Genomic DNA, 48,438 nt, shown 5'->3' with positions numbered 1-48,438 from the left:
TCGACCGCTTGGTGGGCTACGGAGGTCCGCCCTCCGAAGATGATCAGCCCGACGAACAGCACGAACGCGGGCAGACCGATCGTGGCCTCGATCGAGGCCGACCCACGTTGGTCGTGAATGGTCATGGGCTGGTGAGTCTCTCAACGGGCGCGCTGGCGCTCTGGAGGATCACCGGTGTCCAGCCCGGGATGACGCTCAGACTGTGTCCTTCGACGACCACGGTTGCGGTGGTCGCGGTCCGGATCGCCGAGGTCCTGGCACCGGGCAGGACGTCGTCGCCACCTGCGTCGGTGATGAACGCGGTGGCTGCTCTGATGCCGTCGGACTCCTGGCCGTTCTCACCTCCAGCGGCGCGGGCGCCCTCTTGCGCTGCCGCGATGGCCACGGTTCTGGCGTGGTAGAACAGGGCGGCCTGCATGCCCAGGAACATCACCGCGAACAGGGTGGGCAGCAGGATGACGAGCTCGATCGAGACCGAGCCACGTTCACCCCGGGGCGAGGCGCGGCGGCTACTTGATGTTGCCGGCTTGGCTTGTGACATATGCCTTCACCGCCGCGACCACGATCCCGACGATGGCAATGACCGCCACCGCCCACAGGACGTGCTCCGTCGTGACTGAGCCGCGTTCGTCGCGTCGCAGCCGTCGAACGTCCAGCCGCAGGCTGAGCGCGAGGAGGAATGTGAGGAGTTGATTCATCAGGTTCCTTTCGTGGGTCCCTTCCATGGGGGTCGTTGAGGGTCAGGTGTTGCTGAACATCCGCAGCAGGGATGGGGCGACGAGCAGAGCCATGAAGATGACACCGAGCAGGGAGCCGGGGATGCTCATGCGTTCGCCGATGGCATTGGCTTCAGCGAGCTCGTCGTTGAGCATTGCGGTGCGCATGGCTGATGAGCGGGCACGAAGACTGGCGTAGACGCTGACGCCCTCCTCGCCGGAGAGACGCATGATGTCCGCGAAGTCGTCGAGTTCTGGCAGCCCGAGTTCCTCCGACAGGGTGTGGAGCGCGTCCCACGGGGCCTGGCCGGACCAGCGGGAGCGGGCCAGCTCCTCGCTGAGGCGGGTGAAGACCCAGGATTCGCCGACGTCGGCGGCGGCTTCCATCGCCTGGCGTACGCCGGAGCCGTTGTTGCGCTCCAACGCGACGAGGTCGATGTAGGCGCCGAGAGCTCGGGTGAACTCGAGGCGCGCCTTCCGTGCGTCGTCGACAACGTTGTAGTTGGGCAGGAAGAACATCACGACCGCCAGTCCCAATGACGCGACGGCGGGAACAGCGGACGGGAACCCTAGTCCGATGAGGTCGAAGAAGAACGCGAGCAAGGGCGGGATGAACAGGCCGAGGAAGGCGAAGACGATCTTGTCGCCATAGAACCGGGCCAGGGGGATGCGCAGCAGGGCCAGTTCGCGGGTCGGGGTGCGCACCCATACCGATGGTGGGAGCGCCTTGATCGCCCACACACCGATGCGCTCCTTGCCGTGCGACGAGGACGCCAAGCCCGCCATGTTTGCCCGGCCTCTGGAGGGGGTCAGCCGTCCGAGTGCTTCGGCCAGGTCGGGCTCGGCCGGCATCATGCGTACGACGAGGAGCACCAGGCCGAGCCCGACCAGTGCTCCACCGGCCAGCGCGAGCTGCAGCCCGGTCGTCACGCGGCACCCCTGGTGCTGAGGATTCTTGGGAGGTTGCGCCCCACTGCCATCTGTCGCATCCAGATCAGCGTTGCGACGTACGCCGAGAGCAGAACGATCAGGATGGCCTGTCCGAGGGGAGTGCGGTACGGCTCGACGTAGCTTCCGGAGATCGCGAGCACGACGAGCACGCCGACGCTGATCAGCGTGACCCAACGCGCGGTCGCTCGCGGTTTGGCCCGGTCAGCCTCGACCTGACGACGAGAACGAACATCGGCCGCAACGGCTTCCGCGAGACCCTCCAGCACACTGGCGAGTCCGGCGCCTCGCCGGCGGGCACCGAGGATGAGGTTGGCGGCCACGAGGTCGCCGGTGGCGTCGTCGAGTTCGTCGGCGAAGGCACGCAGGGCGTCCTCAGTGACCCACCGGGAACGCAACCGCGCCACCAGCCGGGTCACCTCCGGAGCGATCGGAGCCGGCGTCGATCTCAGCGTTGCGACCAGGGCCTGCTCCAACCCGACTCCCACAGTGAGGACGCCGGCCAACGAGCGAGTCCATTCCTCCATCGCCTCGAGCCGCTCGATCCGCACGGCTGCGGAAGACGATGACAGCAGCGTGGGCAACCCGACACAGGCCGTGGGTACAACCACCAGAGCCAATACCCAGCCGGTGACCAGCCAGGCAACGACTCCAGCACCGAGGCCGGCCACGACAAGGATGCGTGTGCGTCGCGACAGACGCAGAACCCGCCTCGCCCGAGGGCGAGCTGGCAGTGTCTGGGTCGGATGCAGTCCTACCACCAGGCAAATGCATCCGGCGACCAGGAGGGCGCCGCCGAGAGCGGGGATCAGCACGATCACGACCGCACCTCCAGCTGGTCGAGGTAGCCGGCCAGGTCGAAGCCGTCTGCGGCGAGACCGCGGTACTCGTCGGGAAGGACAGCGGGAGAGGCGTTCCCCTCGACGTCCGGTGCGAACACGTGGGTAGTCGCGTATCCGGTCTCTCGCTCACCCGGCGCGATGGCGATGATCTCGGCGACCTGCCGATGACGCCGCGAGCACCCGTCGACCGTGGTGGTGCGCATGTCCAGGTGCACGATCAGATCGATCGTCGAGGCCAGCTTGCTCGTCGCCAAGGCGTGGGTGACGTGCGGTCCGGCCTCCATCGCGCAGGTCACGAGTTTGCGGATGGCCGCGACAGCATCAGAGGCGTGGGTGGTCGAGATGGAGCCGGTCCCCGACTCCATCGCCTTGATCATCGCCCAGATCTCCTTGCCCCTGACCTCGCCCACGATCTGGCGCGACAGATTGAAGCGGAAGGAGTCCACCAAGGCCTCATCGAGGGTGAACTCGCCAGCCTGGCGTCCATCGGCGCCGCGTTCACCGGATCCCGGGCGGGCCTCCCACGCATGGACGACCCGGTGCCGGTCACGCAACTCGTGCAGATGCAGCTCGTACTCGGTCTCGAAAGTCCCGATCGCCTCAAGGGGGTCGATCTCGGAGCAGAGGGCGCGAACCAGGGTGGTCTTGCCGGCTCCCTGGCTTCCGGACACGACGATGCTCTTGCGGGCGTGCACGGCAGCACTCAGAAAAGAGGCGGCCACAGGCGTGAGCATGCGCCGATCCACGAGCTCGTCGAGGGTGATCTCCATCAGCCGGTGACGTCGAATCACGACGGACGGGCGAGGGGTGACCCAGGCGGCTGCCGCCAGGCGTGAGCCGCCGTCGAGACGCAGGTGGAGGCGTGGTTGGGCTTCGGAGAATCCGCGGGCGTTAACTTCACTGCGAGAAGCGAGGAAGACTAGGAAGTCGATCAGCTCCTCGTCGGAGTCCGCGACCGCCGGCGCCTCAACCAGGGAACCGTCGATGAGCTCGAGGAGCACATTGTCGTGACCGGTGATGATGATGTTCTCGACCCGGTCGTCATCCACCAGCGGCTGCAACCGCCCGAGCCGGAACAGCGAGTCGAACACCGCCCGCGCGAGAGCATCCTGCTCGGTCACGGGCCACGGCGCGCTGCCGGTGTTGGCCCTGTCCGCAAGTGTCGACTCGATCAGGTCCAGCACGATCGCCCGACCGAGCTCCTCCTGCGCGGCACGGTCGAGTCGGCGGTCAGCGGCCACTGCGTGGCTCAGTTGCTCGGACGCCTGGGCGCGAATGGCCGCGACCAGTGACCAGTCCACCTCAGCCGTCGACGAGGCGCCGTCTGAGCCAGCGCCGTTGAGAGAGGACAGGATGCGGCCACGCTGGGGAACTGCGTGGTGCCCGTTGTGCTGGGGGAGTGGTTGGCTGAACAAGGGGAGGTGGGCAAGCTCGTCGACCCGTTCGCTGGACATCACCGCGCCCCTTCTAACAGGTCCGTGCGACGCCTGGCGATAGTCGAGTGGATCGCTGCGATCGCGGCGTGAAGGCTGCGTGCCAACGGCCCGGTCTCGAAGCGACGCGGAGGCGCCGCCCCGCGATGGAAGACGGCTGCCGCCTCCGCGTCCTCGGCGATGGTTGCGATCACGGGAAGGTCGAGGACGCTCGCGACCTCGCGTTGGCTGTACGGCGTGCCTTCGTCGACCAGGAGCACGCCTGACTGGTGCCAGTCGAACGCTCCACTCTGAAGCGAGTCTGCCCACGAGCGGGCGGCCGCGAGAGCAGGAAGGGTCGCCCGGGTGACCAGCAAAGTCAGGTCCGCGCCGGCGAGCAGGGGCTCGGCTGACCCGGTGAGACCGAGTCGCCCGGCGTCGACGATGACGTCTTGGCCGGTGGCCTCGAGCTCCGCCAGTGTCTCGGACAGCGGTTGCCACAGATCTCGCAAAGCGGCCGCCTGGGTGTGCGAGCGGGTTCCGGCAACAAATGAGACCTGTGATCCCTCGATCGGTTGGGCGACATCTGCCAGCGCATCCGGGATGCTGCCTGTGGCGAGGGCCAGTTCGATCAGCCCAGCGTCGTACTCGCGGGTGCCACGAAAGTAGCCTGCTAGCAGCCCGGAGCCGCCCGTCGGATCTGCTTCGATGAGCAGGACCGGTCGCGGCCACAGGAGTGCGAGCCCGAGTGCCGTTGTTGTCACTCCGGGGGATCCGGAAGCAGAAGCGAGCGCGATGACGGCCATAAGGTCAGCGCTCCCGCGAGTCCAGGACGATGGCAACGTTACCCGTGGCAACGCGCCCAGCCAGACCGGCGGCATCAACGTGAGGGACCAGCAGGTCGACGACGAGTTGGCCGGACTCGTCAACGACGTGGACGCCGACAACCTCCGCTTCGCTGAACGCGGGTGCCCCCGCTGCCGGCTTCTCGCCCTGTGCCGGGGTCACGATGACGCGCACGTGGTCTCCGCTCTGCAGTGCGACTCCCGGGGCCTGTGCCGGAGTCAGGGCCACTCCGACGATGGAGCTTCCTTCAGTGGGGATCACCGCCGCCGAGATCGAGTCCGGCGTGACCAAACCACCGCTGGCGATGTCGAGTGCGGCACGCTGACCGACGACCGTGGCAAAGTCCGACGCCGGCATCGGATTCAGTGCCGGGTCGGCGGTGAGCCGGACCCGCACCAGATCGCTTGCCTCGATTACGGCGCCTCGCTCGATGTTGTGCCGGGCCGCGAGAACTTCCTCAGTGTTGGTCGTCGCCGTCCAGGCCCATCCTGCGAGCAGGGCTCCGAGGCAGATCGCCACAATCGCGGCGGCAACCAGGGCCGGCCGACGCCTCAGCTTCGGAGGAGGCACAAGGGCAGTTGCGGCGGACGTCGACTCGTGGTCGAGGGTGCTGCCCGCTCGTGTGGCCGTACTACTCATCCTGGTTGCCTTTCATGTCGCTACCCCGCTATTGCACGAGTACCTGCGCTTCTCCGACGGCCACCTGGACGGAGCGTTGTAGCCCGTTGAGTCGGATGGTCCCGGTCTGTCCGGCGCCTATCCAGGTGATGACCCAGTCCGATGCCGCCGTCACCGTGTACTTCCCGCCCGACTCCGTTGAGCTCGACTTCAGATAGGTGTGCCCACAGTCCGGAGAGGCCTGCCGTCCGTAACTCGGTTCGTACGGCGTCCCGGCGCTCCTGCAGGTGACCTGGGAGCCGTCGCCCATGTCCCAGGTGATGTCCTCGACCCGCGCGGTGGCTGTCACGGTGATCCCGCCAGCAGAGGCGGACTCGGTGATCGGCCCGTAGCTATGGCTGTCCGGATTCTTGACCCATAGCCAGACCGGCATGCCGACGATCCCGACGTCGTCGGCCCCGGGCTCCGGTGTGATCCCAATGTCAATCGCCCGCAAGTTCATCTGACTGATCGCCATCTGCGCGACCTCGCGAGGTGTCGGCCCAGTGTCAGCGCCCGGGGGAGGATCCTGAGACCAGATCCGGATGTCGATGTCAGTCTGCGGCTGAAAGCAGACGTACACCGCGCCGTCACCTGGCTCATGCCCCTGCCAACTCGGATCACCGGCAGGCGGCTGAGGGTCGGCCGCGGAGATGTAGCAGTTGTAGTTGTTCGACCAATAGCCGTACTCCGAGGTGCACGGGACCGGCCCAGCCGGAGGTCTGCTCAGTCCCTGCTTTCCTGGATCCCAGTAACAGGCCTTCCCAGACCCGGTGTCTTCCGGTCCGTCGTCACCGGGATCGCCGGGGTTGCCGGGAACCTCGACCCAGATGAAACACTCTCCGGTCAGTGGATCCGTCACCTGGCAAACCGTGTCGGCGTGCGACGTTCCTGTGGCGACGAACAGCAGACCCGCCGATACGAGACTAAGGAGAAAGCCGTAGGTCAGGAGGCGGCGCATGGCGTCCGCTCAATGTTCTGGCTTGACGCGACGCGCCAGGCGCCGGACGGATCGGTGTCCCACTCGTAGTTCGCGACCGAGTACCGAATCCAACCCGTCTCAGCTCGGTCCGCATTCACGACCGACTTGCCGCTCTTGTCGAGAAGGTCAGCGTCGCTTACGTCGTAGCAGACATCGACCTGGACGGTCGGCACATCCCCGCCCTGGGGATCCGCGTTGTCGAGGCTGACGGTCTGAACCATCAACTCAGCGATCTGGGTGTCTCCAGTCTGATGCAACCCCTGCTGGCGCTCGCGCTTAAGCAACTTCTGTAGCGCGGACAGTTCGCTGCTCGTCGCTACCACCTTCAAATTGTTCAATGGAATCTTGGGGCTCTGCCGCAACTGATCACGCACGGCGTAGTACGACCGCACAAGATCGGAGGCCGCCTGCGATGCGATCTCCGAGTCGGACGGCGGCGCCGTGGTTGTGGTCGAGGTCGTGGGCGAAGTCGATGTCGACGCGGCCGACGGTGTGGGAGACGGCTCACCACCGTCAGAGTTGGTGCACGCAGTCACGCCGGCCAGCAGCAGTGCTGCGGTCGCCACCGCTCGTACTCTTCGAGAAATCGTCATTGCCCGAGCACCTACCTTCCTTCGCGAGCCGATCTCGTGAAGGACGTAGACGATGACTGCTGGCTGACCAGCTGGCCCCCGTCCCGTCCTTTATTCCACTTCAAGCGCTGTGAACGCAACGACTAACTTCGTTCACTTCTGCATTCGGAAGGTGCGCTGAGGTCTCCCCCTGTGGATAGACCGCCCCGATCGAGGCCTATGGACCCCAGAGGCTTGTTGGCCTGACACGTCTTGCAGTGCGAGGGGGGTTCGGTGAGAACCGCGCACCTCGTCGTCGTGAAGGGGTGATCCGGTGACAGTTGCGATGCGGGTGATGTCCGCTGGCAAGGGCTATCAGTATCTCTTGCGCAGCGTCGCTGCCGGGGACGGGAATCGGTCGTTGTCGACGCCGCTGACGCGTTACTACGCCGAGGCAGGCACACCGCCGGGCCGCTGGATGGGCACCGGCGTCCTGGCCTTCGGCAACGGTCAGATCACCCCAGGGGCCGAAGTCACTGAGTCGCAACTCGCACTGCTCTTGGGCATGGGCCGGGACCCGATCACCGGTGACAATCTCGGCAAGGCCTATGCGCAGTACAAGTCGGTTCAGGATCGCATTGGCGAACGGGTCGCGGAGCTCGAGCCGACCCTGAGCGCCGAAGAACGTGAAGCCCAAGTCACGAAGATCGAGGCTGAGGAATCCGAATCGGGCGGCCGTACGGCGGTCGCCGGCTACGACTTCACCTTCAGCGTGCCGAAGTCGGTTTCGGTGTTGTGGGGCGTTGCGGACGCGGGCACGCAGGCAATGATCGTGGAGGCGCACCATGCGGCCGTCGAGCACGTTGTCGACTTCATAGAGCGAGAGGTCGCGGCCACCCGTCGCGGCACCGCCACTGGCGATGGCGCGGTTGCCCAGGTCGACGTCTTGGGGATCGCGGCAACCGCTTATGACCACTGGGACTCTCGGGCCGGTGACCCGCAGCTGCACACCCACGTAGTGATCTCCAACAAGGTCAAGACCCTCGGTGACGGCAAGTGGCGGGCCCTTGACGGGCGCCCGATGCATGCCGCGGTGGTCGCCCTCTCCGAGCACTACAACGCCGTACTCGCAGATCGGCTTACCGGCACCTTCGGGCTCGGCTGGGAGCGACGGCTGCGAGCTGAGGACCGCAACCCCCTATGGGAGATCACGGGCGTCAGCGACGACCTGATCGCTGAGTTCTCCAGCCGCACCCGTGCCATCGAAATCGAGAAAGAGCGCCTGATCACGGAGTACGTCGACCGGTATGGCCGCAGGCCGTCGCGGGCGACCGTCATCCGTCTACGCTCTCAGGCCACGCTGGCTACGCGGCCGGAGAAGCAGGTCAGGTCCCTGGCCGACCTGACCGCCGACTGGCGTCAGCGCGCCGGGAGATTGCTCGGCGCCGACCCCACCGAATGGGCAGGCGGCCTCACGACGGGAACTGTGCCGTCTGTGCTCCAGGCGGGCCATATCCCGATTGATCTGATGGCCGAGGTCGGCGCAGTCGTCGTCGCGCGGGTCAGCGAGAAGCGATCGACCTGGCGCCACTGGAACCTCTGGGCCGAAGCCGTGCGACAGACGATGGGCTGGCGTTTCGCCACCGTTGAGGACCGCGAGGCCGTGACCGCGATCATCGTCGAAGCCGCCGAGCGGGAATCGCTCACCCTGACGCCACCTGAGTTGGCCACCTGCCCAATGACCTTCCGTCGCTCAGATGGCACCAGTTGCTTCCGACCGAAGCACTCGACTGTCTATTCGTCAGCCGACATCCTTGCCGCCGAGGACCGGCTTCTCGCTCGTGCCGAGGATCGCGACGCATCGACCGTCGAGCTCGCAGCGGTCGAGCACGGCGCCACCCGTCAGGCCGAGCGCCAGGCCCTGAGTCGGGAGCAGGTGACTGCCCTCGAAAGCATCGTCGGCTCGGGTCGCCAGATCGACCTCCTGGTAGGTCCGGCTGGGGCTGGCAAGACCACGGCGATGCGAGCACTGCTCTGCGCCTGGACGGGGGAGTACGGGAAGGGGAGCGTCGTTGGACTCGCACCATCGGCGGCAGCCGCCCAAGTACTCGGTGGCGATCTCGGCGTCGCGTGTGACAACACGGCCAAGTGGTTGCACGAGCACGACCGAGGAAATGTCGCGTTCCGACGCAATCAACTCGTGATCATCGACGAGGCGACCCTGGCGGGTACACGGACCCTCGACCGCCTGACCGGGCTCGCTGCGGAAGCCAGCGCGAAGGTGTTGTTGGTCGGTGACTGGGCACAACTCCAGTCGGTGGATGCGGGTGGGGCCTTCGCGATGCTCGCCGAGGCCCGTGACGACGTTCCCGAACTCGCCGAGATCCATCGTTTCACCCACCAGTGGGAGAAGGCCGCCTCGCTCGACCTGCGCCACGGACGGGTCGAGGCCATTGGCACCTACGCACGACACCACCGGCTACGCGACGGCAACACCGAGGAGATGATCGACGCCGCGTACGCCGCCTGGCGCGCCGACACCCGGGCCGGACTCAAGAGTGTCCTCGTGGCCGAAGCGGCCCAGGCGGTGCACGACCTCAACGCCCGTGCCCGAGCCGAACGCCTCCTCGATGGCAACACCGATCCCGGCCGTGAGGCCCATCTCGCTGATAGCACCAGTGCATCGGTCGGCGACCTGGTCATCACCCGCCGAAACGATCGTCGCCTGCGCTCGGTCCGCGGTGGATGGGTTCGCAACGGAGACCGGTGGATCGTCATCGACGTCCGCACTGATGGCTCGATCGCTGTCCGACGGCAGAGTCACCGCTGGGCCGCGGCCGTCGTGCTCCCACCCGAGTACGTCGCCAAGAACGTCGACCTCGGCTACGCGGTCACCGCTCACAGGGCCCAAGGCCTCACCGTCGACACCGCCCACGTCGTCGTCTCGGGGTCCACGACGAGAGAGAACCTCTACGTCTCCATGACCCGCGGCCGAGACTCCAACATCGCCTACGTCGCCCTGGACAAGCCCGACGACAGTCACGCCGCACCAAACCCAGAGGACACGACCGCAAGCACCGTCTTGTACGGAGTGCTTCAGCACTCCGGCGCCGAACTCTCCGCTCACCAGATCATTGAGGCCGAGCAGGAACGCTGGTCCTCCATCGCGCAACTTGCCGCCGAGTACGAGACCATCGCAGGCAAGGCCCAACACGACCGCTGGGCCACACTCATCAGGGGCTCCGGCCTGACCCCCGATCAGGCCGAATCGGTGATCGAGTCCGACTCGTTCGGTCCGCTGACGGCGGAACTGCGCCGCGCCGAGGCGTACCACCACCAGGTTGAGGCGGTACTTCCGAAGTTGGTCGCGAGCCGACCGCTCGACGATGCCCAGGACATCGGCGCGGTGCTCCGCAGCCGCCTCCGGCACGCAACCACACAGCCGAGACGCGGAAGGAACCGGCCTGAACCGAGGCTCATAGCCGGACTCATCCCTATCGCCAGTGGCGCCATGGGTGACGAACTACGCACCGCGCTGACCGAGCGCCACCAACTCATCGAAGCCCGAGCAACGGCACTAGCTGCGGAAGCCATCCGCAAGGCCGAGCCATGGATCCGATCCCTCGGCGAGCTGCCCACGGACCCGAACGTTCGGGATCGCTGGACGGGAACCCTCCGAGCTGTCGCCGCCTACCGAGACAGATACGGAATCGATGCCCAGACCCCGCTCGGACCGGTCCCTGCAACTGACACCCAGCGACATGAAGCCGCCCTCGCCAAGCTCGCGATCCGCCGAGCTGAGGCAATGTCTCGCCAAGCGTCAGAAGGCGATGCCCGCTGCCCAGCGGCGAACATCGAAGGCGCTGCGATTCGCTAGCGATCTGCCACAGACCCAGTTCTGTCCGGGTCTTCCACAGGATCTCCACGATTTGCGCGGCCAAGTGCTACCAGCGGTTACGGATGGGGCACAGGCAGCCCACCCGCCGCTGCCGACCGAAGGGATTTCTCATGCTGTTCACGCTTTCGGTTCGCCTCGCCGCCACGATCCACAACCTTCTGCGCGCAGCGCCAACCAATAGATTGATTTCGGTGCTCCGAACCCCGCGGGGCCTGAACTGGGCACTGCCCACCTCCCTCGCGCTCGTCCCCATCTATGTGTTCCTTGCCAGCATGGCGACCACCCTCCTCGAGAGCGGTGGGCCCGGCTGGGTCAACCTGGTTGTGCTGACCTGTATCTGGAATGCCATCAAGTTCGCTGGACTGGCTCTGCTCAGTCCGTGCCTGCTCGTGCGTCGTCGGGCATTTCACGACCAGATGGACCTGATGTCGAGCGAGATTTTCCCGAGCTCCTGAGCGGTCGATGAGAAAACCCAACTGCGGCCTTCCGCCCAGAATGAGCGTGTCCCCCCACCTCCACCAAAGATCGCTGTCTGCTGATGCATTCGACACGCCCGCTTGGACGCCACCCCTTGGGTGTAGCAACGCCGCCGCCACGTCGTTACCGAACCGGTCCTTCCGACCCGGAACATCTTCGTGGGCAGCTAGCAGGCGCGAACGCGTATATCGGTTCATGAAGAGAGGCAGGACGTTTGGTCGCTCCGGCACGCCCTGCTCGTCAGCACACACTGACGAGCCGTTGGGCGACATCAGATCTACGTGTAAAGCGCAATTCGCTATGGCGCAGAGGCCGCAAGTCTTTGCCTCTGCAGTCAACCGTACTAAATGCCCCACCCATTGCTCGCCGCGATCTCCGACACCGGCGCCTGGCCCGCGAGACGAGTACCGATCCTTTCGGCCGCTAGGCGTGTCAGATCGGCCGGCCACTCGTCCGGCCTTCTAAGGATCTCCTCTGCTTCTCCCATCAGAAGCTTTGCAACATTCCTTGTTGAAAGGGTTCCGTCCGGCACGCTGCCCCGGGAGTCTCGAAAAAGTTCAACCGGAAGGACATCCCGTGTTGATGCCAGAAACTCTAAGAGCGCTTGTCGGATTGCCCCATCGTAAGGCCAAAAGGCGACCAAGTTTGAGGTCATATGCGCGCCGACGTGATCCCGGGTCCTTGTGTTCCCAGCAATCCATAGCAACACTGCCAACCGCGAGGGTGACGAACCAGCGTTCACGGTGATTGTCACGTTCAGGTCGCGCGCCAAAGGTGACTCCCGACTTACCCTGCGGATGACATTTGCGATTGTTGCAAATTGACCATCTGATAGCACGGCAAGGCTTCGTTCGAGACTACGTTGATTCCACCTAAGGACGCTGTTGGTCGCAAAGCTGAATGCAGAGCAGACATAGGTCATCGCACTCAACGAATCGTCGTTCGCTATGTGTTCGGCCTCCAGCACCCACCATTGGAGCTCTCCGCCGTAGGCACGCGCCTCGGCGAACCATCGACTCAGCTCTGTCGTGCTGCTACCTCGACGGATGCGACCATTCTGTGAGACCGGCCGCTCACGGACAATCGCTACGGACAGAATCTGGCTCCGCAACGGCCAACAATCCTCACCCCACACCGCGGCATACTCCGGCAAGTCGAGGTGGGAGTCGTTAGTCGTCCTGCTGTCGAGTGTTAAGGCGTAGTCGCAAAGCTGTCGGCGCACCTTGAGCAAACGCGTTTCTTGGTGGGCCTCATAGGTCGAGTGAATCGCGCAGCTGGCGTCAGACGACGCGCGCGGTTGGCGAAGCCCCAGGGCATCCCTACTTGCGAGGCTCAACAGGTTGTGACTATCGGCTACTGCCCCTGACACGAACGCATCGACCTCGCCCGTCATAACTTCATGTAGGACTCGAGCCTCAAGGTCGCGGCGATGACACCGCAGGTTGATGGTCTCCACCAGCATCGCTGCCAATCGCCCGTCATCCAGATCTACGAGCCTGTTTTCCAAATCCGGCGCCTCCAGCAACGAGGGAGCGTCGTCCAGTGCGATGGCACCCCTCGCCCACAACGAGAAGTCTGTGACGTCGCGCCTCGCTCGCCAAACCTCGGTCAGACCGGGCGCGCCCATCCCGTTCAATATCGCCGCGATGCATACCAATTCGGCTACGTTATCCGCCGCGCTCGCTCTCGCCCGGAGGTTGGTCGCAGCCAACTTCGCAGCCCTCGGGTCACCAAACCGTAGACCGTCTCTTGCAGAAGTAAGAAGCCCGTCACTTACGAAGTACACGCCCTGACCACGCAGAATCAGGTCGACTACGTCACCGACTGCAATCTCGATCTGGCCGGAGAAAACCAAGTCGTCGAGGAGCAGCTTCGCGATGTCACGTGGCAGCGGGTGGTAACCAAACTTTTGATCCTCCAGGATCTGGCGCAAAGCGTACGGTATGCCCGGCACCTCCCCCGACACAAGATTGCCGGCCAAGAAGCGAAGAACGTTTTGCCAATAAGGTCGGGTTGCCAATGCGCCAATACAGGCACCTCTCGTGTTGTTAGGAGTGTTGGATGGCGCCTGATCATAGATGTGCTGCGCCGCGAAGAATTCGCGCAGGGGTTGTACTTCGAAAGCGAACTCGTCCGAGTCCATTTCGCGCTGCACCAGACATAGCACGCGGTCCGTAACCGACGCGAACAGTTCCTCAACGAAAGCCGAATCAAGTCCTCGCGGCAGAAGGTACTCCGAAAGCACCTGCTTGAGGTCCCTCAACTTGACGGCACCCGTTGACTCTCCCCGCTCGACCGCTGTGTGAATTCGCCATGCCAAGAGTTTGTGAAAGGCGACTAATGTCTCGCGGTTCTCCGATACGATCGCGAACTTCGCTTCGCGATCGAAAAAAATGTCGATGTATCTCTCGTACAAGGCGGTGCGCTTCTGCGGCAGGACCGTGCGTCGTTGCATTAGATGCAAGAGGATCGCCAGTTGCATGGGGTTTCCAGCTAACTCCGCAACGTGGGGGACAGTGATACTCTTCGTGAATGTCTCGCGTAGTTCGCGCACCTCTCGAGCGTCGAGTCTGGTCTGGCTCGTCCAGCGCTCGAGGTACTTCATCCGCAGCGGCGGCGTGAGTTGCTGCAGAAGTAGCGTCTGAAATTCGGAATCTCTCCAGAGCGGCCGTCCCACCAAGCCTGGCCGTGATGCGACTATGATTTGAACGTCGACTCCAGCAGCCATAAATCTTGCAGCCGCTTCACGGATCTCGTCTGAAACGATCTCACGCATTCGTGCGTTGGCTACCTCGTCAAGGCTGTCCAGCGCCAGCATAAGGGGCGTTCTGGCTAGGAAGTGCGCGAGGTCTTCGACGGTGAAATCGGTTTGTGACTGCTCAGCGATGATCTCGCATAGGTAGAATTCAAGAGTGCCTCGACGTCGCTGCCTTCCTTTGGCTCCGTCTTGTCCATGAGTTTGCTTGTTGGAGCGCCGCCATTCTGCGAATTCCGGCAAGTCGATCTTGATTGGAGTCCGCTTGATGACGGTGACGTGTATTAAGTCTGCAGTGGAGGCCAGGTACTCAGGCTTCTGCAGGAGTCGCGCCCGATAGAACTGTGTGACATATTGCAGAAGGGTCGTCTTGCCTTGGCCGGGTCCCCCGACGACGACTGCGTTGCCAGTCCACTTCGGATGAAGCAGCAATTGCGCAGCCCCGACCGAGCGTGGTCGGCCTCCTGGCGCCCGCGGCTTGGGAGGGCTCAGCTCGGCAACCAGGAGATGTGCTGCCGAACGCTCGGATGCCTTGACCGGAACGTCAATGAACATGCTGTCTACGGTGACCCCGCTCAGATCAACCTGACGGAAACGAATTTCGTTGTCGCGCGCGAACTGAACCGCGACGAGATCTCGAACGGCCCGGTCGAATCGCTGAGCCTTTTGTGACTGGTTTCGTGACTTTCGAGCGGCTCCTTGGCCGCAGAACTGTGCCGCCCAAGCGGCACCGAAGCCAGCCTCAACCACAAGCGGCATTGAGCGGAGCTTTAGGGAGAGAGTTTCCTGACCCCAGACTGAGAAATCGAAGCGGCCGCGGTACTTCTGCCGCAGGCGGACGATTGCATCGACCTTCCTAGCATCGCTGTCAATTGGAGCCGATGTGACCAAGACGAAGGCATCCGCCGCGGGCAGTTCAGACGTGCTTGGCGACTCCAGTTGAGTCGCGTACAACTGGACCGCTTCTTCGATCTGAGGGACCGAAAGGTTGCGGTATCGTTTTGCCTGGTAGGCGATTGACTGACCCTGCGTCGTCTCCTCGTAGATGTCGAGACCGCCTTGCGCCTGTCCCGACCGGCCGTAGAGATGTAGCACAGGACTACGGGACTGGCTCAGCAGGAGAGCTACGACCCACTCGAACTCGCTAGGGCTCAAGGCGTCGAACGGCAGTCGCCTGGGCGACCTAGTTGGCGGGGGTGCAAGGTCTGCGGCCTCTACACGCAAGTCATCGAGGTTCAACTCAACGCTTCGCTCCAAGGTCCGCCCCTCCGCATTGGCTGGACTGAGTCTATGCACTTTTGGGATGACGCATTCCATCCTTGTCGACACTTTCCTCAGCCACTCACGTCAATGCCTGCGGCGGGGACCTACACTCGCTGGTGCATGAAGAGCACCTCGAGACACTCTTGAGCATGCGACGGGCGTCCCTGTGTCCGTGGTGAATCACTTCAGCGGGCCAGCATTCTGTGACGCGGTCGATCAGCAACGCCGCGCGGTAGTCCCACCCGCCTGCGCCGCCTCACTTCGCCTCTAGCTGGACGCGGATGCTGAGCGGCCGCTTTGACGGCGCCTCTTTGTGGCACCTTCGCCGTGCATCGATACGTACGCAGGCAATGCCCACGCCGATGAAGTACGGGTCCGCTGACCCTCATCCGACGATGCCGCGCTGCGCGCGCGGCGCAGGCCGGCGTCCTTCTGAGTGGGATGAGCGCCAAAGACGATGGGATCGCCGGGGGTGCGTCCGCGTCGCCGTCGACAATCTGTCAAGCGTGCCAGGCGGGCGTGCCTGGCTGCGATTAGGCTGGGGTAAGTGGCTGAGGTGGTGTATCCCTTCCGGCGTGGAAGCGGCGGTGTCTCGATGCGCGGATGGCTAGTGCGACGGGGCGTGCCCACACCCAGGACACATGGCACGCATAAGCCGGTCGCACGACGAGTCGCGAGACCACGCGTCGGACCATTTTGGATGCCCGACCGCTAACATCCCGGTAGCGCTTCGCTCTTGACGGGGGGTCAGAATGGTCACGGCACTACACATCGAGACAGTCATCCTGCACGGCATCAACAAGACAATTCGCGGAGAGGCAACGGAGCCAGATCTCAGCGACGGGGCTTCGGATCTTTCGGACCGGATCAGGGGATTCCTTCAGGAGCAGGTCCGAACCGCCCTCAAGCACGGCCGTCAGATCGTCGAAGAGACGGGGCTGTCCGGCACCGGAGATCTAGTGCGCGGTTTCTGGACATCGAAGCACGACTTGCTGACGTGCTCACGAGAGCTGGCCCGAACGCTGCAGCACAGTCAACCGGCGCAAAGCCCAGAGGGACTGCTCATGGTGGCCGACGCCCGCGCGGATGGGCAACGAGTCTTCGTGCTCGCCAAACTCGAGCACGAGCGCGGCGCACAAGCCACGCGCGAACGGGACGCGCAAGGAAACATGATTTACACCATGCAGTTCTTGGATGACCTGTTCTTCACTACAGGCTCCCGAGTCTTCAAGATCGGATACTTTCCAATAACCGCGGACCCCGAAGCAGCGTTGCAGGGGCTGGTCGTCGATCGCCAAGCGCAGGCACATCATGTTGCACGCTATTTCCGCGAGTCCTATTTAGGATGCGTATGGCGAGAGCGGCCCGAGTTAGTGACCGAGCGGTTCTACGACACTGTCCAGTCCTGGATTGACACCGTTGGAGATCCAGAGAAGCGCGCCCGTTACCAGGTCGGGCTCATATCCGAACTCCAGAGTCAAACGACGGGTCTTTCAGTTTCGGGATTCGCGACCAAGCACCTCGACGCGGGTGACCGAGATGACTTCGTTGCCACGGCCCGACAGGTACTGCCCGCAAGCGAACTCCCCAAGTCGCTCGAGTTCGTCAAGGCCAAGTTGAACAACGTCCGCATCGATACCGCCACCGGCACCATTGTCATTGCACCGCCCGAACGTATGAAGGACGGAACAGTGAGGATCGAAGACGACCAGCTTGGCGTTAGCACGATCACGATTCACGACACAATCGAGAAGACTTCAGGCACCGGCCAGTTCAAGCAGTCGTGATCGGATGAGCCCAGCTGGCGACCCGATTGAGAAGGCGCTCCGACGCTTCTCCGACGCACGACCGCGGTTCGAGCGTGCTGCCGAAGCCGTGATCGAAGAGCTTCGTGACATCCTCGGGGCGGGCGGAATTGCGCCACGGCTGACCCATCGCGTGAAAGATCTGAGCAGCTACCGCACCAAGGCGATCCAGAAGGGTTATAGCGACCCCTGGGGGGAGGTCACAGACAAGGTCGGAGTCCGGGCACTGGTCGAGCGTGCCAGCGACGTCGACCGAATTCACCAACTCATCGAAGGCTCGGGTCGCCTCGACATTGCGACCGTCACCGACAAGCGACTCGAGCTCGGGACTGAGACACTCGGCTACTCGGGACTACACCTGGATCTGTGGGCGCCACCCGAAGAGGGTGACCAGGAGCCAATCCCGTGCGAGCTGCAACTCCGCACGGTCGCTCAGGATGCGTGGTCGGTGGTATCGCATAGGTTGATGTACAAGACCAAGGCTCAATTATCCAGGGAAGACGAGCGGGCAATCATGAGGCTCGCCGCACTGGTCGAGCTGTTCGACGAGGAGGTGGATCGAGTGATGGACAAGCAGGCCGCCCTTGCTCCCGCCGTTCACGCCGGTCAGCCTGGGGTCTTGGAGTCGGTCGTTGGTCAGTACGCTCGATTCGAAAGGAATCAGGGCGACCTCGATCTCACTAGAACCAGCCTGGAGGCGGTTCTCGCTGCGATAGATCCGGCCGAGCGAGACGCCTACCCCGAGACTCTGGCGGCCTACGTCGACCACAATCGCGACGTCCTCGCGCAGCTCTACGCCGAGTACGGACCGGAGAGTCAGATGGCGTTCGTCACTGACTATGTGCTCTGGTCGCAACCAGAGAGCGTTGCACTCCTAGAGAGCCTCGACAGTCGACCTAACAGCCTGGTGTCGGCCTGGCGCGATGCCGGGCTCCCCGACGCTTGGCTACGACCAATTGCTGCACACACGGGCGCCGAGGTGGAGATATAACCCGACCGGCTCGCAACGCGCACTGGGCGCGCAGAGTCGTCGCGAGCTGAGCGCATCGAATTGTCGAGGGTGGCATCCAAGTGCGGGGTCGGCCAGACTGCGCCGCATGAGCGACTGGGTTGGGGTGGTGATCGGCGGGCTGGCACTCGGGCTGTCCGGATACACGTGGATAGTCCAGCACCGGCGGCAAGTCCTTGCCGACCGGGCCGCTGACGTGACTGTGGCCTTCCACTGGCTCCGGGTGCGAGCACATGTCACGATCCCTGGACGTGGCGAGTTCCAAGCGGGCTACCACCTGGTCCTCACAAACCGAGGGCCGGCAGCGGCACGCAACGTGGACGTGCGGCTGAGCGACTCTGATGGCCATCCACTGACGTTGCTCGACCTGGTCCCGGGCGAGTTGCCGCTTGCCGTTCTAGACGCCGATGGCAGGTACCCGATTCCTTGGATCTACGAGCCATTCTCACGCCACGCGCGGCGCTTCGAGGCGATCGTCAGTTGGACCGACGACGCCGGGCCACATCAGCGGCGAGTGCCGCTTCGACGCGGCCAGCTTCCTGATTGAGCTTCCAACCTTTATCGAACCAGTGGGGCGGGGCAGGCTCCAAGGGATTCGCGACCCTCATTGCTAGGCGCGTCTCTCCGCCGCCAGTCGACCAGGCCGCTCACTTGGAGTGACGGCCAGAGCCGAGTTGGATGGGCAGATGGACTGGAGCGATTGGGACCAGAAGTCGCTGGAGGACAAAGGCTTTGTCGGGTGGATCCGATGGGCCGACTGGCCACCACCCAAAACAGAACTTCCTGCATCGGCCGGGGGCGTGTATGTCCTATTTCGACGGTCGCAGTCGGAACCGAGCTTCTTGGATCGCTCGACTGGAGCGACGCACAAGAAGCGCGACCCGAGCTTGGGCGGTGATGCCCTCACGGCCAACTGGGTGCCCGCGGCCAATGTCGTCTACATCGGCAAGGCAGATCACCACCGACTGCTTGACCGGCTCAACGAGTACCAGGCCATGGGCGCCAGGCCAACCGGTAGCCACTGGGGAGGCCGACTCATCTGGCAGTTGAGTGACTCGAGCGAACTGCTCGTTGCCTATCTCGTGCTGCCACCCACCGACATTCCGCGCAACGTCGAGAAGAAGATGATCGAGGGTTTCCGTCGACGCTACGGAAAGCCGCCCTTTGCGAACGATCCGCACCTCCTTGGACGCTAGGGGCGACCGGCAACGGACCCCTTGGACGGGACACGAAGTGTCCCATTCCACCGCGAAACGGATACGGCTTTCGAGAGACTGTTCACGGTGAACTGCTGATCATGCGTCGGCTCGCGTCGGGGCATTGATTCACGGCATCGGATGATGCGGCGCCGTCTCCTGGTCAGAGGTCGAGCGTCTCCGATTGAGGTGGGGCGGCGGCTGAGTTGGTCCATTGGTGGACGAGTCGCCCGATGCGGGTCAGGTCTCCGCTGGGGAGTTCGTCGGCGACGACGAGGTCGAGGCGCTTCTCAGACCAGGCGGCGACTCCGAGGCCACGGTGATTGCCGGCCGGGTGTTGGCGGGATGTGGTGTCCCATGACCTCGACCAGTGCGAATGGGTGATCTGAAGTGTGCCGTCCACTGGTGCGATCGCGTAGAGGTCGACGTCGACTGGTCGGCGACTTGTCGGTGACGGAGACTGGAGGAAGTGGGGGATCGAAGCGGTGATGGCTGGAGCCGGACGGTCGCCAGCTGCTGGGGACGCGGTGTGGGCGAGGTTCCATCGGGTCCAGGTGCCGAGCCAGACGTCGTAGTCACAGACCTGTGGGTAGCCCTGGACGGAGAGCCCCGCGATCACCAGTCGCCCCGGCGCCGGGGCTGTCGCACTGAGGCCTGAGGAGAGCTTCCGGGAGCCGACGAACGGGTCCAGTGATTCCCATCGTCCCCAACCGGTCGCGGAGTCTCGCCACAGGTGCATCAGTTCGCCGGCGGGGCCCTTGGCGAACACATCGAGTCTTCCCGGGGCCCAGGAGGCCACCGCAGGTGAGCAACCTGGATCGAGCGCCCCGCCGAGGTTTGCCCACATGCCCCAACCGGTGGCGACGTCGTGTGCGAGCGTGTGCAGGGTGCCGTCGTCGCCGATGATGAAGGCATCGATCCTTCCCGGCTCCCAGGAGCAGGCGGCTACCCCGGAGCGTCGACCGACCGTGGGTGTGGCACCGTCGATTGATTCCCACACACTCCCCAGCGGCATGTCTGACGCGTGCCAGGTGTGCAGCATCCCGGTCGAGGTTGAGCAGAAGAGGTCCAGCCGGTCGGGGCCCCAGGTCGACACACCTGGGGTCGGCCCTACCTGTCGTCCGCCCGGCTCGTAGGGCTCCAATTCGGAATCGGCGTACGCCGACGGGCTGAAGGAAGGCACCGAGAAGTCGGGCTGGACTCCGACGAAAGTGGTGGATGCCGGGCTCGACGCGAGCACACCCATTCCGAACCGGGCGAAGGCGGACCAGGCCTCGTGCATCCGCAGTTGCGCATCGCCACTCGTCCACCCCGATGCGGTAGCCATGTCGTCGAGGGCGCTGAGCACGGCATCGCGCGCCTGCAGGAAGGTCGGGTTCGAGGGAGTGAGTTTGAGAGCATCGAGCACCAGCTGTGCGGTGATCTCGGTCCCCAGTCTCCGGTCCACCTCCATCAGCGCCGCACACCAGATCTCGCCGTAGTCATGCTCCTCGGCTGAGGGTTTGGACGGGGCGAGATCTGAGTAGAAGCTCGGGTAGTTCTGGTCATACGGATTGCTTCGCATTCCTGCGGAGCTGTTCACGACCCAGGACCCAACCACATTGAGACCGGTGACGACGCACGCGAAATAGTCCGCCCATCCTTCATTCATCCCCGCGGACTGGGCGGCGTCCAAGGCAGTGGTGCTGGTTTTGCCGCCAACCAGGCGATTCACCACCCCGTGGGTGTATTCGTGGATCACGACCGACTCGTCCAGTGCGGTGTGCCTTCCCGTCGGCACATACAGGCCCATCCGCAGTGTGGGGGACGCTCCATCCACCGATGGGCCCATACTCGCTGTTCCCTTGACCTTCCCTGGATAGACCAGTGCGTTGACTCTGTCCTGGTCCTCGGCGCCGTTCTCGTCGTAGTCGTCCAGCTGAAAGTTGCCGTCCCCTTCCTTGAAACCCAGCAGCCAGAACAGGTCGTGGGCATAGCTGCAGAAGTACTGGGCTGCCACTCGCCGGATGTCCTCGTCACTCGTGGGGCGGAACTGGATGACCCCGTCGACCACGGAGCCGACGGCCTCACCGCCGGTGTCGAGCGTCACCGAGACGCAGTTTCCTTGCGTGGAGTCCTTGGTGATCCAGTCATCCCTGGGAAACCCATCGATGCCGCCGGAGGGCGTCTTGACGGGGTAGCGACTCAAGGGTTCGGGCATTGCCCGCAGTAGCGCCGCGGTGTCGGGGTTCGGCGCGGACACCATGGCGTTGGCCACTACCTCACACACACGCGACCGGCTGTACAGGACCTCTCCGGCGACGCTGTCCACGACCAGACGGAAACTGCCCTGGGCGTCGGGAAGATCGAGACTCACCTGCCAGCCGAGCACCAACATTGCGCCGAGATCGAACCAGGCCAGGGACACCAAGGCCGTCGTAGACCAAGGCGAAAGGCCGACCCACGTCGTCCGCTGAGCATCGTCTCCGGCCGAAGAGATCGTGATCCCGACCGATCCCGGGTCGATGTCGACACCCTTGCGAGGCTGCCCAAACGAATCCAGGCCGTCATCAGCGACGTGGTCAGGCTCCGCGAGGTGCTTGAGCGCCACAAGGACCGCATCGACGGGATCGATCCCCGGACTCGCCGGCCCCTGGTCAGACCACCCCACCACAGTTCCAGTGACCTCGACCGGGAGACCGGCGCAGGAGAAGCGCACAGTGAGTCCAGCTTGGAACACCGGAATGTCCGCGAACGTCTGCTCGAAATGAACGGCCACCGCACCAGAGCTGGTGGGCGAAACTGTCGACTCGACTCGCCAGCGCGACGCGTGGGCCGCGCCGGGGTCCTCATCACCCGTCACAGAACTGATAACCGACTGGGCCACAGCCGACAGCCCTGCCACGTCGTCGTTGGCCACCGGGTCATGCCCGGTCAGGTTCCCGCGCAGTTGGAAGATTCGCCGAGACATCGCCCCGTCGTCATCGAGCCGGGTGATCTCCCTGACATCCACTTCGCGACTCATCACGGATCCTATGTTGGAGGCCGAGAACACCACGAGGTGTGGCCCCTCCGGACGCTAGAGCGACCTACGAGACCTGTCAAAGGAATTGTCGATGAAGACCGGGTCGCCCGAGATGAGGTTGCGACATTCCGCGAACAGGACGCGCGTTCAACCTGGATGATCGGGTCTCCGGGAACGCAGTTCGAGCGCCGACTGAAGCCGGTAGGTCAATAGCTTGGCCTGGAGCAGGCCCGCTCCTGGAACTTGACCGAGAATCGCCGTTCGTGTCGGGACTTGAGGTCGAGGGGCACGCCGTCCGTGGGAGGCCTAGGCTCCCGGCATGGGAATCGTGCACCACACAGCCACACTGTCGCCCACCAAGCAGGAGCTCGTCGAGGCATGGCTACCAAGCCGGTCGTGGGCCGCAGGGCAGAAGATCGCCGGCAAGGTCGCGGAGTATCGCTTTGACGACCCCGATGGCGAGGTGGGCGTCGAGACCATCCTCTGGCGCACCGACGACGACATCGTCCTCCAGACGCCGCTGACCTACCGGGCTGCTCCTCTCGGCGGTGCGGAGGCTCACCTGATTGGCACCACGGAGCACTCAGTGCTCGGCGAGCGATGGGTGTACGACGGGTGTGGTGACCCGGTGTGGGCCGCCACGCTGGTCGACACGATCGAGACAGCCGGCCGACAGGCCCAGATGTTTATTGAGAAGGATGGCCGGCGAGTCGATGTGCCTCCCCGGATGCAGGTCCGCGGCAGTGGCAGCGACGGCTCCGCCCCTCGGGTCAGCAGTATCGACGGGGTGACCGACGAGGACGCCGTCACGGTCGTGACCGCCGATCAGGTCGAGATTGCCGTCGCTCGCGTCGTCGGTGCGCAGCTCGGCAACGGCCCGCACCTCACCGCGAGCGTCGCCGACAGCAACGAGACCACGGTGCTGGCCGTCCTGCGCCGTCCCTGACGATCCCCTCCAACGACCCATCCGATGACTTGCTGACAGTCGCGACCTTGTTCTGAGGCGCGCCCGCCACGAGGGCAATCCAGGGCAGGCTGACCCCATGGAACATCGCTACACGCTGACCGTGACCTGGACCGGGAACACCGGGGATGGCACCTCCACATACCGCGGATACAAACGCACTCACACGGTGGAGGCCGAAGGACCGCCCGAGCTACTCGGCTCGGCGGACCGTACGTTCCATGGCGACCGCGAGCGATGGAACCCCGAGCAGCTCCTTCTCGCCTCACTGGCCCAGTGCCACATGTTGTCCTATCTCCACGTGTGCGTTGAGGCGGGCGTCGTCGTGACCCATTACCTCGACCGCCCGACCGGTTCGATGACAACCGGGGCCGACGGGAGCGGACGGTTCACGGAGGTGGTGCTACATCCAGAGATCCTCGTCACCAACGACAGCATGATCGAGGCCGCACGGGACGCGCACCGCCGTGCCAATGAGTTGTGCTTCATCGCCAACAGCGTCAACTTTCGCGTGCGCCACGAGCCAGCCATCCGCGTCTCCGCCTGAACCTCGCATTCCGGGGCGATGCGGTGTTGGACGGCCTCTGGATCCGCCTTGTGTGATCAACAAGGGCGCGTCATATCCGCGTGCTGGTTTATTGCTGCTCTCCCGTCTCCAGCGAGCGCGAAGCTGCATCGGCTGCCCACACCCGCGAGTCCGCCGCCAACGCGCCGCGGGCGCGGCGCAATCGCTCGCGCGGCTCTCCGACTTTGTCGAGATTCAAGGGCGGCCGGAGCCGCAGGAGGACCGCCGTCTCGACCTCATCAAGAGGGACATTTTCGGGCTTGACCCACGCCGCCAACGCCAAACGTTCCTCCATCCATCGGCTCAGGCGCTCGTCACCGGCTGCGTCGAGCGAGAAATTCGCACTTCCATCCGGCTTCGCCAAATTCCGCGGCACGGCCACGAGATCGAGCTGAGCAGCCAACAGCGCGGCGAGGCTGCGGCGTACGGTCGACGATCCAGTCTTGCCGGTCGCGAAGTGTGTGCCGACATCACGACCGTTCAGGCTCTTCTCGGCCTTGCCGACGTACAGTGGCTGACCGTCGAAGGTGGGAGAGAGATCGAGGTCTGTCCACGCCTGTTCGTCACCATAGAAGGCGTAGAGGCCGGATGCTTTCGGGACCCGATGGGTCGCCTCAGAGCGGATGTATCGCACTCCCGCGAGGTTGATGAGCGCCTGAGAGGCAGCAGACTCCGGGTTCATGAGCACATCCTTGCTCGTTCATCGGCCAACGCGTAAAGCGGGCCGGGACGTGTGTCTTAACGCCGCCTGCCGGCGCGGGCTAGTAGTTCAGGGGGTATCTGATCCGACGTGTCCCATGCGTGCGGGTCCCTAGAGGGTTGGCCGGAGGTTGGTCGACCCAGGGACTCCAGAGGCTACTTCCTGACAGGTCGGTCAGGATTGAATGCCACGAGATGCTCCTGGAGCGCGGCATGCCGGAATTGGTACAGCGGGCCGACCTGCCGCAGCACTTGCCGATGGTTTGCGTCCCCTAGGAAGCTCGGGTTCGCGCGAACGGTGTCGGCGTTCGCGCCGGCCGCAGGACCGCGAGCGCAGGTGATCGACTAAGACTGCGCCACGCGGATGCACCCCGCGGAGCGTGAGCCCGTGCGCCTAGAGATCCCAGCCGTCGATGATGCGATCGAGCAGCTTGCGCGACTGCTCGGCCTCCTCGCAATGCCTCGTCGCCTCCTCGTGGAGGCGCGTGAGAATCTTCTGGAGCTTGGTCAGCGTGTTGTCGTCGACCTGCTGCATCTCGACTTCCGCCCGAGTGCTGCCCGTGAAGACACGCCAGTTCCTCATCCGGTTGTCGACTTCGCGCAGTTCGTAGACGCCGAAAGGTCGGTCGAGGTCGAGGCTGAGCACGATCATGTCTCCCTGGTGCCAGTCGAAGGGGAGGTTGGGTTGCACGCTGACGATGCGCGCCGGGTCTTCGGGGTGAGCGGCATCATCGTGGTCCGGAAGCACGACAGTCATGGGGTTATCTCCTAGGTTCCATGGCGCCGGAGGAGTCCAGCGAGGTCGACGGGTGAGTCTTCCCGGGATAGCACCTTGCCCTACGTCGCCGACAACGCGGTGCGAGGCACGGCTTCAGGGCGAGCAGATCGTCGAGCGCGGTAGTCAGGGCGTTGTATTCGGCCAAGTGGGCCGCGTCGAACGGGAGGCCGGTGGGGTCGGCGAGGCGTCCCGCCGAGGTCAAGAGAGCGGTGTGCAGGCGGTCGGCGAGCTGTCGCGGTCAGCGGCGCCGTGCGGTACCGGGCGGACTCCTTGCGCCGATCAGTCGCTTAGCGTGAGGCAGTCATTCCGCGTGAGCCCGCGGCGGAGTCCCGCGACGGTGGCCTCGTAGCGCTAGGGTCCGGCCATGAGCAATCAAGTTGGCAGATTGCACGTCTTGATTGGATTGCCGGGCTCAGGGAAGTCCACCTTTCTTCGAGAGCGCTTTCAGGTTTCGCACCCGGAAGTAGCTATCTTTGATGACTACCAAGCCCATGCGATCGCCGATCAGTCCGATCCGCAATGGAGTCGAAACCGCCCCTCAGCTATCGAAACGCTCCGGGGCGGCACGCCCGTTCTGGTCAGCGACATCTCCTACTGCAGGGCATCTGCTATCGATCGCTTGGTCAGTCTCATGCGCCAAGATGTGCCCGGAGTAGAGATTGACCTCATCTACTTCGCCAACGATCCAGAGGCCGCAGCGCACAACGTGCGCCTTCGAGGCCGAGATCAATGCGAACGCGAGATTCAGCTCATTCGCGAGTTTTCCGCGGACTACCGACCGCCAGCAAGCGCCATGCCCGGGTCTGCCCAGAGTTTGGAGCACCGCTGAGTCCGAGATCTAATGAAGAGTTCGTTGCGTCACTTCTAGCCGCGTTCGTCCTCACGCCCAGCGCGTTCCGTGAGGGCATGAAGATCTGGGTCGACTACGAGACCGCCCAGAGCATGCACAGGATGCAGCCGATCATCGAGGATCTGATGACGCCGCCGGACCCGACGAACAACTGATGAGCTTCCGGCGCAAGCAGAGAAAGAGGACCACCGCCAACGTGACTGAGCCAGAGGTCCAGGTCGAGGAGTTGCGGCTCGCACGGGTCTTCTTCGTCCTGCCAGAGCCCATCTCTTTGCCGGACGGCTACCAGGTCGTCATGACCACCGGCGATGGCTCGCAGCCAAGGGAGGACGACCCGGAGGTCAGCCTGATCTTCCACCAGGTGACCACGCCCCACGGGCGTAGCACCGCCGCGTTGGAGGCACTCATGAAGACCACGGGCCAAGCGCCGGGCCTCCCACCCCAGGCTGAGGAGCCGGCGTCGGTGGAACCGGACATCGAGTGGACGGTCGTGGAGGCGCTGACCATCTGGGACTCGCCCGATCCCATCTCGGAAGCCGATCTCGATCAACCCTCGCACTGGACGCCGCGCTCCGACGTGTTCACCCGGTGCCTGTACGCGGCGCGCCAGGTTGTGAGGGCCGATCGGCAGGCGACCGAGACTCCCTGCGGCCTGCCGACGTACGCACGGACCGTCTCCCAAGTCCTCGTCTACACCACCGACGGCGTGCGGGAAATGGGCGTCGTCGACGGCCAGCCCGTCTTCCTTATCCGCCCGACCCAGGATGTCTGGGACGGTCCCAGCCTCATGCTTCTCGACCACGCGAACTTCCCTGACCCGTTCCGCAGCCGGGACTTCGACGAGAACATCGAGACGCGCTTCTGGCACTGGTTCTCCGAGGAGAACCGAGGCAACCCCTTGAATCTCTGGCGGGAACGTTGGATCGAGGCTCGGCGGGCCCATGAAGTCCTCGGCGAGGAAGCGCATGCGCTGATCCTGGCGAACACCTCATGCGAGGTGATGCTCGATGCGATCCTGGCGTTGCTGTTGTGGGAAGAAGGCGTCGCCGTCGAGGACGCGGTTCCCCTCTTCGAAGAGGGGAAGGTCCTCCGTCGGCTCAAGCAGGAACTCCAACCGCGCCTCAAGGGACAGTGGTCCACCGAGACCGGTGCAGTCGGCGAGTGGTTCCGATCCGCCTATCGGCTACGTCACCGCGTCGTCCACGGCGGCTACTCACCCACCCCCGCCGAGGCGGCGAGAGCGCTCGAAGCAGGCCTCGGCCTCCAGCACTTCGTCATGGATCGCATTGCGGAGCGACGCACGACCTACTTTCGGGCCGCGTTGATGACGGTTGCCGAAGAAGGCCTTACCCGTCGCGATCTCTGGTCGGGCCAGATCAAGCGGTTCGCCGAAGAGGTCGCGCCCACCGAACCGAACTGGCGGGACTCCTTCACCGCCTGGTACCGCGAACTGGTCGGGAGGCTCGCACCGTGACGACGTTGCAGACACAGGCATGTTCCGAACCGGGGTGCTTGAACCCCGCCGCTTATCGGACCCGCACGAAACCGACCTGGTGCGACGGTCACATCACCTCAATCCTTCATCGCGGTGGACTAGTGCCGCTGGAGCCGTTCACCAAGCCGACGGCGTATCGGCTGACCCGCTGTACCTCTTGCGGGTGCGAGGCGCATTACCGGTTCGAGTACGTCCTAGACCGGAACAAGATCGGCGAGGCGACATGTCGCGCCTGCCACTGGCGCTCGTGGGCGGCCGAGGCGCGCGGGCTGCAGGGGGGCCACGCGAAGAGTGAACCCGTTTCTGAGGACACGGCCAAGGACCACGCTGCAAAGAACGGCTACGAGTACCTGGGGTCGCTGACGCGGCCCTCGCTTCCGGACGACCCGCATCGGGTCCGGTGCCTGCGGTGCGGCCGAATCAGTGCGAAGCGGCTCGGGGACATCGGTTGGGGTTGCTCCTGTCTGACTAATCCCCGGCGGGAGCGCCAGACGCGCAAGCCCGCGGGTTCGAAGAAGAAGGACCTGCTGAAGGATTCAGGGCTGGCCGTGCTGGGCTGGTGGGATCATGACAGGAACGACTCCGCGACTTGGAACACGGTCACCGCCAAGGCTCGACGCGAGGCGCACTGGCGGTGCCCCGACTGCGGACGTGAGTTCACCGAGAAGGTTTGTGACATGACGGCTTATCCGTCTTGCCCGGACTGCGCGGTGAAGCGCCGAGCCGAGTGGGAGGTCGAGTACGCCCGGCTCAAGCAGACGCCGGTGGCCGCGATCCCCGACCTGCTTGCCGCTTGGGCGGACGAGGCGGATCCCGCGATGGTCATGGTGGCGGGCGACTTGCGTGTTCGCCGCTTCCGCTGTCCCGCTGGCCACCACCCGAGGCTCTCGCCCCATTCCTTCATGCGGGCGGGTTGTCCGTCGTGCCGGGGCAACGCCACGAGGACGCAGCGGCTGGAAGCCGTGGCCGTCGACCCGGAGACACACACGATGAACCGCGAGATCGCCTCGCAGTTCCATCCGACGCTGAACGGCAAGATCCGACTTGAGACCATCTCGCCTGATTCGAGGCGGATCCTGTCGTGGACCGACGCCGAGTGCGGACACACCTGGCAGGCATCCCCGCGGGAACGGGAGAAGGGGCAGCGCCCCCGGTGTCCAGAGTGCCGTTCGATCCTCGACTCCCTGGCCTACCACTTCCCGGAGCTCGCGGCCGAGTGGTCTGACGCCAACCCGCTGACGGCCTGGCAGGTCCGGCCGTCCGGGCAGACGACCTTCGTGCCTGAGTGGATCTGCGCCAACAACCCGGCCCATGCGTGGCAGGCGCCGTTGACGTCGCGCACAGCTGGGGCGGGATGCCCAGAGTGCCGGGAGACGGGAAAGTCGAAGGTGGAACTCGACCACCATGCCGCGGCGGAGACCATCTTCGGGTCCGCGGCTTCTGGGCGGCCGGTGGTGAGCGAGGCGTTCAAGCGGCGGGCACGGTGGCTCGTCGACGTCGTCGTCGATCTACCGGACGGGCGGAAGGTCGCCATTGAGTACGACGGCGCGTACTGGCACGCGGACAAGGCCGAGATCGACACCGCCAAGTCGGTCGACCTGCTCGCGGCCGGTTACCTCGTCGCCAGGCTCCGCGAGCACCCGTTACCCCCGCTTGGCGTGACGGACCCCGGGTATGTCGAGTTCGTCGTGCACGCGACCGCGCCCGACGCACATGGCGTGATCGCCAAGGTGAAGGATTGGGTCGATGCCTGACAATGCCGAGAGCCGCGAGATGTTCGCCGAGATGGTCGCGCGGTTCCGCGAGGCACCCATGCCGAGTCCCCTCCCGAACTCGGGCTCGTCACGGGCCTTCCTGGCTGCGCAAGAGGCCGTCGCCGTGATGTACGGCTGGACGAACCGGGTCATGCGCTCCGGACAGGCTGTCCTGCGCATGGACGCCGACGGGTTCGCCGCGGAGGCTTCACCCCTCCTGCGTTCGATGTTCGAGCACGTCATGGCTCTCCACTGGATCAAGGAGCAGCCCAGCGACGCGTTCCAGTCGACGTGGAGGGCGTGGCAGAAGGAAGTCTCGAAGTTCCAAGAGGCCGAGGCGGCCGGCTGGGAACTCACCGACGAGGTCGTGGCGCTCATCGACGACTTGCTTACCATCGAGACCGACGAGTCTTCCAGGCGCGTGGACAACCTGCTGAACACCCGCCACCGCGCCGAGAAGTACGGGCTTGGCATCCTCTATAGGTCCTGGCTGATCGAGACCTGGACATCGCACGCCACCTTTGCATCGGCGAAGGCGTACTACGAGGTCAAGGATGAGGGGCCGTTCACCTTATTCGAGTCCAGCCCGCTTCTGCCACCTGACCTGCCGATCCTGTGCGCTGCCGCGGGCCGCGCCGCTCTTGAGGCCTACAACGAGCTGCTACCAGACGGTTTCCTGACCGACGACCTGGAGAGCTGGAAGTCCCGGCTCGGGCCCACTTTCTGACTGGGTGTGTCCCGATTCGCCGGCCGAGGCTGCGAGTCGTGTGCCGGATCTAGCCGCGATGAGAGCGGCTTCCAATCAGCGTCATAGCCGCGATTGGGACACCGCATATTTTGACGCCGAGTAAGTGGCTCTCGTCTCAGGCGAGGCCCGTGTCGAGCCTCACGTCGGCTTTAAACACGACGTCGACCAGAAATCTAGGCATCGGTGGCCGCTGGGTGTCTGCCGCGAGGCGGCCCAACAGGAGGCGCTCCAGTCGGCTCGAGCGCTGACGGCGTCGGTAGGTGAGCTTCATTTCGATCCTCACGTCCCAAGAGCAGGGCGAGTGGGGTCTTGCGCGAACCTGGCTCGCTGCCACGCGAGACCCGAATCGCGATCAGTGTCGCGCTGAGGATCGGGGACCTTTGCGGACTCCCACTCGCGCGGATGCATTCCGCCTTGGACGGCTGCGGCGACGAGATCAGCGAGTGGGCAGGGCCTGTCGGGGGGCACTTGGTCGAGGGCACACCAAGCCATGGCGCCATTCCCGTTCAGCCAGCTCGCGAAGCCCAGCAGCGAGGCTGGTGCGGCTCGCACGTCGTCCGGCGCCCTTTTGGTCAGGTCGCTCCATAGCGCGACGTGCGACGTTGCGGTCTCGCGTGTCATGTCATTCCACAGCGTGTCACGGATAGGAATGGAGTTGATTGCCACGACGAGCCGGGCCGCGTCAGCGTCGCTGAGTCGGACGCCGTCAGCGTGAAACTGCTGGAGTCGGCCAAAGGCCCACGGCCTTTCGAAGCGCGCGGTGTTCCGGACGGCTTCTGCCCGAGCCGCGGAAAGAAGAGCTGCAATGGGCTCGCGGTCACCGACCAGAGAAGACGCGAGCGAGTCACGGCTGGTGGCTGGCTGAGACCGCCCGGCCAGCACCGTGGTTGCGGCGAGACGTTCGCGGGCGAGCCCGGTCTGAGGGCCAGACTCGCCAGTAGCGAGATCAGCCCAGTCGACGTTGTCAGCCCACAGCCTGATGGGGGTGGTGATGCCGATGGCCGCGAGCCGGCCGGCGAAGTCTTGACTGATTGAGTCTGCGTGCTGGCGGTTGGTGGTCAGGCAAACGATCGCCACCTTGGCGCCAGGCTGGGCATGGCGACTGAAGGCGCTGCCGACGGAACTCCAGACCAGGTCGCTATCGCTGGTGGAGGTAGGTAGGTCAACTCGGGCAATGGGGAGCTCTGATCTCAGGGGCACGAGCACGATCGACTCCTCGGGCTTGAAGCCGAGCAGATGAGGGATGGCTGCAACGAGCTCGTCGGGGGAGCGGACCGAGAGTGTCATGACATCCAGGTGCGCGGAAGCAGCCGCCGCCACCGTGCACCCGAAAGCCCTGGCAGTCAGCCCAATGCCAGGCGTGGTGTCGCGGCCTGCCAAAGAACGATGAGGCAGGATGCAGTCCATGTCGACCACGATCCATGAATTGCTGGATGAGCTTCGGGCGAAGGCACTGGATGAGCGGGACAAGGGGGACAGGTTCGAGCGCTTGGTGCAGGCGTTCCTCACCAGTGATCCCGAGTGGGCGACTCGGTTCTCGCAGGTGTGGTTGTGGAGCGAATGGCCAGAGCGGGGCGGGCGTCCGGACACGGGGATCGACCTGGTTGCCCGCAACCGTAATGACGACGCGTTCACGGCGATCCAGTGCAAGTTCTACGACTCCACGCACACAGTGTCCAAGGGCGATATCGATTCGTTCGTGGCTGCCTCGGCGAAGCCCGAGTTCACCCAGCGCTATGTGTTCGACACCGCGCGGACCTGGTCGGCAAATGCTTTCGACACGATTGTTGGGCAGTCGGTGCCGGTGCAGCGCATCGATATCGGTTTCCTGGACTCGGCCCATGTGGACTGGGCGGAGTATTCGTGGAGCACCCCTGAGGTCCTCGTGGCCACCGGCCCGAAGACGTTGCGCCCACACCAGCAACGTGCCTTGCACGACGTCCGGGACGGCCTGGCGACCAGTGATCGCGGCAAGTTGATCATGGCCTGTGGCACCGGGAAGACGTTCACGAGCCTGAAGATCGCCGAGGACCTCGTCGGTGCTGGTGGCAGCGTGTTGTTCCTGGTGCCGTCGATCCAGTTGATGTCGCAGAGCCTGCGCGAATGGATGGCAGAGAGCACAATCGAGGTCCGACCCTTCGCGGTCTGCTCCGATGTCCGGGTCGGTCGCAAGGCCACTGATGAGGCTGACCTGTCCACGGTCGACCTGACCGAGCCCGCGACCACTGATGCCACCAAGCTGGTGGAGCGGATGTCGCGGGGCAAGCGGGCCCGGGACCGGATGACGGTGGTGTTCTCGACGTACCAGTCCATCGACGTGATCGCCCAGGCTCAGGCCCAAGGTCTGGGGGCGTTCGACCTGATCATTTGCGACGAGGCCCACCGCACCACCGGGGTGACGTTGGCGGACGCGGATGAGTCGCACTTCGTGAAGGTCCACGACAACGATTACCTGCGCGCGACGAAGCGGCTGTACATGACCGCGACCCCGCGGCTGTTCGGTGAAGACGTACGACGCAAAGCGGCCGAGGCCGAGGCCGTACTGGCTTCGATGGACAACGAATCGGTCTACGGGCCCGAGTTGCACCGGCTGGGCTTCGGCGACGCCGTCGAGGCAGACCTCTTGACCGACTACAAGGTGCTGGTCCTCGCGGTCGACGAGGCGTACGTGGCAGCCAACTTCCAGTCCGAGATGGCCCGACACGGCGAGATCGCGTTGGGCGATGCGGCCAAGCTGATCGGCTGCTGGAACGGGTTGTCGAAGAACTACGGCAGCACCCATGAGGCCAGCCCGACGGGCACTGAGAATGGCATGCGGCGGGCGGTGGCCTTCGCCAAGGACATCCGGGCATCCAAGCAAGCCGCTGCGTCGTTCCCAGCACTGGTTGATCGTGCGATCGATGGCGACCCGGACCGGGTCGGTGGCCAGGTCCGGGTCGAGGCCGCCCATGTCGATGGCACGATGGGCGTTCAGGAACGCAATCGGCATCTGGCCTGGCTGCAGGCCGATGCCGACCCAAGTGTGTGCCGGGTGCTCACGAACGCTCGCTGTCTATCCGAAGGCGTCGACGTCCCCGCGTTGGACGCGGTGATGTTCCTGACTCCCCGGGGCTCGCAGGTCGACGTGGTGCAGTCGGTGGGCCGAGTGATGCGCAAGGCCCCAGGAAAGGAACTGGGCTACATCATCCTGCCAGTCGTCGTACCGTCCGGCGTTGCTGCCGAGGACGCACTGCGCGACAACGACCGCTACAAAGTGGTCTGGCAGGTGCTCCAGGCGCTGCGCTCCCACGACGACCGGTTCCACGCGATGATCAACCAGATCGAGCTGAACAAGAACAAGACAGACCGACTCATCATCGACGTCGTCCCGCCACGACCCGAAGACACCGACGACGCCAACACACGAGGAGCTGACAAGAAGCCGCAGGACACCCAGCTTGCCTTGTCGTTCGATATCGACGCCTACCGCGACGCCATGTTCGCCCGGATCGTGGCGAAGGTGGGAGAGCGGAAATACTGGGAAACCTGGGCCCGCGACGTCGCCGACATCGCCCACGCCCACATCACCCGAATCAAAGGCCTACTGGCGGCCACCGATTCGCCGCCGGCCCGGGAGTTCGAGGCATTCCTGGACGGTCTGCGCGGCAACCTGAACGAGTCCATCACCGCCGAAGAAGCCATCGAGATGCTCGCCCAGCACCTCATCACTCGTCCGATCTTCGAGGCCCTGTTCGCCGGCTACGACTTCGCCGCCCACAACCCCGTGGCCCAGACCATGGAGCTGATGCTCGCCTCCTTGGACGAGCACAACCTGGAATCCGAGAACGACAAACTCGAACGGTTCTACGCCTCGGTGAGGCGCCGGGTTGAAGGCGTGCAGGACGCCGAAGGAAAGCAGCGGGTCATCGTCGAGTTGTACGACAAGTTCTTCGCCACCGCCTTCAAGAAGACCGTCGACCGGCTCGGCATCGTCTACACCCCCATCGAGATCGTCGACTTCATCCTCAACTCCGCCGACCAAGTCCTCCGAGAAGAGTTCGACCAAGGCCTCACCGATGAAGACGTGCACATCCTCGACGGCTTCACCGGCACCGGAACCTTCATCGTCCGACTGCTGCAATCGGGGCTCATCAGCCCGCACGACCTGGCCCGCAAATACGCCACCGAACTGCACGCCAACGAGATGCTGCTGCTGGCCTACTACATCGCCGCAGTCAACATCGAAACCACGTACGCCGCCGCCATGGGCGGCGACGGCTACACCCCGTTCCCCGGGCTGGTGCTGACCGACACCTTCCAGTCCTACGAGGACGGCGACCGCGACGACCTCGACATCTTCCCCGAGAACAACGACCGGATCGTCAAACAACGGGCTCTGCCGATCACCGTGATCGTCGGCAACCCGCCCTACTCGGTCGGCCAGGACTCCGCCAACGACGACAACGCCAACACCGCCTACCCCACCATCGACAGCAAGATCAGGGATACGTACGCCGCCAAGTCGACCGCGACGCTCAAGAACTCGCTCTACGACTCCTACATCCGCGCCATCAAATGGGCCTCGCTACGGCTTGACGACCGCGGCGTGATCGCATTCGTCACCAACGGCGGCTTCCTCGACGCCAACACCGCCGACGGACTCCGCAGGTCCTTGGCCGAAGAGTTCTCCACCATCCACATCTTCAACCTGCGAGGCAACCAGCGCACCGCCGGAGAGCAGAGCCGTCGTGAAGGTGGCAAGGTATTCGATGCTGGCTCCCGCGCCACGGTCGCGATCACCGTCCTAGTGAAGAAGCCGGACGTCACTGGGCTGGCCACCATCCACTACACCGACATCGGCGACTACCTCACACGCGACGAAAAGTTGGCCAAGGTCGCCGAGGCCGGGGGAGTAGCGGGACTTGAACCCGTTGTCGTCTCACCGAACGTTCACGGTGACTGGCTCAACCAACGCCGCGACGACTTTGAGCGGTTCCTTCGGCTCGAGGGAAGCACGGACGAAGTATGTGTCTTTGGAGCTGGCGGACCGGGGATCAAGACCAATCGGGACGCATGGGCCTACAACTTCAGTCAGTCGCGACTTGTTGACAATATGAAAAGGGCGCTGACTGCCTACGCAGCGGCGCTCGGCGGGCACCGAACAAGCGATAGCACCGTCATCAAGTGGTCCTCTGCGCTTGAGTCCCGGTTGCTGAGACGTGAAGTGCTGGATGCATCGCAACTCCGCGCGCGGCCCGCCATGTATAGGCCATTTCAGAAGCTGAACTTCTGCGGTGACCAAAGATGGATCGATCGGCCAGGCGCTGTCGGTCGGCTATTTCCGGTCCCGGGTGTCAATCCAGGTTTTTTGTCCCGCTGCCGGGTTCGATGGCGCCGCCGTTTCTGGCCCTCGCAACAAACAGTGCAACTGACGCCGGAGTGGCGGGAATTGCTGCGGTACGAGTACTCACCCGATGGCAATACCTCAGAGTGGATGACGGCGGGCTCGACTTTGCAGAGAACGACGACGTAAGCGTGGTGGACGACTTCCGGCGGGTTGACAACATCACCGATGCCGCACTGCGGCGGTTTGTGTCTGCGTACGGCGAAACTTTCATGAAGGACGACGTCTTCTTCTACGTGTACGGTGTGCTGCACTCTCCGGACTATCGGGAGAGGTATGCCGCGGACCTGCGGAAGATGCTGCCGCGAATCCCGCTCGTCGGTGATCCCGCCGATGCTCACGCGTTCGTTGCCGCCGGACGGGCCCTGTCCGAGTTGCACCTCGGCTACGAATCCGTGGAGCTCCACCCGTTGGGGGGGCTCGACGTAACTGGCCCTGAGGGTGAAGCTGCCTACGACTTCTTTCGGGTCGAAAAGCTGCGCTTCGGCAAGCCCACGGGCGAGCAGAAGGCGGCGGGGGAGCGGGCCGACAAGACCACGGTCGTCTACAACGACCGGATCACGGTGACTGGGATCCCATCTGGGGCGTACCGCTACATGTTGGGTTCGCGTTCGGCGGTCGAGTGGATCATCGATCGCTATCAGGTCAAGACCGACAAGCCGTCCCAGATCGTTAACGACCCCAACGACTGGTCCCGCGAGGTCGGCGACCCGCGCTACATTCTCGACCTGCTGGCTCGCATTGTCACCGTCAGTCTCGAGACAATGAAGATCGTAGACGCGCTTCCAGCCCTCAACGTGCAGGTCGATGACTAACAACAAGCGGTCGCTCTGATGATGAGGCGCCGGTACAGTCGGACCCGCCAGCCTGTGCATCCGAACATTCACACTTTTGCGCCACTTTTGATGCTCCAAAGCGTGCGCCTGGCTGCAAAGTCCGACAAAGAGTGAGGTCGTTGTGAGGTTTTGGGGAGTGGGTTCAGCCAGCGGCCGGATCGATCGTTTCCCCAGGTCAGATCATGTTCAAGCTCGCCAAGGCACACGTCAGCAGAGGGCAGCAGACGGCCGCACAGCGCGGCCCGCCGAGCCCGGTCTGCCAACGGAGGGTTGTTGGTTCGAGTCCAACCGGGGGAGCAAACAGACCGGGTCTGACCTGCCGAGAGCAGCTCAGACTCGGTCTTCTCGTTGAGTGGCCCCGCGCCGCGCCACCGTCGTGCATCCTGCACGGTTGTGACCCGGATCGAGGGCGGGAAGACGTCACAACCGTGCAGCCTGCATGCTTGCGCCGCTGGGCAGGACGAGGTCAGTCGCCCCAGCCCATGGGGAACACCTCGAACGGCGCCGCCATCGGTACGCCGAGACCGCGACCGCACGGCCGCGCCATGCCCTCGAGGAACTCCTCGGGATCGAAGTGCTCCCAGCCCAGGCCACGGATGTAGGCGCCATGCGCCTCGAGGGAGGCCACTCCGGCAGCGAAGGTGTCCGTGGTGTCGACGGCATGACCCGCCAGGGGCGACCCGAAGGCCCAGACCTCTTGGACGCCGCCCCAAGGTTCGAGTTCGGGGCCCAGCTGTTCGGGGAAGATCCAGCGGTTGCCCGCGTCGCGGACCGCGTCGAGCACGGCCTTGCCGACGGCGATGTGGTCGGCCTGGTTGAGGTTTCGTCCACCGAAGGTGTCGCGGAAGTTGCCGGTGATCACGATGTCGGGTCGATGCCTGCGGACGTTCTCGGCGAGCACCCGCCGAAGGGCGACGCCGTATTCCAGGATGCCGTCGGGCAGGCCCAGGAAGTCGACCTCACTGACCCCCACGATGCGGGCGGACTCGACCTGCTCGGCCTCGCGGACGACACGGCACTCCTCGGGATCGAGGCCGTCGATGCCGGCCTCGCCACTGGTGACCATGCAGTAGACGACCTGCTTGCCCTGGCCCGTCCAGCGGGCGACGGCAGCGGCTGCGCCGAACTCCATGTCGTCGGGGTGCGCGACGATGCACAGCGCACGCTCCCAGTCCTCCCGCAACGCCTCATAAGTGTCAGCCATGGGTCGAGCATGCCAGCGAAACCGCATTGCCGGGAGAGCGGCCTTCGGCTTTGCTGGGCGGGTGCAGAGCCACTGGGCGACCACTGACGAGGTGCAGGAGTGGTGTGCCCGGATGCTGGGACCGGTGTGTCGCATCAAGGAGGCCAAGATGCGGCCCTGGTCGAAGGTGTGGCGGGTCGAGACAGCGGACGCGGTCCACTTCGCGAAGCAGAACTGTGTGGCGCAGTCGTTCGAGGCAGCCGTCCTCCAGGAGCTGAGCATGCTGGCACCGGATCATGTCGTCCCGATCTCCGCGGTCGACCTCGACCGCGGCCTGCTGCTGACGCCGGACCAGGGCCCGACGTTCCGCGAGACCGGGGCTGACGACGTGGTCGCCTGGTGTCGCCTGGCCAGGGACGGTGCCCTGCTGCAGCGAGAGGTCACCCCTGGGACCGACCGGCTGGAGACGGCCGGACTCACCCGGCAGCCCGCCCTGACGGCGCCCGCGTACGTCGAGTCGTTCCTGGAGCGGTGGCAGGCAGCTCCCCGCGACGATCCGCGACATGTCTCCCAGCACGACGCATCCCGGCTGCGCACCCACCTGCCCGTCGTACGGCGCTGGGCGGAGCAGGTCGCGGCACTCGGGCTCCCGGTCACGCTCAACCACAACGATCTGCACGACCAGAACGTCTTCCACGTCGAGGACCGGCTCGTGTTCTTCGACTTCGCCGATGCGCTGCTGACCGAGCCTCTGCAGGTGCTGCTGATCCCGCTGCAGGTGCTCCAGGACCGGCTCGACTGTGGCCCGGACGACCCGCGCCTGCAGCGGGTGGCCGACTCCGCGCTGGAGGTGTGGAGCGACCTGGCACCGCTCGAGGAGCTGCGCGGCGCCTTGCCAGCAGCGTTGCGACTGGCCGGGCTGGGACGTTGTGAGTCCTGGATCCGGGTGACCGAACAGATGTCGCCCGCCGAGCTCGACGACTACGGGGCCGCTGCCTCAGCGTGGCTGCTCAGCCTGGTGGAGCAGTCGTCGACGCGCTGACTACGCTGGTCGGATGATCTTCATCACCGCGAAGTTCCAGGTCCTGCCCGAGCATGCCGATGACTGGGCGAACATCAGCGCCGACTTCACCGCCGCCACCAACGCCGAGCCTGGCTGCCTGTGGTTCGAGTGGTCGCGCTCCCTCACTGACCCGGCGCAGTACGTCCTCGTCGAGGCGTTTCGCGACGACGAGGCCGGGGCGGCCCACGTGCAGTCGGAGCACTTCAGGGCCGCCACCAGCACCCTGCCGGCCTACCTGGCTGCCACCCCGAAGATCGTCAATGTGCAGGTCGAGGGCGACGACTGGTCCGAGCTGGGCGAGATGTCGGTCGGCTAGTGCCCGATGCCCTGGCCCGCGCCGCGGTCGACATCGCATGGCACCCGGCCAGCGACAGTGCCGACCAGGCCCTCCGGGCACAGGTGGCCCAGCTCCGCGGGGTGCCGGTGGACGGCGTCCGCGTGGGGAGGCTCTGCCCCCGGTGCGGATCCGAGGAGCACGGACGTCCGTGGGCGAGCGGCGCGCAGGTGAGTCTGTCGAGGTCCGGACCACACCTGGTCACGGCGGCATCCCTGGAGCACCAGGTGGGAGTCGACGTGGAGTCGGTCGCGGAAATATCGCGGCGATGGGTGCCCGCTGAGGTCCTGCACGCCTCGGAGCGGGCCGACACCCCGGAGGCCCGGGCGAGCCTGTGGTGTCGCAAGGAGGCCATCCTCAAGGTCCGCGGGACCGGACTGGTCACACCGATGCCCCAGATCAGGACCAGTCAGCACCAGGCGGTGGACCTCGCGGCGCCGCACGGCTACCGTGCCGCGCTGGCCTGGTCCGACCTACAACACCGGTAGGGCAGGCAGGTCGGTGTGGAAGAGCCACTGCCCGAACAGGTCGGTCAGGTCGCGTCCACACGTCGCCGAGGCGTGCTCCACGAACATCGCCGTGTCGACGGTGCCGCCTGAGTGTGCGGCGACCCAGCTGCGCAGGGTCTCGAAGAACGCGTCGTCGCCCACCTCGGCACGCAGTGCGTGCAGCGTCAGTGCGCCGCGCTTGTAGACCCGGTCGTCGAACATGAGGTCGGGGCCGGGATCGCCGAGCAGCAATCGCTGGTCCAGCTTGGCCAGCCGGGCGTGGTGCTCCGCGGCCCGCTCCTGGGCGGAGTCCCTGCCCGACTCCTGCGACCACAGCCATTCGGCGTAGCAGGCGAACCCCTCGTGCAGCCAGATGTCCTTCCAGGCTCCCAGGGTCACGGCGTTGCCGAACCACTGGTGGGACAGCTCGTGGGCCACCAGCCGGATGGCCTCCCAGTCGTCGACCATGAAGTTGCGCCCGAACGTCGACAACGCCTGGGACTCCAGCGGGATCTCGAGGTCGTCGTCGGTGATCACACAGGTGTAGGAGGCGAACGGGTAGGCGCCGAACACCGACGAGAAGTAGGCCAGCATCTTCGGCTGGTCACCGAACGCGACCTCATAGCCGGCCTCGTCGGCAGGTCGAGGGGTCACCCTGGTCAGCGGGACCTCGGCGTCGATCGTGGCGACGTCGTAGTGGCCGATCTGGACGGAAGCCAGGTAGGTGGCCATGGGCTGCTTCTGTTCGTAGTACCAGGTCGTGCTGCGTGCGCTGCGGTGCGAGGTGACGTGTTCGCCGGTGACGGCGACGTGGTAGTCCGAGGGCACGGTGACGGTGATGGAGTACGTCGCCTTGTCGCCGGGATGGTCGTTGCAGGGGAACCAGGACGGCGCCCCGTGCGGCTGGGAGGCGACGATGACGCCGTCGAGCAGCTCCTCCCACCCGGCGGCGCCCAGGATCTTGGACGGCACCGGCTTCGGATTGCCGGCGTACTTGATGCGCACCTCGAACTCCTGGCCGTCCTCCACGGGGTGCGCGGGACGGATCGTGAGCTTGTCCCCGGAGTGCCGGAACCGGCTCGCCCGGGTGCCCTCGACACTCACCTTGGTCGGGCGCAGGGCGTGGAGGTCCACCGAGAAGGACGTCAGCGAGTCGCGCGCCACGCAGTGCAGCACGGCTTCGCCGTCGAGGTGGTTGCCGTCGACGCGGTAGGACAGATCCAGGTCGTAGTGCTGCACGGAGTAGGTGGTCTCGCCGTGACCCGGGACGTAGGGGTCGACTCCAGCGGGCACGTTCACTCCGGTTCCTCCCAGGGGCCGATCGGGTTGCCTATCCAGCGGGTCCGGCTCGGAACGCCTTCGCCACGCATGACCAGCGAGACCGGCCCCACGGTGGCGTGTCGCCCGATCGTCGCAGCCGGCAGGATAACGCTGTTGGGTCCCAGCGTCGCACCCGTGCGCAACACGACCCGGTCCATGCTCAGCACCCGGTCGTGGAACAGGTGGGTCTGCACGACGCAGCCGTGGTTGACCGTAGCGCCGTCGCCCAACTCGACCAGGTCGGTCTCGGGCAGCCAGTAGGTGTCGCACCAGACGCCTCGCCCGATCTTGGCCCCCAGCATTCGGAGCCACACATTCAGGGCGACCGTGCCCTGGGTGACGTGGGCGAACCACGGGGCCGCGAGCATCTCGGTGAAGGTGTCGGCCAGCTCGTTGCGCCACACGAACGAGGTCCACAGGGCATGGTCCTCGGCTCGATGCCGCCCCACCAGCACCCACTTCGCCAGGACGGTCGTCAGCGCGGCGAAGACTCCGCCGAGGATCAGCACCGGTCCACCGAGCACGATCGTCCACCAGCCCAGCCGATCGAGCAGGGTGAGCAGCGTGAGCCCCACCCCGAGGTTGAGCAGCACGAGGAGCAGCAGGGGTACGACGCGGCAGGCCTCGACCGCGCCGCGCCACAGCCGCAACCGCCGTGGGGGCGCGTAGGTGCGGGTGTCGTCGGTGTCGCCCCTGGCCCGGCGCAGTTGGGCCGGTGGACTTCCGATCCACGCGGTGCCGGGCTCCGCCGTACCTCGCCTCGGCGCCGCCGACAGGACGGCGACCAGGGACTGCTTGGGCACCTTGCGTCCCGGCGCGAGCATGCCCGAGTTGCCCACGAAGGCACGCTTGCCCACCTTGACGTGCTCCACCCGGACCCAGCCCCCGCCGAGCTCGTAGGAGCCGATGAGGGTGTCGTCGGCGAGGAAGGCGTCGTCGTTGACATGCACCAGCTTCGGGATCATCAACACGGTCGAGGCCTCCACTCCCTGCCCGATCCGCGCGCCGAGCAGCCGCAGCCAGGTCGGGGTCAGCGCACTCGAGTACAGCGGGAACAGCCAGGTGCGCGCCTCGTCGAGGACCCGGACGGTGCCCCAGATCTGGACCCCCGCAGCTGAGCGGACGGGGTGGTGCCCCGGACTGATCCCGCGCCCGAAGAGTCGCACCAGCAGGAGGATCGCGAGCGCAAGGACGAGGTAGCCCACGGCGGCGGCCACGGGCACCCACGGGAGTGCGCTCTGCGCGGCCTGTCCCAGGGAGGTGGCCTCGCGCACGGCCGGGAAGAGCACCGCTGCACCGGCCAGGACGCCGACGCCGGGCAGGCTCGCGATCAGCACCGACACGACGCCGTAGGCGCCGAGCCAGATGGTCTCGGCGGGTGGTTGCTTGGTGGACCAGGGGCCGCGGGCCTTGGCCTGCCGCTCGGCGGGGGCGCCGGACCAGAACTCTGCGTCGGGCACCTCGCCGGACACGAACGAGCCCGGCGCCACCTCCGCGTCCTTGCCGACGACCGCGCCGGGGCCGAGCATGCTGCGCACGCCGATCCGGGCCCGGGCACCGATGGTGATCGTGCCGATGTGCAGGATGTCGCCGTCGATCCAGTAGCCCCCCAGATCGACCTCGGGTTCGATGGCCGCGTCCTTGCCGATGCGCAGCAGCCCGGTCACCGGCGGGATCGTGTGCAGGTCCACACCCGGGCCGATCCGGGCGCCCAACGCCCGCGCGTAGTACGGGAACCACGCTGCGCCGGCCAGGCCGGTGGCCGCGAACTCGTCCTGGATCCGTCCGGCGAGCCACAGCCGCAGGTGCACCTTGCCGCCCCGGGGGTGCTCACCGGGCGCCACGCCGCGCAACACGATGCGCGCCATCGCGGCCGCCAGCGTCATGCGACCTGGCGGCAGCAGGAAGCAGATCGTGGTCAGCGTCAGCAGCCACCAGGGGTACGCCGGCAGCCAGGGCAGGTCGGCGACCACCCGGGCGATGGTTGAGCCCAGGGCGAGCCAGCTGAGCCAGCGGGCGGCCGCGATGGCGCGCAGGGGGAGCAGTGCGGCGAGCTGGCCGGCCTGCGTCTTGAGCGGGATCGGGGGGACCTTGCGGTCCGAGCGGACGACCGTGCCGGCCAGCTCCTCGAGGGCTGCGCCCAGGGTGGCGATGGTGGGGTTGGCGTAGACGTCGCCCACGGCGACCTCCGGGAAGCGCTCGCGCAGCCGGCTGACGACCTGGGCCGCGGTGAGGGAGCCGCCGCCGAAGTCGAAGAAGTCGTCGGTGGCCGAGGAGACCTCCGCGCCGAGGACGTCGTGCCAGATCTCGGCTATCCACGCCTGGGTGCCGACAAGCCCCGCGCTGACGACCCTGGACTTGGCGATCGGCCAGGGCAGGGCATCGCGGTCGACCTTGCCTGAGGTGCGCGTGCGCAGCTCGTCGACGACGGCCAGTCGGGGGACCAGGGCTGCGGGCAGTCGGTGTCGCAGCACCTCCATGGCTGAGGTGGCGTCGTACGTCTCGGAAACGGTGAGGTAGCCGACCAGAAGCCTGTTGCCCGAAGCCGTGGAGCGGACCGCGGCGGCGGCCGAGACGACGCCGGGGAGTCGGAGCAGCTGGTCGTCGATCTCGCCCAGCTCGATGCGCCGCCCACCCAGCTTGATCTGGTCGTCGGCCCTGCCTGCGAAGACCAGGCCGGCGGGGTCGTTCCGCACGACGTCGCCGGAGCGGTAGGCCCGCTCCCAGCCCAGGGTCGGCATGGCGGCGTACTTCTCGGCGTCCTTGTCGGGATCGAGATACCTGGCCAGACCGACGCCGCCGATGATCAGCTCGCCGGTCTGTCCGCTGGCGACGGGCAGTCCGGCGGCGTCGACCACGGCCAGGTCCCAACCGTCGAGGGGCAGCCCGATCCGGACCGGATCGGTGCCGTCGAGCAGGCCTCCGCAGGCGACCACGGTCGCCTCGGTGGGGCCGTAGGTGTTCCAGACCTCGCGCCCGGGGCGCTGCAGCCTCGCGGCCAGCTCCGGGGGACAGGCCTCGCCGCCCATGATGAGCAGGCGGACGCGGTCCAGCGCGGACTCCGGCCAGAGCGCCACGAGGGTCGGCACCGTCGAGACGATCGTGATGTCGTTGGCAACCAGCCAGGGACCGACGTCGACGCCCGAGCGCACCAGCGAGCGTGGTGCCGGGACCAGGCACGCGCCGTACGCCCAGGCCAGCCACATCTCCTCGCAACTGGCGTCGAAGGCCACCGAGAGCCCGGCCATCACCCGGTCGCGGGTCCCGATGGGGTCGGACTGGAGGAACATCCGCGACTCCGCGTCCACGAAGGCGGCAGCGTTGCGATGGGTCACCGCGACGCCCTTGGGCGTGCCGGTCGACCCCGACGTGAAGATCACCCACGCGTCATGCCCGGGACCGACCACCCCTGCCGCGTTCTCGGTGGCCGAGCCGCTGCCCTCGGTGGTCGGGCCGCTGCCCTCGGTGGTCGAGCTTGTCGAGACCACGACCAGCTCGTTGCCGATGATGGCAGCCACGTTCGATTCCGCGAAGACCAACCGGGCGCGCTCGTCGGGATCGTCGGCGTCGACCGGGACGTACGCCGCTCCGGCGACCAGGATGCCGAGGATCGCCACGTAGAGGTCGGTGGTCCCGGACTTGATCCGGACGCCGACCTTGTCCCCGGGTCCGATGTCGAGCTCCCCCAGGCGGTGCGCCAGTTCGTCGGCTGCCTCGTGGAGTTCGAGGTAGGTCAGGGTCTCGGTCCCGCTGTCGATGGCGAGCGCGTCGGGACTCGCGGCGACGCTGGCGCGGAAGATGTCGACCAGGGTGCGGGGGACCGGCGCGCGGGCAGCCGCCAACAGCGTGGGTAGCAGCGCATGGGCTTCGGTCACCGCGGCATCGTGGCCGACGTAGGTGAACGCCACGTGTCCGATCCCGACTGCTGGTCTCCTCGGGCCCGTTCACTTTGATGTGCTCCACTTCCCCGGTGTCGAGTGACGATTTCCTCTCCGGTGGTCGCCTCGAGGTCACCTTGGAGGGCCTGACCTTCTTCCGCAGCAAGTCCTCGGCTGCCGCGCGCGGGCTGGACCGGGTGTCCCAGGTCGAGTGGGCGGAGATCCGTCGAGCCGGGATCTCCACCCCACCCCTGGGAAAGCCGATCCTGTGGGTCGAGATCGTGGGCGCCACCGCGCCCGCCGATACAGCGGACGGGCCGCACTCCTACAAGGTCAAGCGACGCCGGATCGAGGAGGCCCACGCGCTTGTGGAGGCGATCAACGCCGAGTCGGACGGGCGCCGCCGGTGGTCCGCACCGCCGAAGGATCTCTGAGCTCCCTTGGCCCGAGCGGCCGCGGTACCTCACGGCACCGACCTCCGATAGGGTCGCGACCTGCGCGTCAGTGCACCGGGGGCGGTAGCTCAGTCGGTTAGAGCAAGCCACTCATAATGGCTCGGTCGTCGGTTCAAGCCCGACCCGCCCCACTGCGGTCCGGTCCTGGACCCGCCTCAGTCGGCGTGCACGATCTTGGCGCCGGCAGCGGCCCGCTGCACGGCTTCACAGCCCTTGGTGGCCGCGGCCCTCGTTTGATAGTCCTGCCCTTGGGCCACGACCTCGCCGTTGCCCGCCTTGAGGCGGAACCTGAACTTGCCGGCCTTGTCCTCGTACACCTCGAACTTGCCTGCCATGACGTCTCCTCGGTTCGCCCCCGCTCGTGCAGGCTAACCCTGACGAAAGCCCCTGACGAGGGGTTGCCTCGCAGCTCGGCAGTCGATGAGGCAGGCTTGGTGCACCATCTCCGACCTGGAAGGCCCGGCGTGCCCACCGAAACCAACGTCCTCGACGAGCTCGAATGGCGCGGCCTGATCGCCCATTCGACCGATCTCGATGCCCTGCGCGAAGCGTTCGGCCAGGGGAGTGTGCGTTTCTATGTGGGCTTCGACCCCACTGCCCCCAGCCTGCACATGGGCAACCTCGTCCAGATCCTGACCGCGAAGCGGCTGCAGGAGGCCGGCCACACGCCGTACGCCCTGGTCGGGGGTGCCACCGGGATGATCGGCGACCCGCGCGACTCCGGCGAACGCACTCTCAACTCGCTGGACACTGTGAAGGACTGGGTGGAGCGGGTACGGCGCCAGATCGAGCCCTACCTGTCCTTCGAGGGCGACAACGCGGCCACGATGGTCAACAACTACGACTGGACCGCCTCCCTGTCGGTGATCGACTTCCTGCGCGACATCGGCAAGCACTTCCCGGTCAACCGCATGCTGGCTCGCGACGTGGTCAAGAGCCGACTCGAGGCGGGGATCAGCTACACGGAGTTCAGCTACGTCCTGCTCCAGTCGATGGACTTCCTCAACCTCTACCGCAACCACGACGTGAGGGTGCAGTTCGGTGGCAGCGACCAGTGGGGCAACCTCACCGGTGGCGTCGAGCTCATCCGTCGTTCCGACGGGGGACGGGCACACGCCTTCGCGACTCCGTTGGTCACCAAGGCTGACGGCACGAAGTATGGGAAGACCGAGGGCGGGGCGCTCTGGCTCGACCCTGACCTGATGTCTCCCTACGCCTTCTACCAGTTCTGGCTGAACGCCGAGGACGAGAAGGTGGGCGAGCTGTTGCGCATCTTCACGTTCCTCTCGCGGGCCGAGATCGAGGAACTCGACGTCCTCACGGCGGAGAAGCCGTTCCTGCGCAGCGGTCAGAAGGCATTGGCCGAGCACGTGACCACGCTGGTCCACGGCGCCGAGGAGACGGCACGCATCAAGGCCGCTTCGGCGGCGCTGTTCGGGGGAGGGGACCTGCACGATCTCAGCCCGGACACGCTCGGCGCCGCCCTTCGTGAAGCGGGTACCACGTCGATCACCGGTGAGCTGCCCAGCATCATCGACCTCTTCGTGGCCTCCGGGCTTGCCCAGAGCCGGGGTGAGGCGCGCCGTACCGTCGGGGAAGGCGGTGCCTACCTGAACAACCGCCGCATCGAGGACCCCGAGTTCGTGCCGACGCAGTACGACGTGATCGGCGGGACCTGGTTGGTGCTGCGGCGCGGCAAGAAGAAGATGGCCGGGATCGAACTTCACTGAACGTCCGGAGCACGGAGGGGGACGCATGGACCGTTGGCTGAACTCGCTGGAGGAGACAGCGCGCCAAGCGCTGGCGGTGCCGTTGTTCCGCTACCTCTCACAGGGCGCCCGGGACGGTACGACGGCCAGCGAGGCACACGCGGCCTGGGCTGAGTTCCGCCTGCTTCCCCATGTGCTGCGCGACGTGACCGAGATCGATACCCGGACCACGGTGCTCGGCACGGAGTTGACCTGCCCGGTCGCCGTGGCTCCGACCACGCTGCAGCGTGCGGTGCATCCGGACGGAGAGCTGGCGATGGCGCGAGCCACCGCAGCCACCGGCTCGCTGGTGGTGGTCTCGAGCAACGCTGGCACACCGTTCGCCGACATCGGGGCCACCGGTGCCGACTGGTGGCTGCAGGTCTACCTGTCCGCTGACCGGACCCTGTCCGAACCGCTGTTGGCCAGTGCGGTGGCAGCAGGTGCGAAGGCGCTGGTGCTCACCGTCGACACCCCGGTGGTCGGCACGAAGTACGACGGTGCCGGACCGACGGTCTGGGAGACGACGGACCCGGCCATCCTCCGGGTCAACGCCGAGCCCGATCTCTCCGAGGCGCCAGGGGCCGAGAAGGCCACGGACCTGGGTCCCCACGACATCGGGTGGCTCGCCGAGACCACGGGACTGCCGGTGGTGGTCAAGGGTGTGTTGCGCCCGGACGATGCCCGCCGCTGTGTCCAGGCGGGAGCCGCAGGCATCTGGGTCTCGAACCATGGCGGGCGCCAGCTCGACCGGTCCGTGTCGACGGCGGCGGCCCTGGCCCCGGTCGCGGAGGCTGTCGGCAGCGAGGCGGAGGTGTACGTCGACGGAGGGGTGCGCTCCGGCCTCGATGTCGTCACCGCTCTCTCCCTGGGTGCCCGGGCAGTGTTCTTGGGGCGCCTGCCGCTCTACGCGCTCGTCGGGGGTGAGTCCGCCGTCCAGCGGATGCTGACCGACCTGCAGGACGAACTGGTTGACGCGCTGCGCCTTTCGGGTTGCCGGCACCTCGGCGACACGCGCGGACTGGCCGTCCGCGGCCCCCTCACAGGGCTCTGACCTGCGAAAACACAAATGTGCCCTGCGTCACTCCGTGTCGATTTGACCCCGTTGACCTGCTCACATAATGTTCTGCTTCGTCGCCGGAGTGCGGCGGGGAGCAAGACCGCAAGGTTGGGTTCCCGGCCTCCGAGCGAAACCCTTCACTCTCACCTCAACCGAGGCGGGACGAGTGCGCGCCACGTGCGGCCTCGCCATCAAATCGGTGTGGCTGGCGTGGGTGGGGCCGGCTCAGTGCGAAACCGATTTGCATCGGCGTAGTTCAACCGGTAAGTTTTCTGAGGTTGCCCCGGATGCGGTCCGCAAGGATCGCGGTGGTGCGCGTCTGATGTTTGAGAACTCAACAGTGTGTCATATAGTCGACGAATTAATTTTAACCCGTCTGGCTTGTTCCTCTGCCTTTTTGGTGGGGGTGTGAGTTGACGGTTCCTTTGGTAGTTAATCGATAATTCTGACAATTTTGTCAGTGATCGGTCTTCTGC

General features: G+C 65.6%; 40 protein-coding genes and 1 tRNA gene. 21 read left to right on the top strand and 20 right to left on the bottom strand.

Going from position 1 to position 48,438, the window contains the following annotated elements; translation table 11 throughout:
- From AB7I40_RS23200 to AB7I40_RS23155, 10 genes are all read right to left on the bottom strand, one after another.
- Positions 1-125 (bottom strand): TadE/TadG family type IV pilus assembly protein (locus tag AB7I40_RS23200; RefSeq protein WP_428348141.1); only part of this gene is annotated, 125 nt, incomplete at its 3' end.
- Positions 122-541, bottom strand: a complete 420-nt coding sequence (locus AB7I40_RS23195) for a TadE family protein (RefSeq protein WP_428347431.1) — start codon at positions 539-541, stop codon at positions 122-124. The genes AB7I40_RS23195 and AB7I40_RS23200, both read right to left, overlap by 4 nt.
- Positions 510-698, bottom strand: a complete 189-nt coding sequence (locus tag AB7I40_RS23190) for a hypothetical protein (RefSeq protein ID WP_428347430.1) — start codon at positions 696-698, stop codon at positions 510-512. The genes AB7I40_RS23195 and AB7I40_RS23190 overlap by 32 nt, the downstream gene beginning before the upstream one ends.
- 42 nt (positions 699-740) lie before the next feature.
- Complete coding sequence (locus tag AB7I40_RS23185; RefSeq protein ID WP_428347429.1) at positions 741-1,646, bottom strand: type II secretion system F family protein; 906 nt, start codon at positions 1,644-1,646, stop codon at positions 741-743.
- The gene (locus AB7I40_RS23180; protein WP_428347428.1) at positions 1,643-2,335 is read right to left on the bottom strand and encodes a type II secretion system F family protein; all 693 of its coding nucleotides are present in this window, start codon (positions 2,333-2,335) and stop codon (positions 1,643-1,645) included. The genes AB7I40_RS23185 and AB7I40_RS23180 overlap by 4 nt, the downstream gene beginning before the upstream one ends.
- A 146-nt stretch (positions 2,336-2,481) precedes the next feature.
- Positions 2,482-3,960: a CpaF family protein gene (locus AB7I40_RS23175; RefSeq protein WP_428347427.1), complete on the bottom strand. Its 1,479-nt coding sequence runs from the start codon at positions 3,958-3,960 to the stop codon at positions 2,482-2,484.
- Positions 3,960-4,682 carry a MinD/ParA family ATP-binding protein gene (locus AB7I40_RS23170; RefSeq protein WP_428347426.1) on the bottom strand — a complete coding sequence of 241 codons (723 nt, stop codon included), beginning with the start codon at positions 4,680-4,682 and terminating at the stop codon, positions 3,960-3,962. Before AB7I40_RS23170 ends, AB7I40_RS23175 begins: the two co-directional genes overlap by 1 nt.
- A 46-nt stretch (positions 4,683-4,728) precedes the next feature.
- Complete coding sequence (locus tag AB7I40_RS23165) at positions 4,729-5,403, bottom strand: SAF domain-containing protein (protein WP_428347425.1); 675 nt, start codon at positions 5,401-5,403, stop codon at positions 4,729-4,731.
- A gap of 28 nt (positions 5,404-5,431) precedes the next feature.
- The gene (locus AB7I40_RS23160) at positions 5,432-6,382 is read right to left on the bottom strand and encodes a hypothetical protein (RefSeq protein ID WP_428347424.1); all 951 of its coding nucleotides are present in this window, start codon (positions 6,380-6,382) and stop codon (positions 5,432-5,434) included.
- Entirely contained in the window at positions 6,367-6,969 is a 603-nt protein-coding gene (locus tag AB7I40_RS23155) for a hypothetical protein (RefSeq protein ID WP_428347423.1), read from the bottom strand. Before AB7I40_RS23155 ends, AB7I40_RS23160 begins: the two co-directional genes overlap by 16 nt.
- 319 nt (positions 6,970-7,288) lie before the next feature.
- Between AB7I40_RS23155 and mobF the strand changes: the two genes are divergently transcribed.
- On the top strand, positions 7,289-10,831 hold the full coding sequence (gene mobF, locus AB7I40_RS23150; RefSeq protein ID WP_428347422.1) for a conjugative relaxase TrwC/TraI family protein: 3,543 nt from the start codon (positions 7,289-7,291) through the stop codon (positions 10,829-10,831).
- A 131-nt stretch (positions 10,832-10,962) separates the two neighbouring features.
- Positions 10,963-11,307 carry a hypothetical protein gene (locus AB7I40_RS23145; protein ID WP_428347421.1) on the top strand — a complete coding sequence of 115 codons (345 nt, stop codon included), beginning with the start codon at positions 10,963-10,965 and terminating at the stop codon, positions 11,305-11,307.
- 365 nt (positions 11,308-11,672) lie between these two features.
- On the opposite strand, the gene AB7I40_RS23140 is transcribed toward AB7I40_RS23145, so the two are convergent.
- Entirely contained in the window at positions 11,673-15,179 is a 3,507-nt protein-coding gene (locus AB7I40_RS23140; protein ID WP_428347420.1) for an NACHT domain-containing protein, read from the bottom strand.
- Between the two features lie 920 nt (positions 15,180-16,099).
- Here AB7I40_RS23140 and AB7I40_RS23135 point away from each other — a divergent pair.
- From AB7I40_RS23135 to AB7I40_RS23120, 4 genes are all read left to right on the top strand, one after another.
- Positions 16,100-17,134, top strand: coding sequence for a nucleoid-associated protein (locus AB7I40_RS23135; RefSeq protein WP_428347419.1), 1,035 nt, complete (start codon positions 16,100-16,102; stop codon positions 17,132-17,134).
- A 4-nt stretch (positions 17,135-17,138) separates the two neighbouring features.
- A complete protein-coding gene (locus tag AB7I40_RS23130; RefSeq protein ID WP_428347418.1) occupies positions 17,139-18,143 on the top strand; it encodes a GTP pyrophosphokinase in 1,005 nt (334 codons plus the stop codon).
- A 106-nt stretch (positions 18,144-18,249) separates the two neighbouring features.
- Complete coding sequence (locus tag AB7I40_RS23125) at positions 18,250-18,708, top strand: hypothetical protein (RefSeq protein WP_428347417.1); 459 nt, start codon at positions 18,250-18,252, stop codon at positions 18,706-18,708.
- A gap of 139 nt (positions 18,709-18,847) precedes the next feature.
- Entirely contained in the window at positions 18,848-19,357 is a 510-nt protein-coding gene (locus AB7I40_RS23120) for a hypothetical protein (RefSeq protein ID WP_428347416.1), read from the top strand.
- A gap of 163 nt (positions 19,358-19,520) precedes the next feature.
- On the opposite strand, the gene AB7I40_RS23115 is transcribed toward AB7I40_RS23120, so the two are convergent.
- Positions 19,521-22,361: a M36 family metallopeptidase gene (locus tag AB7I40_RS23115; protein WP_428347415.1), complete on the bottom strand. Its 2,841-nt coding sequence runs from the start codon at positions 22,359-22,361 to the stop codon at positions 19,521-19,523.
- A gap of 319 nt (positions 22,362-22,680) precedes the next feature.
- On the opposite strand from AB7I40_RS23115, the gene AB7I40_RS23110 reads away from it, so the two are divergent.
- The gene (locus AB7I40_RS23110; protein ID WP_428347414.1) at positions 22,681-23,307 is read left to right on the top strand and encodes a CG0192-related protein; all 627 of its coding nucleotides are present in this window, start codon (positions 22,681-22,683) and stop codon (positions 23,305-23,307) included.
- Between the two features lie 121 nt (positions 23,308-23,428).
- Entirely contained in the window at positions 23,429-23,872 is a 444-nt protein-coding gene (locus AB7I40_RS23105; RefSeq protein WP_428347413.1) for an OsmC family protein, read from the top strand.
- Positions 23,873-23,960: 88 nt separating this feature from the next.
- Here AB7I40_RS23105 and AB7I40_RS23100 read toward each other — a convergent pair whose 3' ends face one another.
- A complete protein-coding gene (locus AB7I40_RS23100; protein ID WP_428347412.1) occupies positions 23,961-24,572 on the bottom strand; it encodes a GIY-YIG nuclease family protein in 612 nt (203 codons plus the stop codon).
- A gap of 411 nt (positions 24,573-24,983) precedes the next feature.
- Positions 24,984-25,346: a hypothetical protein gene (locus AB7I40_RS23095; RefSeq protein ID WP_428347411.1), complete on the bottom strand. Its 363-nt coding sequence runs from the start codon at positions 25,344-25,346 to the stop codon at positions 24,984-24,986.
- A gap of 385 nt (positions 25,347-25,731) precedes the next feature.
- Between AB7I40_RS23095 and AB7I40_RS23090 the strand changes: the two genes are divergently transcribed.
- The 4 genes from AB7I40_RS23090 (at position 25,732) to AB7I40_RS23075 (ending at position 30,193) form a co-directional block, all read left to right on the top strand.
- Positions 25,732-26,196, top strand: coding sequence for an AAA family ATPase (locus AB7I40_RS23090; RefSeq protein WP_428347410.1), 465 nt, complete (start codon positions 25,732-25,734; stop codon positions 26,194-26,196).
- A gap of 217 nt (positions 26,197-26,413) precedes the next feature.
- Positions 26,414-27,691, top strand: coding sequence for a hypothetical protein (locus tag AB7I40_RS23085; protein WP_428347409.1), 1,278 nt, complete (start codon positions 26,414-26,416; stop codon positions 27,689-27,691).
- Positions 27,688-29,466, top strand: coding sequence for a zinc-ribbon domain-containing protein (locus tag AB7I40_RS23080; protein WP_428347408.1), 1,779 nt, complete (start codon positions 27,688-27,690; stop codon positions 29,464-29,466). Before AB7I40_RS23085 ends, AB7I40_RS23080 begins: the two co-directional genes overlap by 4 nt.
- Positions 29,459-30,193 (top strand): DUF5677 domain-containing protein, encoded by a 735-nt coding sequence (locus AB7I40_RS23075; protein ID WP_428348140.1) that lies wholly within the window; start codon positions 29,459-29,461, stop codon positions 30,191-30,193. Before AB7I40_RS23080 ends, AB7I40_RS23075 begins: the two co-directional genes overlap by 8 nt.
- Positions 30,194-30,329: 136 nt before the next feature.
- On the opposite strand, the gene AB7I40_RS23070 is transcribed toward AB7I40_RS23075, so the two are convergent.
- The gene (locus tag AB7I40_RS23070; RefSeq protein WP_428347406.1) at positions 30,330-30,485 is read right to left on the bottom strand and encodes a hypothetical protein; all 156 of its coding nucleotides are present in this window, start codon (positions 30,483-30,485) and stop codon (positions 30,330-30,332) included.
- A gap of 8 nt (positions 30,486-30,493) precedes the next feature.
- Entirely contained in the window at positions 30,494-31,621 is a 1,128-nt protein-coding gene (locus AB7I40_RS23065; RefSeq protein ID WP_428347405.1) for a DUF4192 domain-containing protein, read from the bottom strand.
- On the opposite strand from AB7I40_RS23065, the gene AB7I40_RS23060 reads away from it, so the two are divergent.
- Positions 31,620-35,726 carry a DEAD/DEAH box helicase gene (locus tag AB7I40_RS23060; protein WP_428347404.1) on the top strand — a complete coding sequence of 1,369 codons (4,107 nt, stop codon included), beginning with the start codon at positions 31,620-31,622 and terminating at the stop codon, positions 35,724-35,726. The two genes, AB7I40_RS23065 and AB7I40_RS23060, sit on opposite strands and share 2 nt — an antisense overlap.
- Positions 35,633-36,412 (top strand): type ISP restriction/modification enzyme, encoded by a 780-nt coding sequence (locus AB7I40_RS23055; RefSeq protein ID WP_428347403.1) that lies wholly within the window; start codon positions 35,633-35,635, stop codon positions 36,410-36,412. Before AB7I40_RS23060 ends, AB7I40_RS23055 begins: the two co-directional genes overlap by 94 nt.
- Positions 36,413-36,899: 487 nt before the next feature.
- On the opposite strand, the gene AB7I40_RS23050 is transcribed toward AB7I40_RS23055, so the two are convergent.
- Positions 36,900-37,637 (bottom strand): PIG-L deacetylase family protein, encoded by a 738-nt coding sequence (locus tag AB7I40_RS23050; protein ID WP_428347402.1) that lies wholly within the window; start codon positions 37,635-37,637, stop codon positions 36,900-36,902.
- Between the two features lie 61 nt (positions 37,638-37,698).
- Here AB7I40_RS23050 and AB7I40_RS23045 point away from each other — a divergent pair, with 61 nt between their 5' ends.
- The 3 genes from AB7I40_RS23045 to AB7I40_RS23035 are packed head-to-tail and all read left to right on the top strand — an operon-like array spanning position 37,699 to position 39,501.
- Positions 37,699-38,658 (top strand): phosphotransferase, encoded by a 960-nt coding sequence (locus tag AB7I40_RS23045; protein ID WP_428347401.1) that lies wholly within the window; start codon positions 37,699-37,701, stop codon positions 38,656-38,658.
- Positions 38,659-38,671: 13 nt separating this feature from the next.
- Complete coding sequence (locus AB7I40_RS23040; RefSeq protein WP_428347400.1) at positions 38,672-38,995, top strand: putative quinol monooxygenase; 324 nt, start codon at positions 38,672-38,674, stop codon at positions 38,993-38,995.
- Positions 38,995-39,501 (top strand): 4'-phosphopantetheinyl transferase family protein, encoded by a 507-nt coding sequence (locus tag AB7I40_RS23035; RefSeq protein ID WP_428347399.1) that lies wholly within the window; start codon positions 38,995-38,997, stop codon positions 39,499-39,501. The genes AB7I40_RS23040 and AB7I40_RS23035 overlap by 1 nt, the downstream gene beginning before the upstream one ends.
- Here AB7I40_RS23035 and AB7I40_RS23030 read toward each other — a convergent pair.
- Positions 39,487-40,800 (bottom strand): M1 family metallopeptidase, encoded by a 1,314-nt coding sequence (locus tag AB7I40_RS23030; protein ID WP_428347398.1) that lies wholly within the window; start codon positions 40,798-40,800, stop codon positions 39,487-39,489. The two genes, AB7I40_RS23035 and AB7I40_RS23030, sit on opposite strands and share 15 nt — an antisense overlap.
- Positions 40,797-44,729, bottom strand: a complete 3,933-nt coding sequence (locus AB7I40_RS23025) for a Pls/PosA family non-ribosomal peptide synthetase (protein WP_428347397.1) — start codon at positions 44,727-44,729, stop codon at positions 40,797-40,799. Before AB7I40_RS23025 ends, AB7I40_RS23030 begins: the two co-directional genes overlap by 4 nt.
- A 62-nt stretch (positions 44,730-44,791) precedes the next feature.
- On the opposite strand from AB7I40_RS23025, the gene AB7I40_RS23020 reads away from it, so the two are divergent.
- A complete protein-coding gene (locus AB7I40_RS23020; protein WP_428347396.1) occupies positions 44,792-45,133 on the top strand; it encodes a hypothetical protein in 342 nt (113 codons plus the stop codon).
- A gap of 78 nt (positions 45,134-45,211) precedes the next feature.
- Positions 45,212-45,285, top strand: a tRNA-Ile gene (locus AB7I40_RS23015).
- Between the two features lie 24 nt (positions 45,286-45,309).
- Here AB7I40_RS23015 and AB7I40_RS23010 read toward each other — a convergent pair.
- Positions 45,310-45,489 carry a YegP family protein gene (locus tag AB7I40_RS23010; protein WP_428347395.1) on the bottom strand — a complete coding sequence of 60 codons (180 nt, stop codon included), beginning with the start codon at positions 45,487-45,489 and terminating at the stop codon, positions 45,310-45,312.
- 129 nt (positions 45,490-45,618) lie between these two features.
- Here AB7I40_RS23010 and tyrS point away from each other — a divergent pair, with 129 nt between their 5' ends.
- Together tyrS and AB7I40_RS23000 are read left to right on the top strand one after the other, a co-directional pair.
- Positions 45,619-46,884 (top strand): tyrosine--tRNA ligase, encoded by a 1,266-nt coding sequence (tyrS, locus tag AB7I40_RS23005; RefSeq protein ID WP_428347394.1) that lies wholly within the window; start codon positions 45,619-45,621, stop codon positions 46,882-46,884.
- Between the two features lie 25 nt (positions 46,885-46,909).
- Positions 46,910-47,956: an alpha-hydroxy acid oxidase gene (locus tag AB7I40_RS23000; protein ID WP_428347393.1), complete on the top strand. Its 1,047-nt coding sequence runs from the start codon at positions 46,910-46,912 to the stop codon at positions 47,954-47,956.
- The last annotated feature ends 482 nt before the right edge of the window (positions 47,957-48,438 follow it).

The sequence above is a fragment of the Nocardioides sp. genome (assembly GCF_050246775.1).
GTDB lineage: Bacteria > Actinomycetota > Actinomycetes > Propionibacteriales > Nocardioidaceae > Nocardioides.
This window is presented reverse-complemented; position numbering and strand designations above follow the sequence as displayed.

Bases quoted from the DNA above. Each gene is read 5' to 3' on its own strand.
- AB7I40_RS23065 (WP_428347405.1), bottom strand. From the start codon at position 31,621: ATGGACTGCATCCTGCCTCATCGTTCTTTGGCAGGCCGCGACACCACG.
- AB7I40_RS23115 (WP_428347415.1), bottom strand. From the start codon at position 22,361: ATGAGTCGCGAAGTGGATGTCAGGGAGATCACCCGGCTCGATGACGAC.
- AB7I40_RS23060 (WP_428347404.1), top strand. From the start codon at position 31,620: ATGTCGACCACGATCCATGAATTGCTGGATGAGCTTCGGGCGAAGGCA.
- AB7I40_RS23000 (WP_428347393.1), top strand. From the start codon at position 46,910: ATGGACCGTTGGCTGAACTCGCTGGAGGAGACAGCGCGCCAAGCGCTG.
- AB7I40_RS23125 (WP_428347417.1), top strand. From the start codon at position 18,250: ATGAGCGACTGGGTTGGGGTGGTGATCGGCGGGCTGGCACTCGGGCTG.
- AB7I40_RS23095 (WP_428347411.1), bottom strand. From the start codon at position 25,346: ATGACTGTCGTGCTTCCGGACCACGATGATGCCGCTCACCCCGAAGAC.
- AB7I40_RS23130 (WP_428347418.1), top strand. From the start codon at position 17,139: ATGAGCCCAGCTGGCGACCCGATTGAGAAGGCGCTCCGACGCTTCTCC.
- AB7I40_RS23075 (WP_428348140.1), top strand. From the start codon at position 29,459: ATGCCTGACAATGCCGAGAGCCGCGAGATGTTCGCCGAGATGGTCGCG.
- AB7I40_RS23050 (WP_428347402.1), bottom strand. From the start codon at position 37,637: ATGGCTGACACTTATGAGGCGTTGCGGGAGGACTGGGAGCGTGCGCTG.
- AB7I40_RS23135 (WP_428347419.1), top strand. From the start codon at position 16,100: ATGGTCACGGCACTACACATCGAGACAGTCATCCTGCACGGCATCAAC.
- AB7I40_RS23110 (WP_428347414.1), top strand. From the start codon at position 22,681: ATGGGAATCGTGCACCACACAGCCACACTGTCGCCCACCAAGCAGGAG.
- AB7I40_RS23090 (WP_428347410.1), top strand. From the start codon at position 25,732: ATGAGCAATCAAGTTGGCAGATTGCACGTCTTGATTGGATTGCCGGGC.
- AB7I40_RS23070 (WP_428347406.1), bottom strand. From the start codon at position 30,485: ATGAAGCTCACCTACCGACGCCGTCAGCGCTCGAGCCGACTGGAGCGC.
- AB7I40_RS23120 (WP_428347416.1), top strand. From the start codon at position 18,848: ATGGACTGGAGCGATTGGGACCAGAAGTCGCTGGAGGACAAAGGCTTT.
- AB7I40_RS23160 (WP_428347424.1), bottom strand. From the start codon at position 6,382: ATGCGCCGCCTCCTGACCTACGGCTTTCTCCTTAGTCTCGTATCGGCG.
- AB7I40_RS23040 (WP_428347400.1), top strand. From the start codon at position 38,672: ATGATCTTCATCACCGCGAAGTTCCAGGTCCTGCCCGAGCATGCCGAT.
- AB7I40_RS23145 (WP_428347421.1), top strand. From the start codon at position 10,963: ATGCTGTTCACGCTTTCGGTTCGCCTCGCCGCCACGATCCACAACCTT.
- AB7I40_RS23175 (WP_428347427.1), bottom strand. From the start codon at position 3,960: ATGTCCAGCGAACGGGTCGACGAGCTTGCCCACCTCCCCTTGTTCAGC.
- AB7I40_RS23195 (WP_428347431.1), bottom strand. From the start codon at position 541: ATGTCACAAGCCAAGCCGGCAACATCAAGTAGCCGCCGCGCCTCGCCC.
- AB7I40_RS23165 (WP_428347425.1), bottom strand. From the start codon at position 5,403: ATGAGTAGTACGGCCACACGAGCGGGCAGCACCCTCGACCACGAGTCG.
- AB7I40_RS23190 (WP_428347430.1), bottom strand. From the start codon at position 698: ATGAATCAACTCCTCACATTCCTCCTCGCGCTCAGCCTGCGGCTGGAC.
- AB7I40_RS23010 (WP_428347395.1), bottom strand. From the start codon at position 45,489: ATGGCAGGCAAGTTCGAGGTGTACGAGGACAAGGCCGGCAAGTTCAGG.
- AB7I40_RS23100 (WP_428347412.1), bottom strand. From the start codon at position 24,572: ATGAACCCGGAGTCTGCTGCCTCTCAGGCGCTCATCAACCTCGCGGGA.